This is a genomic window from Marivirga sp. (assembly GCF_051117495.1).
In the GTDB taxonomy this organism is placed as follows: Bacteria; Bacteroidota; Bacteroidia; order Cytophagales; family Cyclobacteriaceae; genus Marivirga.
Map to the genome: position 1 here is coordinate 115343 of NZ_JBNPEF010000013.1, position 57671 is coordinate 173013.

Here is a 57671-nt window from a genome sequence, read left to right on the forward strand (position 1 = left end):
CTCTTTTCAGTGATGGTTCCAGTTACCCTGACTTTTTGGCTTTGAAAAGCTACAACAAATGAAATATTACATAAAAAAGTAAAAAATAATATAAAAAAGCTTCGCATGTTGATGTTTTCACAAATCAAGTAATAGCTAATTAAATATGCTAATTGATTTTAATTATTTTGATAGTCGGTAATTCCTTATTTTGAATTTAACATGTAATTGAGCTATTAAATAGAGCATCATACTTTTAAAGAACTCAAAATGGCGTTTTCTTCCCAAGAATTCGAAATTAATTTTTGGGTATAACCGATCCCATTATTCGTGAAAGAAAATTCTAATAAAATCATCATATTATGGTTAAAATTTAATTTTTAAGCATAAAAAAACCGTAGTAAATTTCTTTACCACGGTCTAATTTATCTACTTAAAAATTATTCTATCTCAACATCTTCCACATTTCTAAAAACAACTTCGCCATTTTCCATCTCTATCAAAACAGTGCTATCATTACTTATTTCACCACTTAATATCTGTTTTGAAAGCTCATTTAAAATGGTTCTTTGCATCACTCTCTTGAGTGGCCTTGCTCCAAACTGCGGATCATATCCTATTTCCCCTAGATAATCGAGCACATCTTGCGTGGCATCTATTTGAATTCCATTTTCTTTAAGCCTTTTCTGAACTTCTTTCCATTGGATATTGACAATCTGCCTCAAAATCTGCTCATTCAATGGTTCAAACATGATGGTTTCATCTATCCTGTTTAAGAACTCAGGTTTAACAGATTTTTTCAATAATTCAAAAACCTCATTTTTAGTTTCAGTCAAAACCTGTTCTTTCTTCCATTCATCCCCACTATAATTGTCAGGACTCAATCTTTCTTGGATCAAGCTTGAACCAATATTAGTTGTCATGATTATGATAGTATTTTTAAAATTGGCTAACCTACCTTTATTATCAGTCAACCTTCCGTCATCCAAAACTTGTAACAAAATATTGAAGGTATCTGGATGAGCCTTTTCAATCTCATCTAATAAAATTACTGAATAAGGTTTTCTCCTCACGGCCTCGGTAAGTTGTCCACCTTCATCATAGCCTACATAACCCGGAGGCGCTCCAACTAATCTGCTGACAGCATGTCTTTCCTGATATTCGGACATATCAATTCTCACCATAGCATTATCATCATTGAATAGGTATTCAGCCAATGCTTTGGCTAATTCTGTTTTACCAACCCCTGTGGACCCCATAAAAATGAACGACCCGATTGGTTTTCGAGGGTCTTGTAAACCAGCTCTGCTACGTCTTACCGCATCAGACAAAGCAGTAATCGCTTCCCTTTGTCCTGCTACTCTCTTGCCCAATTCTTCTTCTAAATGCAATAACTTTTTCCTATCACTTTGCAACATTTTGGTGACTGGAATTCCTGTCCATCTGGCTACAACTTCCGCTATTTCTTCTGAGCCAACTTCCTCTTTCAACAGCGTGTGGCTGGAATTTTGCATTTCCAGCATTTTAGACTGGAATTCGTTCAATTTTGCTTCCGCTTCGGTCAATTTTCCATATCTTATTTCAGCCACTTTACCAAAATCTCCTGAACGTTCCGCCTGTTCAGCTTCCAATTTAAGCTTATCGATGTGTTCCTTTTGCTTTTGAATACCTTGAATTACTTCTTTTTCACTTTCCCATTTAGCGCGCAGATCTTTTCTTTTTTCTTCAAGATCAGCTAAATCTTTATTGACCATAGCTTCTTTATCCTTGTTTTTCTCTCTACGCATGGCCTCTCGTTCTATCTCTAATTGCATGATCTTTCTATTGAGCTCATCCAATTCCTCAGGTAAGGAATCAATTTCTATCCTCATCTTAGAAGCCGCCTCATCCATTAAATCAATGGCTTTATCTGGCAAAAATCTATCAGAAATATATCTACTGGACAGTTCCACCGCTGCAATCACGGCATCATCTTTTATCCTTACCCCGTGGTGAACTTCGTATTTATCTTTAATACCACGTAAGATAGAAATAGCATCTTCTTGAGAAGGTTCGTCAACATTCACTGCCTGAAATCTTCTTTCCAAAGCTTTATCTTTCTCAACATATTTTTGATATTCTTTTAGGGTAGTGGCACCAATCGCATGTAATTCACCTCGAGCTAATGCAGGTTTTAATAAATTGGCCGCATCCATTGCGCCTTCACCACCACCTGCTCCAATAAGTGTATGAATCTCATCAATAAATAAGATAATCTGTCCATCGGACTCCGTTACCTCTTTTATAACCGCTTTTAGTCTTTCCTCAAATTCTCCTTTATATTTTGCCCCTGCTACCAAAAGCCCCATATCCAAGGATATCAAGATTTTTTCCTTTAGGTTTTCAGGGACATCCCCGTCCACAATCCTTTGGGCCATTCCTTCTACGATGGCAGTTTTACCAACACCTGGCTCCCCCAATAAAATAGGATTGTTTTTAGTTCTTCTTGAAAGGATCTGTAATACTCTACGGATTTCTTCGTCCCGACCAATAACAGGGTCTATTTTCCCTGCCTTTGCCTGTTCATTCAAATTAATAGAATAACGCTCTAAAGAACGGTATTTTGATTCCGCATTTTGATCTTTCACGGAATCTCCTCCTCTTAACTCTTTGATGGCTTTTATTAAATCCTTTTCGGCATAACCTGCGTCTTTTAATAAGGCGGATGTCTTATCCCCTGTTTTTAGAATCCCTAATATTAAATGCTCAATTGCCACATAATCATCCTTAAAATCCTTTAAGAATTTTTTGGCCTCTGTCAATGCTTTATGGGCATCATTAGATAAGTATGGTTGTGCACCACTAACTTTTGGATACCCATTCACTAAATCATCCAATTTAGCATCAAGTTGAGCCTTATTGATATTGAGTTTTTTATTTACAAAAGAAAGTACATTTTCATCTGTCTGCTGAATAGCTTTCAACAAATGACCTGTTTCAATAGCTTGTTGACCGTTTCCCAATGCAATTTCGGCCGCCTTTTGAATAGCCTCTTGGGATTTTATGGTATATTCGTTTAAGTTCATTTTTGTAAGTTTTGATTTTAATTACAATCATACTGAAGCAATTTATTTACCATATTCTAAATTATGACTTTATGACTTATTTTAAGTTATAATTTAATCATTCTAAGACATATTGGCACAAATATCAATCATACCCTTCAAAACAAAAGTGAGAATGTCCTGATATAAATCATGAAAAGTAATTCTGATAAAAATCAATAACTTTACATTTGATATTGAAAACCAAAACGATTAATGAAAAAACTAAATCTCCTGATATTATTTTTTTTAAATAGCCTATTATTGATGGCTCAAAATGGGGATATTCCACTTAATCATTTTGACATCCCAATACCTCCTCAAGACTTTCAATTCAATGATCTTAAAATAGATGAACATGGTAGATTATTAGTAGCCTACAAAAAAGGAATTTTGCAGTATGATGGTAATTCTTGGTTGAAAATCGAAATCAACAGTAGTCCATTGAAATTTTTAGAGATTCAAGATAATACATTTTTATTGGCTAAAGATGGGATATATGTAATGCAAGAAGATTACTTCCATCAATCAAAATTCAATCAACTCTATTCAATTTCCATAATATCCGCTGTAAATGATTTAATATCTCATAATGGGAAATATTATTTACTTGTAAATGAAGAAATCATATCATTTGATAAAGACTTCAATAAAATAAATGTTAATAAATCTCAATTGGGTTATAAAGACATATTCGTATTTGAAAATAAGCTATATGCCTTTGAAGATAATTATCTCCTTGAAAATATAGATGATACCTGGGTTGACTTAAACTTATACGCACCGGAAAACACAGATTTTTTGTTCTCTGTTAAAGGAAATAAAAATTTATATTTCGCATATGATAATGGTGACTTTTATTCTTTTGATGGAAAGGATTTTGATCCTTACTCGCCACAATTGAATGAATATCTTAAGGAAAACTATCCACTTGCCGGGAAAATGTTTAAGGATAAACTTATTATTTCTACATTGAGCGGAGGGGTGGTTTTGGTAAATGAAAATTCCGGAGAAATCATTTCTACTATTCAAAATTATAATGGATTACCTACTAATGAGGTAAACGCCATTACCATGGATTTGCAAAACGGTTTATGGTTAGCCCACCCCTATGGTTTGACTAGAGCCTCATTGGACATCCCCTATTCAGACTTTCAATTCTATCCAGGATTAGGAGGATTACCTGAAATCACCTTATTAAGGAAAGATACTCTATGGGTGGGTACAACAGAAGGTCTATTTTATTTAAAGGAAGTGAAAAATTTTGAAACCCTTCAAAAAAAACTTATTAAGAAAGTAAGGATATCAACACCAAACGAACCCACTGTTGAAGAAGATGAATCAAATGGATTTCTGGAAGAAATCTTCAGTTTTGGTAATAATTCAAAGGAAGAAGAATTTATAAATGAAGAACTGAAAAGATACAGATCAATATATCGAGATAAAGGCATCAGATTTAAAGCATTAAGAGAAAAGCTGGATGAAAAAGAACAACAGTTGAAAGACTCCATTCAAAATGCCAATAGAAGCAAACAAAAGTCGGGAAATAAAAAGCAAACCTCTGTTAAACCTAAATATCGATCAATAGTCAAAACAATAGATGTTAGTAGATTAAAATCAATAAAATTTGAATATCAAAAAATAAAGAAAGTCGAGGAGCATGTTGAGTCCTTGTTGAATACGGATTATGGATTGATCGCCAGAAGTAATACTGGAATATTTTTGATCAAGTCCGAAATATCCGAAAAAATTTCAAACCTTAAAATGGTCAAGAAACTCTTTTATGAAAAAGGTGAAAGTAGATTATGGATGTCGAATGGACTAGGTTTATTTAGTATTGATTTATCATCAAATGATTTCAAACTCACCAAACATTCTGAGAACAGCTTCCATGATATCATTATAAAAAAGAACCAATTATTTGCAGTAGGAAATAACATTTTAGAGATTTTTAAAATAGAATACGATAAATTAACTGATGCAAAACAAGTACAAATCACGAATAACTTCTCCGAAGAAATGCTAATTTATCAGCAAGAGGATAAAATTAAATTATTAAGATCAGATGGTATTTTAGAACTCAATTCAAATGAATTAAAAATTGATTCTTTATTTACAAGACCGCTGAAATATTTCTTAAAAGATCAAGAAAATAATATATGGGTTTTAAGCGATCAAGATGATTGGGACATATTAAATAAAAAATTACCTGATCAGTTGAAAAAATGGATGCATATTATTCCACCGCTTAAAAACATTAATAAAATAAGTGAATCCACTATTTTTTTCACCAGTAACAAAAGGATTATCCGTTGGAAATCAAGTTCAATTAAAGAATATCCGTTTCCAAAGACTTTTATAGACGGGGTTATGATTGAAAATAAATGGGCAGACTCAGATGATTTTGTTGAATTAAATCATAATGAAAACAATTTAAAAGTTATTCTAAGTACCCCGGAATACTTATTTAATGAAGATGTGGAATACCAATATTTTGTTAAGGGCTTGATGGACGAATGGTCTTCTTGGTCAAAAAACAGGAAAATTGAATTTCCATATATCCCTACTGGAGATTATAAGCTAGAAATTAAAGCCAGAACAATACTTAATAATGAAATAAGCGATTTTGATTTTGATTTTGAAGTATTGCCCCCTTATTGGCAAACATGGTGGTTTTACGTCTTGGAAATTGTATTTTTTAGTATATTAATTTTAATATCCATTAGATTAAATACCACCAATCAAAGTTCATATCTTACCAAGACTTTTACATTTCTTACTTTAATTCTTTTCTTAGAATTTTTAGCTACAATACTTGAAAATAATTTAGAAGGATATGTAGAAGAATCACCTGTTTATACTTTTGTGATTAATGTAGTATTGGCTTTGTCCATCACGCCAATTGAAAGGGGAATTTCTAAATTATTGGTTATTTTTAATTCCTCACGTAGTAAACAATTAATAAGCGAAATGAGAAAGAACAAAAAGAAAAATGAGCAGAGTTAAAATTGAGGAACCACACAAATATTTATTCACAGCAAAAATAACCACTAGAATAACTGATTTAAATTACGGAGGCCATGTTGGGAATGACAGGATTTTTGCTTTCATGCATGATGCCAGAGTACAATTTCTAAAATCTTTGGGATATGAGAGTGAATTAGATATTGATGGTTTGGGTAATATTCAAACTGATGCAGCCATAAGCTATAAAGCAGAAATTTTTGCCCATGAGGATATATCAATTGAAGTAGGGCTTATGGATTTTAATAAATATGGCTGTGATTTTATTTATAGATTCACAAAAGCTGATGGCAAATTAGCAGCCATAGGTAAAACAGGCATTATATTTTTTGATTATGAAAAAAGGAAAATAGCGAATATGCCAGCATCCTTTATCGAAAAAATCGAGTAGTCAGGCTTTAATTACCTGACTACATTTACTCCACCCCTTTGTTCATAAGTTCTACCATCTCCTTCAATACTTCTGAAATTGATAATATATGCGTATAATCCTTGTGGGACTTCCGCACCATTTAAATCTGTTGCATCCCACTCAAAATTCTTATCATTTGATTCAAATACTATTGTTCCCCATCTATTGAAAATAATTATTTGAAACTCCCCTACATAATCGTTAGCAAAGACTCGGAAAGCCCTATTTTGCGCAACAGAACTTGAAGGCCTAATAGCATTTGGTGCAAAAACTTTCGGCTGACAATCCTCCAAAACTGTAGTGGTGACATCATACTCGCAACCTGCGGCCGTGAGCAGCACTCTATATTCTCCTGGTTCATTTGCTATTATAGTTCTACTATTAGATGTACTACCATCGGGTAGGGTCCAACTATAGGTTCCAAATGATCCAGGATCTAAGTTTACGCTTCTTTCTGTTTCCAAGCCTGTAGGACAAATAAAATATGTGCTTTGAATTTCCGGTTGAAAGACCTCTTGAACTGTCAATTCTCGAGTGATAATCACAGGGTCACATCCCCCAGGCCCATTATCGTTTGCCGTGAAGGTATAGGTATCTGATTCCGTTATATTCCATTCCAATGTGTTTTGGGAATTGTCTATTGTTGGAATGTTGACCCCTTGTGAATTTGTTAAACTCACATTATAGCTTCCACTCGCACCGCTTACGTTTCCTATCAAAAGAATTGTACCATCATCACAATTCTGTTCTGATACTAAATCAGCTTCCAAGGGCTCATAATTTTCATTAACATCAATGGACATTTCTTCAGCACATGATATATTTCCACTTGGGTTTACAGTTACCGTGTAAGTTCCCGTTTGATTTACCACTATACTTTGTCCTTGTGCTCCATTACTCCAGTTAAATGTAAAATCATTAGGGTCCTGTCCATCTAAAATTACCGTGAGTTCCCTTCCACCTTCGCAATTTATAATGTTTTCTATATCCAAAATATTGGCTTGAGGGCTCAATTCAACATTAATTGTGGCAGTAGAAGGACATAATGAACCTTCGCTCGCAGTTACTTCATAGGTGCCTGCAGAAACATTTGTCGAATCCGCTGGATTTGGAGATATGCTAAAGGTGGCATTAGCATTCAATCCTTCCAAATATCCATATAAATCATATCCTGAACCACATCCAAATAAATTATCATCAGGATTAAAGCTAACAGAATCTGGTAATTGAAGATCAAAAGACGCAACACCTAAACAACCATTACCATCCTGATCGGTTACTTCTATACTATATGTCCCTCCGCTTAGACCATTAGCTGTAAAAACTGAATCAGCTGATGTCCCATTCTGCTCTACATTTCCTTCTTGATTAAGAATCTCCCATTCATAATCGGGGTTAAGCGTACCTGAACTTGCTGAAAGCGTTACCTCAATAGATTGATTATTTGGTTCACAATCAGTTATTGGAGTAACATCCACAATAAAATCATTATTGGTCAAAACCACAGTTTCCGTTGTACTACAATTTGTTAAATTATCAGTAACTGTAATGTTATAAGTTCCAGCCTCTAGATTAGTTGGATTTGTTTCATTATCCGAGACTGCTGTTGGCCCAGTCCATGTTATATTTAAATCATTTGAACCTCCACTTACACTTATTTCAATTTCTCCATCACTATTGCCACAGCTAGGATCTTCAGTATTATCAATTGAAACCACAGGATTTTCATTGACCACTACCTCAATTTCATCAACAGCAAAGCAATTCGGATCTAAAGGATCAGGAATTTCAACTCTTATTAAATAGGTGCCGGGAGCACTAGTATCAACATTGAAGTTTTGGCCGGAAGCAGACTGCTGAATATCATCTACAAACCAACGGTAAGAATTTGCATTACCCCCAGCATCTAACCGAAGAGTTTCATCCTGACAAATTGTTCTGTCACCACCTAAATCAACATCATAAGGTGGACCAACAAAAATTTCAGCAGTAGAAATACAGCCATTTGCGCTAGTGATGGTAACTGTATAATTTCCAGTTTCTGTTACCTCTATTGTTTGAGTGGTCTCCCCTGTACTCCATAAGTAGGTATGCTCGGGCTCATCCACTATATCCTCACCTAAAGTCAGGGTGTTGCCACAAAATGTTCTGGGTGAAATTACATTGCTTACATCAGGACTGGCAAATAATTCAAAATTCTCAACCAAAAGTTCATCATAGCCACATTCATTAGTTATTCTCAAGGAAGCCTCATATACGCCTGGATCCAAATCTATATCCAAGGTGTCATTTTGATTATTTGATGTATAAACACTGCTTGTACTTCCTTCAGGGGTAATTGTCCAGCTAAATTGATCAAAACTGGTTTTCCCTACGCCCTGTAAAATTATAGGATCAGATGTACAACCAGCTATTACGTTAATTGAAGGTTCTTGGTCTGGCGTTGATAAGTTTTGCACAAAATTAGGGAGTCCTAATCTGCTGTTTCTTCCTGCCAAATTAAAAGGCTGTAAAGCAGAGGCCAAATTATCACCATTTTCAGGATCAAATCTCTGATCAGGAGATCCTAATGTATAAACATCAGGACTATTATTGGCTGCTATGTAGAGTTGTCCATTTGGCCCGGTTTGTATTGCCCCAGCTTCAAAATTTAGGTCTGCCACAGTTACACTATCAGGATTTTCAATTTCTTCTATTGTATAATCATCATTTACCGGGATTTGCAACAATAAAGAGTTTTGTCCATTATTGATAGTAGCATAGAGCAAATTACTGCTGGGAGAAAATTCAATACCGTAAACAGTGCCTCCAAAATTCACGTCAATCAAAGCCTCTTCCCAATTATCCAAACTGTCCCTTCTCAAATAATCAATAAAAGCCCCTCCTGAGTTGTAGGCTTGTGCAACTTTATCTCCCCCTGCAGCATATTTCAAATAACCATTTGCTGAGGAAGAGGAGAAATAATTACTTCCTTGAGAAATAAATTCTGCCGCATTAATTCCTTGGTCATTCACTGGGTAGAGCCTGTAGCTATTACTTCCTATTTCATGTGTTAACACATTAGTATTTTCAACACCTTGAGCCGCTACTTTTTCAGTACTTCTACTATAAATTTTTCTTCCCTTTAAAACAACATCCCCAAATCCTTCATTTAATTTCAAATCCACCAATGCATAAGAAAATACATTAGTCCCTGAACTCACGTCTTCATTAAGAAATAGATAAAATAAGGAAGGGTCTGCTCCATGGGCTACCGCTATAACACCTTGTGAAGCATTTGGGTCACCCCCTAAACCAGTTCCGTTGGCCATAACCTGATGGTTAGCATCCCAAATCACATCACCATTGGTATAAAACAATAAGTCCCCATTATCATCCGAGACGGTAGTACAACCTTCGGCCGCTTCAATTTCTCCATCCGTGACCGCCAGTGGCCCAGCTTCATTATTAAAATCTATGCCTGCTCCATCACCAAAATACCAAAAATTGGCAAGCTGTTTTTGTTCTTCAAAAAGCGTAAGTTCAAAACTGGCTGTAACGGTACAGTTCCCAACTGTAACGGCAGCAGAATAAACGCCAGATTGTTGGAAAGTGGCTGTTCCGTCTCCATTGTCGGTAAATTTCTCTGGATCAGGGTTTAACCAAACCACCTCATCGGGATCTGAGCCATCTGTAAGAGTAGGACCATAATTTTCCAAAGGTAGTTCACAAACAGTGGTATCCTGTAATTGAACCTCAGAATCAAATTGATTGACGGTTACCGCTGCGGAATCTATAAAGAAATTTCCACCGGCATTTATGGTCAATACTACATTATACTGTCCTGGATCCTCATAAATTACATTTGGGCTTATAGCATCTGAAGTTTGTCCATTTCCAAAATCCCATGAAAGAGAGGTAATGTCATCCAAATCACCATAATCTGCGAAGAATGAAACCGGATTATTTTGACATACAGTCTGATTGAGCGCTGATGCATACCAATCAAAGGAAACATTACCATCCAATAAAGCTGGAGGCGCGATATTGGGTAAATTCCTGGCTTGACCAAAGGTATTATCATTAAATAAATTCCATTCAATTGATAAGGAATCGGGTATTGAATCAGCATCTATGATCCTACTCAAAAATTCCTCGGCACCATTATTATATAAAAAATATAAATTTCCGTCTGGCCCATTTTTTAATGCATCTACTGATGTAACCGTTCTATTCAAAACATTCTCAGTACTTGCACTATCCAGATTCAATTGAATTAAGCGACCTTCACCCGAATTAAGATTATTACGACTGAAATATAAATTCCTTCCGCCAAGGGACCATTCTAAGTCGGTAATTATATTATTAACAGCGCCCGTATTGGGTAATATATTTTCATTTTGAAATGTAGGATTTGCAATATCGGACAAGTCTAAATCCAACAGCACAATATTTTTAGGGCTTCCATTTACATTACTCGATGATAAAGCCAATTGTAAAGTATCATTGCCTTGGGTTCTAAATGAAACATTTGTTAAGTTAAATTCAATTGAAAATTCATGATCGGCAATGCTCAATAGACTTCCGTCATTTTGAACTTGTGCCATTTCCAATCTATTATCGGATTGAAACAAAAGAAAATAATTATCTCCAATTCTATAAGCATTCACAAACTCACCTAAATTTGAGAAACCAGTTCCTTGAGCGGAAGAAGTGGCTTCACCAAATTCTCCTAAAGCCATATCAACGCTTAAAATTTGTAAATCACCTGAAGCATTAATGATATATATATGGAAAATATCATCATTTGGATTATTTGAGGGCACAATGGCCACGGGATGTCTCAATGAATTATCGCCACCTATAGAATTCCCCCCTGGTAAAGGCAAATGATTTTTTCCATAAATAACTGCTCCATCAGTATAGAACAGCAATTGTCCGTCCACAGCATTTGCTGCGACTGCAGCGCCATTATTTCCAAATGGAGTAGCTTGGTTTTCAATTAATAAAGCTTGTCTATTATTGTTTTTATCAAATTGAATGGCATCGTTCGTATTGCAAAAAAACCAAAATGATTCGGAAAAATTCTGAGCTACCATGGTTTGAGCACCAAACAGAAAGAAAACAAACACAAACTTAAGCACACTACTTTTCATACAATCGGGAGTTGATAACTTTAAACTGCTTAACGTAAAACAATCAAGATAAATTTTCTTTTTATATAAAATATATGATTTATCAAAAAAGTACGTTTCAGATATTAAATCGAAATTTAAAAATAAATAGATAAAGAAGGGAACAATTTACTATTTTTCAATTTTATAACAGAATTTTATAAAATTTTTATTTTGAACATCTCTCTTTCTATCTAATTTCCTATCTTTCGATAAATTTTGAATTTAAATTTGTGTTGTGCAAAATAGTTTAAAAAGGAAAAACTTATTTATAATACTAGTATTGGGTTTTTATTTCATTGGTTCAAATGAAATAAAGGCACAAGATCCGCAATTTTCCCAATTCTATGCGGCTCCTTTATATTTAAATCCTGCCTTTGCCGGAAATACTCAAATGAGTCGTGCCGGAATCAACTACAGAAACCAATGGCCAAGTATTAATGCGAATTTTGTAACCTATTCAGCCTATTTCGATCATTACTTTGATAGATTAAGAAGCGGTGTGGGCTTAATCATATCAAGAGATGAGGAAGGAATTGTTGGACTTAGATCTACATCTGTGGGCGCTCAATATGCCTATCAACTTAGACTAACCGAGAACCTGACTTTTAGACCAGGAGTTCAAGTGGGTGTTTACAACAGGAACCTGAATTTTGGTCGATTAACCTTTGGCGATCAGTGGGACCCTGATACTCAAAGTTTTCAAAACCCGACCGGAGAAACTGCTGCAGGACCAAGCAAAACATTTTTGGATTTATCCTTTGGAGGTGTTCTTTATTCAGAAAATTTTTGGTTAGGTTATTCGGTATTTCATTTAAACCAACCTAATCAATCAATATTAGGCGAGGAAAGCCGACTTCCCATGAAGCATTCATTTCATCTTGGCTATAGAATCCCTTTAAAAACAGGATACAGAAAAGGATTTACCAAAAGCGGGGACGAAAGAAGTATAAGCCCTACAGCTCAGTTTAAAATGCAAGGCGGATTCCAGCAATTGGATTTAGGTCTTTACAGTACGTTGGAGCCAATGGTAGTAGGGCTGTGGTATAGAGGTATCCCTTTTAATACTCCAAATGGGTTTTCAGCATCTGAATCTTTAGTGGCTCTAGTGGGTTACTCTTATGAAAAATTAGCTGTAGGCTATAGTTTCGATTACACATTATCCGATTTGGGAATTAGAAGTGGTGGTGCTCATGAAATTTCCATCACTTATGTGCTATCACTTACTGACCCAAGAAGACCACCTGCTGATAAATTGGTAATTCCTTGTCCGAAATTTTAATTTAACTCATGATTTTTAATTCAGATCAATTTTTTACGATCATAATTTTGGTGGTAGTTTTAGACTATGCATTAAATACTATAGTTGACTTATTAAACTACAAAAAAGCCAATTCAAAATTACCATCTGATTTAAAGGATATTTTTGATGAAGAGAAATATCAAAAAGCAATTCAATATCAGCGGGTCAATACAAAATTTGGATTATGGAGTGGCTTCTCCAGTTTAGTGATCATGCTCTTGGTATTGGTTTTTGGTATATTCGGAGATTTGGATTTATATGTAAGGCAATACTTTGATTCAGTCATTACCCAGACTTTAGCATTTTTTGGAATCATCTATATTCTAAATGATATATGGAATATTCCATGGCAATGGTATTCCACATTCAAGATAGAAGAGAAGTTCGGATTTAATAAAATGACCCCTGCTCTATTCTGGAAAGATAAGTTAAAGAGTTATCTATTGACAGTTATCATAGGAGGCATTCTATTGAGCGTATTGGTTTTTCTCATCACATGGATTGGCCAATCATTTTGGTGGATATTTTGGATAGTCATTACCCTATTCATGATAGGCGCAAATTTTTTCTATACAAGCTGGATCCTGCCACTATTTAATAAATTGATTCCCCTTGAAGAGGGCTCATTAAGAGAAAAAATTATGGCTTATGGAAAATCCGTTGAATTCCCCATAGAGAATATCTACGTAATGGACGGTTCCAAAAGGTCTTCCAAAGCCAATGCCTTTTTTTCCGGCTTTGGTAAAAGAAAGAAAATCGTATTATTCGACACCCTGCTAGATAAGCATACTGAGGAAGAATTAGTAGCCATTTTAGCTCATGAAGTTGGGCATAATAAAAAGAAACATACTGTTTCAGGAATGATTAGCGGAGTATTACAAAGCGGGGCGATGCTATTGATTATGTCGTTTATGATTTTTAATCCGGAATTAAGTCGTGCTTTAGGTGCAGAACAGTTAAGCTTTCCCGTAAACTTTATAGCCTTTGGGATTATCTATACCCCTGTAAGCTTGATTTTATCACTATTTTCCAATTTCATTAGTCGAAAACATGAATATCAGGCAGATGAATTTGCCACAATTACTTACAGTGGAGACGCCTTGCAAAATGCGCTTAAAAAGCTTTCTGTTGATAGTTTAAGCAATTTAAAACCCCATAAATTGTACGTATTCTTTCATTACTCACATCCTCCACTGTTGCAAAGATTAAAAGCCATCGATAAGCACAAATAAAGATTGTATTATTTTTAAAGAAAAAATTTATCTTTATGGCATAATAGTACTAAAACCACTTTAAATGGTTATATTTCTTAAAATAAAAGTAAATATTTAAATTACGTTGAATTAATGTATTATTGAAGCTAAAACAAGCTTAAAATAATTTTAAAGCATATTATTATGAAAAAATCACTTATTGTATTATTCTGCCTAAGCATTTCTACCTTGGTTTTTGCCCAACAGAATAAAATAGATGACCTAATCTATAGAGGTGAAAATCTTTTTAAAATCCAAAATTATGAAGGCACCATTGAATCTTTATCCGAAGCAGTGGAATTAGGAGCAAATGAACCTTATGTCAATTATATGTTGGGGGTATCCTATTTAAAAATGCCCAATGCATCCGATCAGTTAAAAGCTTCCGCAATATTCAATAATTTGGAAAAGCAAGGGAATTTTTCTGATTTGCCAAAAGATGCACCATATTATATGGCACAAGCTTTTCATAAAAATTTGATGCTTGAAAAAGCAAGTAAATATTATAATCAGTATTTGAAAAGCTTAGGTAATAATGATGGAAAAATCCGCTCAGAGGTTGAATTGGAAATCACAAAAGTTGAAAATGCTAAAAGATTAATGGGACAAAAAAAGGATATTAATATCCAAAGAATGGCCCCTCCTATCAATTCTGAATTCACGGAATATAACCCCGTTGTTTCTGCAGACCAATCTGTGATGGCTTTTACCTCATTACGACCTAACAAAAGAACTGGCAGGTCAGCTGAAGAAGTTTATATCACTTATAAATCATCTGGGGATTGGGGCGAGCCTAACAAAATAGAAATTCGTACTGATGAAAATGTTGGAACTGCAGGTATCTCTCCCGATGGTCAACAGATGTTGGTTTTCATAGGTTCTGGAAATAAAGGAAATCTATACATCATGCGAAAAGAAGGTGACGGTTGGAGCCAACCATCAGCAATTGACGGATTGAATTCAAGAGATTTAGAAAGTACTGGTTCCATTACACCTGATGGTAAGAAAATTTATTTTGCCAGCAATCGCCCGGGCGGATATGGTGGAATGGATATCTGGGTAGCTGAAAATATTGGAAATGGAAAATGGGGAAATATTAAAAACCTTGGCCCGGATGTCAATACTAAGTATGACGAAGATGCTCCATTTATTCACCCTGACATGAAAACTTTATATTTCACTTCCAATGGTGCAAATTCCATGGGTGGAAGAGATATTTTCAAAACAAATACGCTAGGAGGAAAATGGACAAGTCCTGAAAATATGGGATACCCTATCAACACTCCTCTTAACGACAATTATTTTACCTTGTCAGCTGATGGAAGCAAAGGGTATTTCTCATCTGATAGAGAAGGTGGTTATGGGGGACAGGATATTTATATTTTTGATATGCCTGAAAAATATGCCAACATCCCGCTTACCATGTTAAAGGGTAAAATTACAGCTGGAGAAGATGAACAACCCGTTCCTACTAAAATCAAATTAGTAGATAATGAAAATAACACTAAAGTAGATTATGTGTATGACCCAGATCCGGAAACGGGTAATTATTTGATTATTCTACCTCCAGGTAAAAATTACGATTTAATTATTGAATCAGAAGGATATTTACCTTACACATTGAATATCAATGTCCCTAATCAAACTTATTTTTATGAGCTTTATCAAAAAATCAATTTGAAATTAATCAAGCAATTTGATGTGGTGGTAGGTCAAGAAGTATCGGTGAACAATGCATTTTATGATACCAAACAAGAAGGTACTTATTCACCTAGGCAAGCCAATGAAGCCATGTTGGTACAAAGCGATAGTCTGGATGTATATGATATGATGGATGCAATCATTGCGGCAGAAGATACTGCGGCCTTTAATTACATGATGGATTTGATGTATTCAGTTAACCCAATCGAAAATGTGGATTTTGATGCCAATGAGGATGAAATGGAAATTGCTAGCAGAACTTATTACTATGACGAAAGTGATACTACTACATTAAAAAGTAGAGTGGTTGAAGGCGAAACTATTTATTCCCTGCCCACAATGTATGTAACAGAAGAAGCAGAAAAACAGAAAAAAGAAAAAGCCCAAAAGCCTGAAGCAAAATATGACAAATCATTGTTAGAGCCAGTTTATAAAATTTATTTTGATGTAGGAGAAGCAAATTTTGATGATAAATACAAAGCAGAGCTACAAGAAATTTACGAGCATCTACAAGAAAATGAGGCACTGGGCATTCAAATATCAGGTTATGCCTCTGCTGAAGGGGATCCAGAATTTAACCGCAAGTTATCGAATAAAAGAGCTATTGAGGTTGTGAATTTCTTCAACTATAAAGGTGTGGTAAGAAGAAGAATCATTGCCAAAGGTTATGGTTCTACTAAAGCAGATACCAAAAACCCGGCTGAAAACAGAAGAGTGGAAGTTCAAATAGTAGATTTAAATAAGGTAGATAGATAATAATTTACTTTGTGAAATCAATTGGACAGCTTTAAGCTGTCAGGTTTCAAGAATTTAATGTAAAAAAAGTGATTGTATTTTTAACTTTAGAACCAATTGCAAAACTGACATGTTTTAATAAAGATTCAATTCTAATAAAAAAGGCTTTCCACAAAAGGACGGCCTTTTTTTATACTGTAAATTTACAGTTTGGGCTCCTGTTTTCCTCGGTAAATTTTCAAAAGTAGCTTTAAACTTTTTGAAAGTAGTATTTCTGTATTTTTGGGTGTCCCTGTGTACTGATTTTAGCACAAAAGAGTAAATTTCTTAGCTTAAATGCTTCCTTTTTCTTTCATACTTTTTCCATTGATGAAAAAGTATGCAATGCCATAGGCATCACTGTGTGGAAAATCTAGGTAAAATGATGCTAATTCCCACAATGGCCATCGCCTGCCTGTCTGCCACAGGCAGGCCCGCCATTTTACCCTCCAACCCGCTTTTTCGCTTTATGCGAAAGTGGGGGTGTTAGCCTCTAAAATTAACAATTAATTCAGACATATTTTTCCCTGTTTTAGGCTCGTATAATAAATTTTTAATCTTTTTTTATTTATTCAATACTTGCATTAACTAAGGTGTCCCAGTGAGGAAGACAGGAAAAAGGCTTTCCACAAAAGGATGGCCTTTTTTTATACCGTAAATTTACAGTTTGGGCTCAAAAAATTCGTTTTTCACCTTCCCTATCCTATCTTTGAATGATTATAATTCGAGGATACTACTATGGGAAAAAACGATATGGAAAAACCTATTTACACTAAACCGACAAATAAGGGAAAAAACGAACTATTAGCAGAAAAAAATAAAGCCGCCTTAAAGGGTGGCGGTGAAGCAAGAATTGAAGCCCAACACGAAAAAGGAAAATTAACTGCAAGGGAAAGAATCGATCTTTTAATGGATGAAGGTTCTTTTGAAGAAATTGGAAAATTCGTAATGCATAGATGTAAAGACTTCGGTCTGGAAAACCAGCATTACCCTGGAGACGGTGTAGTAACAGGTTACGGAACTATTTCAGGTAGATTAACATACGTTTTCAGTCAAGATTTCACGGTATTCGGAGGTTCCCTTTCCGAAACCCATGCCGAAAAAATCGTCAAGATAATGGATATGGCCATGAAAAATGGGGCTCCAGTAATTGGATTGAATGATTCCGGTGGTGCTAGAATTCAGGAAGGTGTGGTGTCATTAGGTGGATATGCCGATATCTTTTATAGAAATGTTAGGGCTTCAGGCGTTGTCCCTCAAATATCCGCTATTATGGGACCATGTGCAGGCGGTGCAGTTTATTCCCCTGCGATGACAGATTTCATCATGATGGTGGAAAATACAAGCTATATGTTTGTAACAGGTCCAAATGTTGTCAAAACAGTTACCCAAGAAAATGTGACCTCAGAAGAATTGGGAGGAGCTAGTACCCATAGTACCAAAAGCGGTGTAACTCATTTTTCTTGCGCCAACGAACTAGAATGTATCAATAATATTAAGAGGTTATTGAGTTATGTTCCGCAAAATTGTGAAGACCCCGCCCCTTCAATTCCTTATGATCTAAAGGAGGATGAAGCTAGGGAACCATTAAATGATATTATTCCTGACAATCCGAATCAACCTTATGACATGCGAGAGGTGATTGAAGGAACAGTGGATAATAATAGCTTTTTTGAAGTGCATAAAAATTATGCAGAAAATATAGTAGTAGGTTTTGCTCACTTGGCAGGAAGAAGCATAGGAATCGTTGGGAATCAACCTGCATCATTAGCTGGTGTGTTAGACAATGACGCCAGTAAAAAAGCAGCTCGTTTCGTTCGCTTCTGTGATAGTTTCAATATACCACTACTGGTATTTGAAGATGTGCCAGGTTTCCTTCCGGGCACAGACCAAGAATGGAACGGCATCATTTCCAATGGGGCTAAATTGCTTTATGCATTTAGTGAAGCTACCGTTCCAAGAGTAACGGTAATTACCAGAAAAGCTTATGGCGGAGCTTATGACGTGATGAACTCCAAACATATAGGAGCTGATATGAATTACGCTTGGCCAACTGCTGAAATTGCGGTGATGGGCGCTAAAGGTGCAGCCGAAATTATATTCCGTAAAGAGATTGCCGCTGCAGACGATAAAGAAGCAAAGCTAGCTGAAAAGGTGGAAGAGTATACTGAAAAGTTTGCCAATCCATATAGAGCAGCTCATAGAGGATATATTGATGAAGTGATTCTACCTTCTAACACAAGAAAGAAATTAATTAAAGCATTTTCAATGTTAGAAAACAAGGTGGATAAATTGCCGAAGAAAAAACACGGAAATATTCCATTATAATATTTAGAGCCTCCTTTTGGAGGCTTTTTAATTTCCGATTTAGGATGTAGAAGCTCACGCCAGTAATTGCAGCCTTTGATTCATTGAGATAATGGTTCAAATAACCTAAATATTGAATTCCAAGCGTCCTCCCTTTGAAGAAAGGAATCTTGCCTTATTGAAACTCTGTTTCAATAGTCTATTGTGGTGAATAGACCCTGCACTTCGCCCAGATTTGAGCTTTGCACACTAAGATATTTTAGCCAAAGGCTAAAATCAATAGATCCCCGCCTTCGCGAGGATGACGCACGGAAAAAATAAAGTGCAAAACATTAAAATTGAACCTGAAGAAAGCCTTTATTCGAAACCTTTTTAGGTAAATATTCAATATCCAACTGATTTCTCTTAATAATTTTTTGAATGTAACATCAGTTACAGTATTCTGAACAGCTTTTGTCTTATCTTCGTTATAGAAGCCAAATAAGAAAAATGGAATACATCGATATATTTATCACCTCCTTTAAGGACTACGCCCGATATGTGGGGAATGAAGTTTTCAACCCACATTGGGGTAATTATTTGTATTGGTTAATCGGCATTTCAATTTTCTTCTATGCATTGGAATTAACAATGCCTTGGAGAAAAGATCAACCCAAAATCAGAAAAGACTTTTGGTTGGATGCTTTTTATATGTTTTTCAATTTTTTCCTCTTCTCATTGGTAGGCTACTATGCAATCTCCAATGTATTTGTAGAGCTTTTCAATGACTTTTTAGGCTTATTTGGGATAGAAAACCTAGTCGCTATTGAAATCAATACTTGGCCAGTTTGGACCCAGCTATTGACATTATTTATCCTTCGGGATTTCATCCACTGGAATGTGCATAGATTGCTTCATACTGTTCCTGCCTTATGGGAATTTCATAAAGTGCACCATTCCGTGGAACAAATGGGCTTTGCCGCACATTTACGCTTCCACTGGATGGAAACCATTGTTTACAGGACAATAGAATATATTCCTTTAGCCATGATAGGTTTTGGAATACAGGAATTCTTATTGGTGCATTTATTTGCATTGGCAATTGGTCATTTTAACCATTCAAACATCCTTGTTCCTTTGGGGCCCTTCAAGTATATTTTCAATAATCCACAAATGCATATTTGGCATCATGCCAAACACATACCATCCAAAACAGGAGTAAATTTTGGGATTTCTTTAAGCATCTGGGACTATATTTTTGGGACGAATTATATTCCTAAAGATGGCCGAGATGAGCCATTAGGTTTTGATGATATGGACAAATTCCCATCAGAATTGAAGGATCAGTTGATTTATGGCTTTAAGCGTAGAAAGGAAAAGTAAAAATAATTTATTAATTCCTTGATTTTATATTGCGCAATTAAGTGCAATTCCGTAACATTGCAATCCGAAAAACAGACAGCCAGTCGGCTGTATATTTTCAGGGCCTATAGCTCAGCTGGTTAGAGCACTTGACTCATAATCAAGTGGTCCCTGGTTCGAGTCCAGGTGGGCCCACTTAAATACCTAAAAATCAGTGACTTAACATAAATGTTGGTCAAACTGTTGGGTAATTGAAGAGCTACGGATTAGATTCTGTAGCTCTTTTTGTTTTACCTAAGCAAAAGATGTCCAGCTTTAATTTATGAGTCCTCATTTTATTTTTCTTATTTAGGACTTGATTTGCTTTACAATCTTTAAGTATATGCCTGGAATTCTTATTTATTTAATACCAATCCTGTTTATTACTCTTCTTTTTGCGATACCTAATACCAGAAATTTTGCAGATCAATTTATTTCCGAAATATTGGCATTGTTCGGAGGTATTGGGTTAACCGTTACTGAACTCAATTCAAATGACATATCTGCTTTTGGCTTTGGTTACACTTGGAGTGATGCGGTGACCTTTAATTTAATAATTTGCTTCGGTATTTTACTGGTTTCCATACTAATCAGCGCTAAACGCAATAAACATGATTTGAGCATAAATGGCCTTGAAGATAAAATTGCTGATTTGGAAAAGGATCTTTCGAATTACCAGGAGGAGTACTTTACTCTTTGCTCTCACAGTATTTTAAATACTTTCAGGGAATTTTATACTTCTGGGAATGACAGGATTAGTATTTATAAACATCAGGGTGATCATTTTACCTTACTAGGTAGGTATGCAACTAATCCTAATCACAATAAGCCTAAAAACTATGTCTACCGTGAAAATGAAGGTCTAATTGGATTAGGTTGGGCTAATGGTTTCGCATTCGTTAATGGTGCTCCAAATTATGCAGGAAACGGCAAATCATATATAGAATTCATGCAGGAACGCTGTACGCAAGGAGGTTGTACAATTACAAAACAGCGTCTCAAAAAGATAACTATGCATAGTAGATCTTTATACGTTACAAGAATTAATGATTCAGGTAATCCAAACAATCCGGATGGCTTGATAGTATTTGAATCATTAGACCCAAATAAAGTCATTATCAGTGATTGCAAGACTATGTTGGAGAACAATGAGCAAGCTTTACTCTTACTTCTAAAAAACATGAAAAGTCTCACAAGAAAAATCTCTTAATCGATTGAAAATTTACCCACTTTTAAAAGAGATTTCTTGCTATATTACTAAGCGCTTTAAATACTTATGCAATTTTCTAAGTTTTGTAAAAGGAAGCTTCTGGTATTTTCTTTTAAACAGAAAAATCAAACTTATATACTCCATCCCCAAGTAATGATACTTCTATATCGGTTCTTCCATAACTTTCTAAATGATGTCTACGCACTGGTTGACCCAAAGGTACTCCAATTCGATTCCTCACATAAGTACCAAGTTCTGCTTTAGATGGAAAGGAGCTAATTTGCTTAGGATAATTCATACCGTTAACTGGCTGTGAACCTTCTAAAAGACCTTCCATTGTAACACCATCATCCCATATTATTTCGATAGAGTCATTATGCCTTTGCATTCGCCCACGTTTATCCAGACTCTGTGGATTTATTTGTTTTGGTTGAAATAAATGAGGGTAATCTTTTATATGCTGAGTTCTTAATGCAATATATGCATCATTAAGAGTAGTATGATTATTTGGGTTCTGCCCCCAATTTAATCCAGCGGCATTCTGAACCTCTCCGTCTCGTCCAAGCAAGTTCATACTGCAAAATTCAGAATTTACGATGTTATCTATTATTCTTTCTGTACCAATCTCCAAACATGATACAGCACTATTAAGTACTTGCTGTATATATGCATTCAAAGGTCTAAATGTGTCTGTTGTGGTTTCTGCTAATACCTCTCTAAATGGTGTAGTTAAGCCATTAACAGAAAAATTTGCGGAGCCAACTAATGCATGTATTATTTGCCCCTGTCTTCTCCATGCGTAGCACTTGGAATGAACTGGAAGTTGAGAATAAAATATATTAAGATTTTCAACACTTTCTTGAATTGAAATAAGAGAATTATGTAGAGTAGGTTTGATTCCTTCGGAACCATACATACCATAAATCACTTTGGAATTAAATGGTAGTTCTTGGAGCCTTTCAACAGGTCGTGGCCCTAGGTATCCGGATAGGACTATTAGCTCATCACTATCATGCATTTGATGTCTATTGAATATCAATTCCTCTAAGTCTTCAGTGTATAGCATAGTCCTAAATAGAGTTTGTCACTTCACTTTTATATAATCCAACTTCTAATGTTAAATCTTCTGTTCTATTTTCCAAAATCTCAATGATTGTTTCTGCAATTATTTTTGCAAACCGTGGGGGTACAGCATTTCCAATCATCTTATATTGGTCTCCTTTTGAACCTAAAAATTCAAAATCATCATCGAATGACTGTAGTCTGGCAGCTTCTCTTACAGTAATCGACCGTGCTTGTTCCGGGTCAGGATGTATATGTCTCAGACCATCTTTATATAAGTGCGCAGGTATTGTATTACTTGGTTTATCTTCACGGATGACATGATATTTATGAAATCTGGAATCTTTACCTGTTTTCTCTTTATACAATTGTATTAAAGCTTTGCTTGATTTATATTTTTGGATTCCGCTTTTAATATCTTTTGCTAAAAGTTCGAAGATTTCAATGTCTCTCCTGCTGTGAGTTCTTGGTTCATGATTTTTTGGTATTGGTACTCCATTCATCTTTACTGAATGCGAATGTTTTGAACTGTTTAGGCAGGGATATATTTTGGGTAAATTTTCAAATGCTTTTTTTGAAGCTAGTGGTTTATCAGTAGCCTTGGATTTGAGCACTGAATAAAAATTTCTAATTAATTGGGTGCTATTCTTAGATTTCTTGACACCAAAAATTATCACTCGTTTTCGTTTTTGAGGGACATTATAGTAGGAAGTGTCAAATAGTGCATTAGCTCTCAAATTACTAGTAATTTCATAACCGATTTTTTCAAATGCATTAGTTATCCTATCTACAATTTGTATCTCCCCTGGCTTAGCTGATAGAATCCCTTCAACGTTTTCAAACACAAAAGCATTGGGTTGATAATGATTGACCATTTTAACATAGCTTTCAAATAAATAATTTCTATAATCATATTGCATACCATTCTCATCTCGTACTCGACCTGCAATCGAATATGCTTGACAAGGTGGCCCACCAAGAATTAGATCAACTGGATTGTTTCCCACAAATGAATCTAAACCTGTACTAGAGCCGAATTCAGGGTCTTCATAACCATCGATTAATTCGTTTGTTCTTTGTATATCAAAATGCAAAACATTCTCTCTACCCGCATCATATCCCCATTTAGATGATAATCTTTTTTTCAAGGTCTGGACTGTTGGATATTCCCAATCAACAGCTGCTAAGGTATTGAAATGATTAGTTTGAAGGAATCCCTCTGTCAAACCACCACAACCTGCAAATAAATCTATGACATTAAATTTCATGGTTCAAATATTTAATTAGTTTCTCACCTAGTACTTTACCCAATAGCGGTGGAACTGCATTCCCAACCTGCCTATATTGTTCAGTCTTATTTCCTAAAAATTCAAAATCATCAGGAAACGATTGGAGTCTAGCATTCTCTCGCACACTCGGAACCCTATTCCATTTGTAATGAAAATGATTTCTGTGACCAGTGTCAATTGTCTTCGAAGGTTTTTTACTATGGTAACGTGTCCAAGCTTCATTAAACTTCCTTGAATCGCCAACACCAGGAGGCAAATCTTTATGATTACCTCCTTCCGGAACTTGGGCAATTACGTTTATAACATGTTCAGTATGTTTAGTGCCAAGATGATTTTTAAGAACTTTATTTCCATTACGCATTATTTTCTGATAATTGCTAAATGTATTTTTGTCGTATTCCAACTCCTCATTTCCTAAATTCAAAACTAAATCGGGTAAGTCGCCAATAGCATCCTCACAACCAACATATTCATTCTCTAGTAATATTGGTTCTGGAAATTCAAATTTCCCCAAATTGTTCTTCATTGCAACAAAAAATACTCGTTTACGGATTTGCGGAACACCATAATCAGGAGCAAAAAGCAGTTTAGGGTTACATGTATACTCCATCTCATTACAAAGCCTAATGATTTCATTTTTTGCTTTACCGCCATATAGATTTAGTAAGCCTGGCACATTTTCAATAATTATTGCTTTTGGATTTAGTTTCTCCGCTAGTCTAAATACTGAATAGAAAAGTGAATTTCTTTCATCGTTTTCATTTCGTGTTCCCGTCAGTGAAAACCCTTGGCATGGTGGGCCTGCAATGATGACATCAATATCCTTATTTTCTGTTTCATTGACAATTTTATCAATTGAACTTTCTTCATGTAAATCAAGTAGAAGTGCCTTTGAATTGTCATGATTTTTTTCAAAAGTCTTGAGAGCTATTTCGGAGTTGTCTACACCCAAAATAACTTTAAATCCTGCTTGTTGGAATCCGTATGAAAAGCCACCACATCCTGAGAATAAATCTATAGCTGTAAACTGTTTAATCATTTTCAAAATTAATTTTTCCTTGTCTTGTATTAATACTTTTAAGATAACTAGCTGCGCCCTCTGCAACCGAGAACACATTGTCCGAACATTTGAATTTATATGCCTCACGAGCAAATTTGTCAGCAAAAAATAAATCGTTGATTTTTTGTGCATCCATTTCTAATATTTCTGAGAGTAATTTTAATTTTGATACACTAAACTTTTTTGTTCCATTTTCTATTCTACTAATAGCACTTGAATTAATGCCTATCTTAGCTCCAAATTCAGTTTGAGTCCAATCTCTTTTTTCTCTCTCCATTTTAATGAAGTTACCAAAGCTTTTCATATTTAGGGCTTTACTCATTATGATTTGACCTATTTTTAACAAATGTAAAAAAAATTGTCGATTTATGGTCAAGTTATTATTTGATTTTAACTGCATTGTTTTTATTGTTCACTCTTGGTATTAATTTTTTTCATGCTTTAAACATTTATCTGAAATCATATATAAGTCGGTATTCTCTTGTGTCTTGTGATTTGACTTTACGATTGTCCATGCGAACAATAAAGACCCTGTTTTGTGACTCAAATTAATTTAAATGTAAATATTATGACACAGACAGATTATCTCAAAGATTGCAATTCCTTAGATGAAGCTAGGAAGACTTATGACCGATTAGCAATGAAATTCCATCCTTAAAAAGCAGGGAAAGAGAGGAGCTGTCTAAGGGGCTCGCTAATCAATTCCATTCCTTTAACCCTAGTGAGTTCAAATATGAGAATGAAATCAATGAATGGAGCTCTCAGACCTATTCAGGAATCATCATTGCTTTGATGAAGATACCTGATATCACTATTGAGATATGCGGGTCTTGGATCTGGATTTCAGGTGATACACCAAATTAGTTTTATTAATTCAATCGATCATAAACATCTTGATTATAAAAGGTCATACTTAATATTTCAGGCTCAGAAATAACCACCGAAACCAAATCAACATCCTTATTTTCATCACTATAAACATTTAGATTATAATCTTTCTCCAAATTCACATCCATTTTTTCATTTCTATAGCCACTATAAAATAGAATTAACCGAACAAAGGATGAATCAGGATGTGGCTCATGTAATTCTGAAACAAGCCCAACATATACTTTCCCATTTTTTAAGGTCATCATCACAATATCTTCCAAAAAATAACTTCTAAGAAAATCAATTTGTAGGGAATTACCAGTTTTACGAATAACTTCAGCTAAATACCAATTTTCATTATTTCTTTTAACCCAATTAAATAGTATTGTTGACGAGAAAGCAATTAAAAAAGATAGAAGCGCTGGAAAGAAAAATTCGATGTCAATGCGGCTGAATAAGATAAAGCGCTCAACTTCACAAGAAAAAAAGCTTCCCAATAAAAACCATATAAAATAACTGACTAGAAAAAATAAAAATCCTACTAGAAGGGAGTCGAAAATAAGTCGTTGGCGTTCTATTCGCCTGTAAAAATACTTCCATTTAATACACCTGGAGAGAAAATAATATCCACCTAACAGGGGTAAAAGAAGTAAACTCCAACTCATCTGTTTTTAAGCTTACTAACAGGTTTAAGTGTGTTAACTATTTGCTTAAATCTATCTGATTTGATAATATCCTTTTGATCAATTGTAAACGTTCCAGATTTAGTAATCTTGTATTTCTTTTGATTCACTATATTTTTTTCAATCTGTATAGCCATTTGTAAAAATTAAAAAGCCTTTAAATTATTTAACATTAAAATAGAGAAAAAGATTTTAAATTGCCAAGAATTATCAACTTATTCATATCCTAAAACTATATCATATTGTTGCATTTTTAGCAATTTAATTTCTATATCTTAAAAATAAATTTGTACAGGAAATCATTTAACCACTAGATTAATTTTACTAAAAATGACCATAAAATACTACATTCTCATTCTTATATTTCTCCTCCTGTTTGCAAAAGCACATGCCCAGTTAAATTATTCTTTTAAAGCAGAAACGGGCTACTCAAAATATATGTTTGGAACTATTCAAGTTGACCCAGGACCTAATTGGAGAGATTATAATTTAAACAATGAAAATGGGGTCGAATTAAATATCATTAACTCATTCGCTTACAAAAATAAAATATTTGCTAGCTTGGGTATTGGCTATCTGAATTTTGAAGTTACCAATGGAATTTCACTAGATTATGACTTTGAATATTTACCACCAAAATTAGGTTATCCCCTTTAATAAACCTAAAAATCGGATACAGTCATATATGGAATCAATATGAAAATGGAACAGGAACAGGCTTAACAGAATTCGGACTGGGACTTAATTTTAGAATGACTAAAAAATTAGATCTTTACACAAAGTCAGGGATTTTACTAACCCAACAATCGTTTCTTATTCCTTTTAAAATTGGTATGAGGTTTCAAAAAAGGTAATTTTTGAATTTTTATATTTTTATAATCTTTAAATTTGAAATTCATCAAAACAAACCACTAAAAGGTAAGTTTTCAATTAACTACAATAATAGGCATAGTATTTGATTAATGTTAAAACATAATCATCAATCTTAATTAAAAACTACAACTTATGAAAAAAGCAAACTACCTTTTCATTTTAGCTGTAATTATGATAAGCACTAGTTGTGCAACATTATTTACCGGAACCAGACAAAACGTATCCATCGATTCTAATCCACAAGGTGCAGATATCATAATTGATGGACAGAACTTAGGGGTGACTCCGGCAAAAATTAAAGTAGATAGAGAGTTGGATGCCTTACTCTATGGCGGAAAGGAAATACAATTTGAATTGGAAGGATACAAAAAACTGGGTTATGAATTGGATACTAGATTAAATTCGGTAGCTATTATTAACTTCTTTAATCCCCTTTTCTGGGGAATAGACATCGCAACAGGAGCTGTCACTAAATATGATAACTACTATAATTTCCAGTTGAGGCCATTAGAATTTAATAATACTCAATCCATTACCGAAAGTAATATGGAGAAATATGAAAAACTGGTCCAATTGAAGAAATTATTGGAAGATGGGGTGATCACACAAGAAGAATTTGATAAGGAAAAAGCAAAAATACTCGAGGAAGAATAAAAGCAAGGCTAATACTATCTTAGCAAGGTGATGCTGCCGGACTTTGCTATTCCACTGCCCTCACATCTGATTACAAAATAATAGACTCCATCTGGGACGGGGCTACCATTGGCAGTGCCTTCCCAGTCATTATTGTAGGGCTTAGCTTCAAAAATTTTATTTCCTTTTTGATCATATATTTCAACTCCGCATTGTGTAAAACTCTCAATATTTTTTACCTCCCAAAATTGAGCAATGTCATCGTTATTGGGTGAAAAGAACTTCATGGGTTCTAGTCTATCCCCTATATTAGTTTCTTCAACTGTTATCAGAATTTCCGCACTTCCAAAACAACCGTTTGCATCAAACCCCTCAACTCTTAATACGGTGGTTATGTCTGGAGCATATTCTATTTCGTCATCTGTAATATTTAAGGAAACAGAATCGGCAAACCATTCAAAATCAACAAGTCCTGAAGCAGATACAGAGATTGTCTCTCCCGCACTAACTGAAGTGTCTGATGCTATTAATTCCACATCGGGAATTGGGAATGTTTGAATTGAAATCTCAGCAGAGCCTTCACAACCATTTTCATCTACCACATTTACAGAATAAGTACCGCCTGCATCTACAAAAATAGAAGCTGTTGTTTCTCCCGTATCCCATTGATAGGAATCAAAATCACCATCTACTGTTAGTACTGCCTCATCTCCTTCACAAATAGCATTAGCCGAAGAGCTGATGACCACATTGAGTGCGCCATTTACGGTAATTTGCTTTGTTAATTCTGCAGAACATGATGTAAATCCATCGTAAGAGACTTTCAAGCTTACTTCATAAGTACCTGCTTCATTATAAGCATGTGTGGGATTTTGACTGTTTGAATTATTACCATCTCCAAAATCCCAGGCATATTGGGCAATCGATTGGTCTGCAACATCTGATCCGTCTGTAAAAGAAACAGGAACATCAATACAAACATTGGAATCAAAATTAAAATCTACCTGTGGTGGTGTTAAAAAATCAACTTCCAATGTGTCGGAATAAATTTTAGGACAAAATGTATTAATTTGATCGGTAATCTCCACATAATAATTGCCCGTTGTTGTAGGGTTAAAGTTTGCAGAGGTTTCACCAGAAATTAGATTGGAACCCTCATACCACTGATAAGAAAAATTATTGTCGAATGGAGAGATGCTGAGCGAAACCGTCTCCCCTTGACAATAGGTTCCTCCTCCTGAGCGCTCTATGGAAAATTTAGGAGCGGCAATAACATCAACCACAACGCTCTTAGTTTCTATTATACAAGAACCTGCATAAACATCAAGAAAATACCGGCCTGCTTTGTTGGCATTAAAATTATCAACCTCTACGCTTAAACCGGTTGCGGAAAAATCTTGTGGGCCACGCCATTCATATTGAGTGGCTCCAACATCTGTTGAATTCAATGTAAGCGTGCCCCCGTTACACACCGGATCATTTGAACTAATTTCAGCACTAGGTAATGAACCAGAGGAAATTATGGTCACCTCTATTTCTTCGGACATCTCCGAGCAATTTCCCCCATCCGATATAATAGAAACCGTATAGCTACCAGATTCTGAAATATCATTGAGTTCTATAAAATTTTCAGTACCAGACTTCACAATACTTCCATCTTGGCGCCATTCAAAAGTTAAACCTTCTATATTTTGCGTTTCCAGGAGAACTGAATTTCCCTGACAAGAATTGATGGGGCCTTCGGGCGTAATGACAGGCGTGATACATCTATTATTTCTTACTATCGAAATATTTGAAGAAGGTATATTGTTGTTTTCATCATCCACACTAGAAAAAACAATATCCGGTTTACTGTCCCCGTCTATATCGCCTACTTTGATATTTCTATTAATAAAAGTTACCGGAATGGATACTTTTGGAAAATTAATCCCAGTTGAACCGTTATTATTCAAGACATTAACACTTTTATTGGTACCAATGGTGGATACTACTATGTCAATGTTTCCATCACCGTCCATATCCCCATAATCCAAGCCCCATGGCCTAAGATCAGTGGTTAAATTCTGTGCGCTACCAAATTGTGGTGGATTTCCCGTACCATTGGTTTGATTGATGAATACAGCCACTGAAGAGCTTAAAAATAAGGTCGCTACGATATCTGGCTTATTATCTAGATTAACATCAGCAACTTTAAGGTTTACCAATGTTCCTGATGTATTGAATTGTACAAAGCTCTCAAAATTAAAATTACCAGGAGTGCTATTATTGGTGGCAACATAAAATCCGCCTCCATCCGTAAGGAATTGATTGGTGATGATTTCAGGCTTTCCATCACCGTTTAAATCCTCTACGTCTAAACCGGCAGTAGTACCTGCATTAGGCACATTAAGCTCAATAATACTATTATCAAAGGAAAGATTACCCCCACTAGAAGTATTCTTAACGATAAAAATTTTATTCCCAGTTTGATTGGAAACGACCAGATCAGGTTTACCATCGAGGTCCACATCTCTAATCACTACTCGCTTTGTTGAAGCCCCGCTAACCGTAATCGTCTGAAGGGTAAAAGAAAAATTGCCTGGCGTACTGAAATTCACTAAAATAAGTAATCTATTTCCATCATTACCCTCTGAAAAAACTACTTCGGGTTTACCATCACCATTAAGGTCACCCGCTGTGGTATTTAACCCACGTGTCCCGATATTAAGATTAGTCTTAGCCATACTGATATTCCCAGGGGTGCTCAGATTTCTTAGAATGGTAGCAGAATTTGCATTGGAGTTTGCACCTATAATATCATTTTTTCCGTCCCCATCCAGGTCACTGATTGTCACATCATATAAACCGCTCTCGGCAAAAACATCAATTTGCGGATCAAAATCGGTGCTTTCCAAGCCTTGTTCTCCTCCATAGCTTTGAAAAAAACGTTCCCCACTATAATACAAACGTGTGCTGGAGTTTAAAACCGTAATATTATCAAAAGTAGCTCCAGTGGGGACTTTTGCTTCAATAAGTTGGTCTGTAACACTTAATATTTGTCCTTCCACACTTCCAAAAAAAACTTTGTCCGCTCCGTCCAAACCAACTCCTGCAATATTCACAATTTCACCAGCATACCCATTTTTAGGATTCACAGATTCTATAAAAGCACTTTGTCCTAAGGCTTCATTAGCAACAATTATAAAACAAATGAAAAGATAATATTTAGGTGAGAGTTTCATCATATAGGTTCATATATGGAATTAAGTATTCTTAATTAACATCCACAATAATAACTTTAATGTTTTTAAACTTGGTTACTTCTTCTGCTGTCTTCTTTTCTTTATTGGCCTCTCTTCTGGAGAAGGTTTCATAAATATATACATAATAAATTTCGTTTTGCTTATTGTAAAAAATATCTGCTGTTATGTCTTCATCCCTTTTCAACTTTTTCACCAATTGATCTGCTGAGTTGAAATCCTTAAATTCCCTCACCACCACATAGTATTTCTTATCTTGGATTTCACCTTCTTCTCCACCTAACTGTACATCCTGACTGGAGAATCTAGGAGCCCGCTCTTCAGTCCTTTCGAGGCTTTTCAGCTTGGGTCTTTCAACCAATCTTTTGATTTTATCTCCTATTTTAATATTAAGCTGAATTTCGTGCGAACCATTAGCAATACCTTCTACTAATTTACTTGAAGGTTCATAAGCATAGCTCAGTGATAATTTTTGCATATTAAAGCCTACCATCCCCGACATTCCATAATTAAGCCTGTAAGAAGCCCCAATCCAAAAAATCTCATTAAAGTTCATAGTACTAAGCACCTCTATTCTTTGGCCATCAAATTGTGAATATTGATAAAGCGCATAAAATTGTAAGGGTGCATAAACGTCCTCCAATTTAACAGTTCTCTTAAACCGCCCCGTTCTTCTCGTTACAAGCTTGTAATCTACTGGCTTTTTGTAATAAGCCATAATAGTGAATTCATTGAAAGGCGACAATTCCAAAGCTTCGAAATTTTGAGTATTGGCATACTGAATTTTAAATAGTCTTGGTAAGGATACGCCCAGATTAATTCCACTGGTGGTTTCCAATTTTAAGCCGACATTAGAAATGGGTTGGACATTATTATCAAGGAAATTATTGATGGCAGGATCGCTTAAATCTTGAATCTGAGAAAAATCAATGCTGTTAGATGTAACACCTCCGGAAATTCCAAACCGGACTTTAGCACTTTTGGTTAAATTGATTGCATAGGAATAAGTTGCCAGAAAATCGGTAGTGGTTAATAGTCCCCGACTGAAATTCCTTAAAGTTGCACTTAAACCATATTTCTTATAATCAAAAGGTGATTCAAATGTTAGGGTAGAAACCATTGGCGCACCCTCCACTCCTCTCCACTGAAAGCGTTGATTCAAGGACACATTTCTAAAAGGACTGGCGGCCGCTTCAGCTGGATTATATAAATAAGGGGTTATGTAAAAATGATTGTAAACAGGTAGCTCTTGTGCTTTGGAGGAAAGCCCACTAAAAAACAGAAAAAATAAAAATGCAAAGATAAACTTGAACATAAAAAAAGGGTAACTTATATAGTTTCCTTCTATAAATTGCTATAGACCTACAACTTGTAAATTAAAAAGCCAATATATTAAATACATATCCAATAAACATTACATAAATGACAAATATAAAAATATTTTTGAGCATTTTTTAGAGGATAGTCTGTACATTTACTTAGTTTTAAGGTTGGAATAGTTCCGGTGTATGAATAAAGTCAGTATAATTAAAAAGAAATATTTATCAACCACTAAAGGTATAAACATATCTGTTTTAATAGCAGTTTTGTATTTATTTAATATCTCGGATATAAAGGCTCAAGTTTTTATTGGAGCAAAAGCCGGTGCTCGAACCTCTTGGTTAGAATATGATGATTTTGCTGCCGAAGATTATGATAAATCTCTTTTTTTCGGATTTAGTGCAGGGCTAACTGGAGCTATCAAAGTACAAAAGAGATTTATGTTACAGCTTGATATAATGTATGCCCAAAATGGAAAAAAAGTAAATGGAATCACTGACCCATCCCTCCAAAATGATGCTAAATATCATTATTTAAACACCCCTATAGTTTATAAATTAGATTTTAATGGATCCATTGCAGACAGACCGTTTCAATGGCATGTAGGGGCTGGCCCCAATGTAAATTTTTGGTTGGGTGGCAAAGGCCTATTGAAATCAGTAGAGCTGGAAGAGGAAAGCATTGACGAACTCGAATACAAAATAATTTTTGATGCTGTGCCGGCTAATCCTGAGTTTGGTGGGCTTTATTATAATGAATTCAATAGGGTACAAGTGGGATTAATAGTGGCTACTGGTTTGGTTTTGGAGCCATTACCCGGTCAATTACTGATGATTGATTTTAGGTATGAATGGGGACATAGTTATATGGCAAGGGAAAAAGGTCGGTTCACCAATGTTTCAGCCTACAGAGATGATTTAACAGCAAGAAACCAAGCCATACAGATTTCAGTCGCTTATGTGTTTGATATAATTAATAAGGGTAAAAAAGAGAAAAAAATATATTATAAAAATTAAGTGTTTTCTTAATTGAGCAACTCTATTTTTCTTTTAAATAGGTTTATTTCAAAAAGGTATTTATTTTGAATGAAAATGAGTTCATTTGAATAATTAAGCCATCGAAAGAATATTTTTTATATTTTATCGAAAATAAATACAATTGTTTTATTTGCTCAAAAAATGACATTTTGTTACATATTACATTTTTTAAGAAAATTAAATATTCTTAACACTTACTTTTTATTAATATGCATTTCAATTAAAACCAAAAAAGTGTATTGATTCGTAAATTCCGACTGATATGAAAAAATTACTACTACTAATCGTTTTTGCTTGTTTTTCCATGGTTTATGCTAAAGCACAGGAAATATGTGATGATGGCGTTGATAATGATGGTGATGGATTCATTGACTGTTTCGATGGCGATTGTACAGACAATAGCGCCTGTGATGGTTTTTACCTTGGAAATGATGCATCCTGTGAAGCGGAGCCTAATGCATTCCCTCAATTTTCACTTACCCTAGGCTATCAATCCAACAATGATGCTTCTCTTAATTTGAGCAGAATCGCCATAGGAGATTTAGATAGAGACGGAATTCCTGAAATATTATCCACCAACAGATATGATGACAGAATTTTTCTTCTCAATGGTGATGACGCCACCATAAAACACCAAGCCAATACCAACAATCCATCTTTTAGATCTGCGGCCATGATTAATATTGAGGATGACAATTGCGGGGAAGTGTTTATAATTAATGAAAATAGGAGCGATAATTTTACAATAAGTGCCTTTGATTGTGAATTAAATCTCTTATGGACATCTGAAAGGTTATATAATGACCCTGTTTTTCTAAGTTTTGCAGATTTTGACCGCGATGGCCAACCTGAAATGTATTATAAAGATGAAATCAGAGACCCGCTCACTGGTGTCCGATTGGTTGAAAACTCGGGAACAAACTGGAATAATTTACCAAGCGGTGGTGTAGCGGTAGATATCACAGGAGATGAAGATTTAGAGTACGTCTTGGGAAATAAAATTTATGCAGTAGAGCTAAATGCAAGAACAGCAGATGCCGGTACTTTGACCTTGTTAGAGACCATGCCCACTAGCTATCAAACAAAAAATGGAGGTTATCAATCAGCACAAAGCGCCACTACTTCTGTAGCGGATTATAACCTTGATGGCAATTTAGATGTAATTGTCACAGGTGCTACTGGCGGAAACGTAACCAGTGTATTCCTTTGGGATGTAGCCAATGATGATGTGAAAATTTTCAACGACCCCATTGGTACCGGTGATTATCAATTTGGGTGGAAGCGCGGAATGGGAAGAGTTAACATTGCAGACTTGGATGGTGATGGTCAATTGAATGCCGCTTTTGTCTCGGGAAGATTTCTTTATGCCTTAGATGAAAACTGGGATCCGTTGTGGGTAGATGAATTTGGTGATCCCGCACCATCAGAAGTGAATGAAGAAACTTCCGGGATCACGGGCTGTACTTTATTTGATTTTAACGGTGACGAAAAATCAGAAGTAGTTTATAGGGATGAAGATTATTTATACATCATCAACGGAAATGACGGTAGTGTAAATACTCAAATTCACTGCCGTTCAAGAACTTCAGTGGAATATCCCATAGTAGCCGATGTGGATGCGGATGGATCTACCGAGATTTGTGTTACATGTGCTAGTGAAGGTTACAGTTCAGCAACACCTGGAAGAAATTTATCTTTATCAACTCCTGCAGAAGTAAGAATTTATAAATCTGCTGGAGAGCCTTGGGTACCAGCAAGAAGATTGTGGAATCAGCATGGCTATTTCAATGTGAATATTAATGATGATTTGACTGTACCACAAAATCAACAAAAGCACCAAGCTGTCTTTTCAACAGGCGTTTGTACAACTGGCCCAAGTCGCCCCCTGAACAGTTTCCTTAACCAATCACCATTTTTAAGTTCTGATGGTTGCCCCACTTATGCATCACCTGATTTAACCATTATTGAATCTTCCTTTTCTGTAACCCCTCCTAATTGTCCGGAAGAGGATTTCACAATAAGTTTTGATTTTGAAAATATTGGGGATGTCCCTTTATCTGGTGATGTTCCGGTCACTTTTTACGATGGAGACCCAATGGTGGCTGGAACCAATAAATTGAATACAGTATTGATTCCCTTAAGTAATTTTGGTGTCGGGCAAACCGGCTCTGCCGTTGATTTAGTCGTAAATGGAACTGGTGGTCAATTTACACTTTATGCAGCATTGAATGACAATGGATCTACTACACCAACCCCTATAAGTTTCCCAAATTCGAATTTCTTGGAATGTGATTATGATAATAATATTGTCTCGGCTGAAGTAAATCCTATTCCTTTTGCTCTTTCAACGGAAACCACCAACAACATCACTTGTGCGGCTGGAAGTGTCCCTCCTAACGGGTCTGCCAGAGTATTTAGATTGGTTGGAGGTACAGAAGTGACCTCTGATTACGATTTCTTTTGGTTTGACGGCACTACTGTTGATAGTACACCAGATTATACCGGCTCTGTTTATACAGGACTAAGTGCAGGTACTTACACTGTTTTTGCCAGTGATAAATTAGCGGGCTGTAGTTCTGATACCGTACAAGTAGTGATAACTGATAGCACCAGGACAATAGATGCCGAAATTACAGTAGATAGAGGCAATGATAATTGTAAAAACCCTAATGGAAAGTTAACAGTATCGGTAAACGGTGGTGATCCTGTTGGGAATTTCGAATATGAATGGTACGAAGGAAACACAGTGGGTGGTGGTTTGCAAATAAGCAATAGCCATGTCGCCAATAGCCTAGAATCAGCGGCCTATACCGTATTAGTTACGGATAAAGCAACTGGATGCCAAACCATTGCTTCAATGGAAGTACCTGATGAAACTGTTACTCCTGCAGTAACTACCTCTGCAACGGATATTGTCTGTTCCGACACCAATTCAGGAAGTGTAAGTGCTAATATAAATGGTTCTACTTCGGGATATACTTTTGAATGGTACATTGGCACCAGTGAAAAACCAACGCCTGATTATACAGGAAGCACTGTCAATAATTTACCTCAAGGAAGTTATACAGTTAAAGTGACTGATAACAGTACAAAATGTGAGTCTGAATTGACTACAGTTGAGGTGGACCAAACCGTAAACCCTGAAATAGATGATATAACCAGTACCGAAAACAATTCATGTGATAGTAGCCTTCCCAATGGAACTGTTACAGTTTCAATAGTAGGGAATACTGCTGATCACACTATAGAATGGTATGCAGGAGCCAATACTTCATCAGCAGTGATAGGCACAGGCCTTTCATTGAGTGATTTAGCTGCAGGGGATTACACTGCAAAAGTGATCAATAATAACACTGGCTGTTTTGTTACTGACCGTGTAACGGTTATAAACAATATAATACAGCCCGTATTAAGTGCCACTGCAGATCCCGTGACAACCTGTTCGCCATTTGATGGCCGAGTGGAAGCCAGTGTTGATTTAGATGATGTAAGCGACTATACTTTTTCATGGTACGAAGGCACGCAGGTTAAGACCAGCACTGATTTCAGTGAATCAGGAAATGTATTAGAAAATCTTGAACCTGGATTTTATACCGTTCAAGCTTTTCATAATACCCGTAATTGTTTAGCAGATGCCGTAACTGTTGAGGTAATTGATCAGGCAACTGTGACCATCGAACAGGAAGAAAGTATTTTAAGTTTACCTACTGCATGTAATGAAGATGATGGTGTCTTAGAAGTTGAAGTAAATTCACCCAACAATGTATCCGGTTTCCTAATTGAATGGTATGCAGGCTCTTCTACTAGCAACTCCCCTTTCCAAACTGATGATGGCGTTACAACTTCGACTGCTAACAATTTATTTACCGGACTTTATACAGTTGTAGCAACAGATTTAGATAATGGTTGTTCTAATCAAAAAGTATTCAACTTACCTTTTGTGGATGCACATCAATTAGATTCCATAAGTTATCAAAATGCAACAACTTGTATCCCAAACGATGGAAGCATAGAAGTAGAATTGACTCCTTCTGGTTCGACAAATTTATCGCAATATCAATTATTTTTGTTCAGAGAAAATAATGGAGAATATATAGCCATTGATACTTTAGCTGGAACAGACCCCCCAGTATTTAGTGGACTAAGTGAAGGTACATATATTATTGAAGCATTATCTAATTTTTCTGGTTGTTCAGTATATCTGTTAGATGCAATTATAGATTTGGAGGCAACAGATCCTGTTATTACAGGTAATTCCTTTGAGCCAAATACAAATTGTGATGTATCAGTCGCTAATGGTTCTATTGAAATCAGTCTTGATAACGAAACATCTCCATTATCTTATACAATTAATTGGTATGAAGGAACAAATACCAATGTTCCTTTAGGCACAAATATAGGGAGTACAGGAGGAGTTAATGGAGAACAAGCCGTTGGCCTAATTGGTGGTAGCTATACAGTTGAAGTATTCAACAACTCAACACAATGTTCTTCTACCAAAACTTTCAGTATTAATGATAACCCAGTAGTTGTATCTATTCCTTCTAGTGAATTGGAAACCTCTCCTATCACAAGATGCGATATCAATGATAGTGAAGCAACTATCAACAATGTTTATGAAAATGGGGTTGTAGCCGATATTAATGACTATACTTTTGAATGGTATGATGCTGATATGAACATTTTACCTAATGCATCAACACCAAACAACAGCAACACTATAAGTGCACTTCCAGAAGGCTCCTATTTTGTAAAAGCTATCAATAATAATTCAGATTGTGAAACTTCTACAATTGAGTTCTCAATTGAAAATGAGATAGTGGAACCTAACATTTCATTGGATTTTAGAAATCCGGAAAGATGTGTTTTACAAAACCCGAGTGATGCATTTGGATTTTTAAGGGTAACTGCAACCGCTCCAAATTCTAGCTTCTCTTATGATTGGTATAATGAAGCAGATACCACAGGTGCCGTAGCGCATTCTGGATCTGAATATTTAAATCTTGTAGAAGGTTTTTATACAGTAAAGATTACAGATAGTATCTCAAATTGTGTTTATGTTGAAACTTATGAATTGGTCACAGAAGAGAATGATGTGAATATATCAGCTTCTGCATCGCCTGTCACCAATTGTGATGCACCAAATGGATCAGTTTTCGCCACAGTAAGTACACCTGGTGATTATGCTTATACTTGGACAGACGCTAATGGCAATACAGTAGGTACCACAAAAGAAGTAAATTCACTTCCTGAGGGAGAATATACTGTTACGGCTACTGATAATACAGACACATTCTGTACAAGTTCCGCTACAGTCATCATCACCAATGACCAAATAACGCCACCACTAACTGTTGAGCAAGTAGCCCCTATTACAGTTTGTGATTTAACTTTGGCAAATGGTGCGGCAAGAGCAAGCGTTGATGGCGGATTTGTCGGGTACACTTTTGAATGGTTTGAAGGAAATTCATCAAATGGCAGTTTGGTTCATACCGGGCCAGAATTCTCACAAATGAGAGATATCACCTATACTGTACGTGTTACAAATAATCTGACACAATGTACAAATGAGGAAAGCATCACTATAAGTTCGGAAATTCCTACAGTTGGTCAACCTAGCATAGAGGTTGTCAGTAATGATACGCATTGCGTGGTTGACAATGGAGAATTAAGTGTGAATGTAGGTGGAAATACTGGTAATTATCGTTTCAGCTGGTTTAGAGGAAATAATGCCAATGGGACTGCCTTCACAACTGCGGATAGAATTACTGAATTGTCAGCTGGCCAATATACGGTAGTGGCAACTGATATAAGAAATGGTTGTACTTCAGAGCCCGTAACAGCTGAAATAGTTGAGGATTTGGTTTTCCCTGAAATAAAAACCGAATCTGAAGACGCTACCTGCAGTGATGATAACGGTTCCGCCTCTGTCTTTATAACAAATGCAGTGGATATTAGCAAAATTGAATGGTTCAATAGTTTTGGTTCCTTTATCAATACAGGGCCTAATTTAACAGGTGTTCCAGCTGGGGATTACATAGTTAGAGTACAGACAGCAAATGGATGTGCCGTGGAAGAAGAGGTAAGTATTAAGTCCGAGATTACCGCATTTAACGGTATTTCAAGAAATGGGGATGGAGCCAATAGTTTTTTCAAAATTGATTGTATATCTCAGTACCCTAACAACAATGTAAAAATTTACAACAGAGCAGGGACTTTAGTATATGAAGCAAGAGGCTATGATAATAATAATACCAGATTCGATGGTGTTTCTAATAGAGGTATTAATATATTAGGGGATAATTTACCAGATGGCACCTATTTTTATGTGATTGAAAAGAATGATGGTTCTAAGCCTCAAAATGGTTATTTAGAAATAGTAAATTAAAATTAATGTTCAACAGATATCTTAAATATAAGTCCTTATTGATAATAATTACCTTATTATTATTAACCGGGACTTTGAAGGCGCAACAATATCCTATTTACTCCCAATATATATTTAACGGACTAGTGCTTAACCCGGCTTATGCTGGTAGCCATGTTCAATTAAGTGCATCCGCTATGTACAGGAATCAGTGGGTGAACTTTGAGGGTGCTCCTAAAACATTGTTTTTTAGTGCCCATACATCCCTGATGAATGAAAAAATGGGGCTGGGACTCCTAATCAATGATGATAGAATAGGAAGTTACTCTAACCAGAATATTTATGGTAGTTATGCATTCATCATAAAAACACCTAAGGGTAAACTAGCTATGGGGGTTTCAGCCGGCCTTAATATTCTTTCAGCAGATTTCGGGAATCTAAACTTAGATGATATTGGGGATAACTCCTTTGCAAGTGTGACGGGTAATCTCAGACCAAATTTTGGGACGGGTGTTTACTTCTACAATAAAACATTATTTGCAGGATTTTCAGTACCCTTTTTATTGAATAATGGGTTTGGAGACGTAAACCTTGAAAATACTTTAAACGAAATCAGGTCTGCAAGGTATTATTACTTGAACGGAGGTTTAATGCTCCCGCTAAATCTTGAAAAAACAGTCCATATACAGCCCTCCGTATTGATCAGAGGTCAAGAAGGGGCACCACTGAATTTTGATATCAACACCAGTTTCATTTTTTATGATTTACTCAATGTGGGAGTGTCATACAGAAATATTGATGCAGTGGTTTCTTATATTGATTTCAAGTTGAGCGAATCCTTTCATTTTAGCTATTCTTATGATTGGACCACTTCGGCTATAAGAACCGCCTCTCATGGAACACATGAATTTATGCTTAATTATAGAGTTCGTTTGCGGGATATTCATGATGATGTAAAATGTCCTAAGTTTAATTACTTTATGTAATCAACGATAGGGTTTTTACAATCTGTAGAATTATAAATAATGGCAAAATTAATAGTAATTTAAGTGTTTGTTAATAAAAACATTTACTACTAAGTGCTTGCTTATAACGAACTATAATAAAAATAATCTTACAGTAATCTGAATTCGATTAATCGAACCGATTTCCTAAATGATTTTCCAACCCAAAGTAGCTTACATGAGTCTGTTATACAGATGTTGATTTTAAAGAGTTGACAATATCCATATAATTAAAATCTTTAATAAAACGACCAAAATGAAAATAAACTTAGCTGCACTCTTCCTTTTATTGATATTATGCTCTTGTGATAAGAATTCAACTTATAAATATAAAGATGCTATTATTAGCACTACTCCAATAAATTTTGAAGAAGTCAATTCTGAATATGATGATTACAATTCTACAGCTCCTGGATTCGGTGAATCCTTCCCATTATGTTTTTCTAGCAATAGAAGATCTGGAGGTGGCGAATTTGACTTCTTATACATACCCATCCAAATTTATTTCTCTAAGTCAACTGGTGAAATAACTGTAGGAGAAATAAAAAATTCAAATTCAGATTTCTTAATACAATCCACCGAAATTAAAAATGCTTTAAGAAAAATAAACTCCTCGTATAACGAATTGGGGCCCTACATGACCCAAATCTTTTCCAATAGCAAAAAAAACATGATAATATTTGCCAATGATGAATCAGGTAATTTTGATATCAAATTCACACACAATTCAGATAGCATGAACTATGATTCAATCAGTCCCATCTCCTTTTTAAATTCTGAATTTGATGATTATTATCCTACTTTCAATAAAGACAGCAGTCAAATTTATTGGTGCAGTAATAGAAATGGGCAATTTGATATCTTCAATGTTGAGCTTGATAATTTCTTGGATCTGATAAATAAGCTCCATGACCAAACAGACAAAAGAGTCCGCTCTATAAACTTGCTTAATTCTTCCGCTAATGATAAATGTCCGTTTATCATGAAAGATTTCATGGTATTTTCTTCCGACAGAGCTGGAGGTTTTGGGGGTTTTGACCTTTATTATTCTGAAAAAATTAATGGAGAATGGAGCGAACCAAAAAATCTAGGACCAGAAATTAATTCAAAACATGATGAGTATCGTCCTATCGTTCATCCAATGGGATATGAATTTATGAATGATCTAATGATATTTTCTTCCAATAGGCCAAATGGTTTAGGTGGCTTTGATCTATATTATGTGGGCATTGATAAAATCAATCTTTAAGATAAATTCTGATAAATACTTTCCAAAATTCTTTTGAATTCCTGAAAATCATCAGGAGAAAGGTTTTCCCAAGCTTTCATTCTGATATCTTGCACTTCAGGCAAGCACTCTTCAACCATTATTTTTCCGCTGTCAGTCAAGGCTATCTTAAAGCTCCTTCTATCTCCGGGATGTGGTTTTCGCTCTATCAATTCCTTGGCTTTCAATAAATCAATAATACGGGTCATGGTAGGATGATCCTTAAAAGTATTACTAGCCAATTCCCTTTGGTTCAATTCGCCCTTATCATAAAGTTGCTTTAAAACAGCCCATTGGTCAATAGTAATGGTCCAGCCCAGTTCTCTAAATCTTTGCTTAGCATATTGCTTGACCCTCCGTGCTGTTTTATCCAATAAAAAGGAATATCGGCTATATTTTTCGGCTTCTTGCATTATTAATTATTAGTATAGCAACAAAATTAAGGTAAAAATTAACAGGAAAGGGTCATTTTAGAAATTTTCTCTGGACATTTCTTGAAAGAAAGTTTTTTAAATCCCTTTTAGCTTATCTCTACACTTTTGTCGGCATAGCTTAAGAGCTATTACCAGGGTCTAAAGCCATAAATCCTATTCCCATGCTTTTAATAAAAGTAGCTTATCAACTACCATGCGGAGCATGGCAGGAGTTCTGGGAGATTAGGAATTGCCTTGATCTTATAAAAAGCTTGTTAAAGAACCAGCTTTAAGTAATCTCCATTTCTATAGGCTATTAATTCAACTCCATTTTTGACAGAATAAACTATTAGCTTCATTTCAGATGCTTCATTCGAAGTTTCGAATACAATAACATCCTTAAAATCAAAACCTAAATAGGAGAAATCAGAAGTAGTTTCAATACCGTCCGAACCAGAACCCATTCCGATAGACTCTTGATGATCAGGAAAATAATGTGTTAATATAAAATTGGCCTTCTCATATTTCTCAACTTTCATTTGAACTGCAATATCAACTGATCGAAAAGATAAAAAACTACTAACTTTCTGATATTCAACAGATGTACAGCTTTCTTCAGTATTACTTAAATCTTCTATGATTTTGGGTTGCGTGCTCCCCACTACAATATTACCCTCCTCATTTTCATACCTCAAATCATTATAATCTGTATAGGGGATTAAGGAAATTTCATCTTCAGTTAGTTGATATGATCCTAAAGACTGAGGATCTCGACATACATCACAAGCGCTTAATAACGCTACTAATAAAAATATAAGGAATGAATTTGGGTTCATATCTGAATTAATTATACTACTTAAATTATTCTGCGTAAGTTAAGGTTTTTCTTTTGACTTGACATTTCTTTGAAATGCGGATAGAAAACTTATAAAATACCAGCCTTTCGGATTATGAAATTTACGGCTTAGCTATGCCAATTGCATAATTTCTACTCATAAGAATTAAAATTATAAAATATTCTAGCTTTTGCTACCACCATGCGGAGCATGGCGGGAACGGAGGCACTTAACATAATCACCAATGAAATTACTGTGCCCCAAACCATAGTAGCTAAAGCAGCGGTTTGATAAATTTTTCTAAAAAGTTTATAAAACCATATTGCTGTAAGTGCTTGTGAAATTATGATAGAAAGTTCTAGTAATAAGCGAATCCTCGCTGTTGATTCACTTTCCGTCAGATTCTTTAAGGTCTGCTGTGGGTCTCATATATAGACTTCTGAATGGAAAATAAGAAATCCAAAAATGCCAGAAATGAGCATTAGCAAATACCGACTACTCTTTGTATTTTTCAATTCAATATGGATAATAGTCATGTCAGTTTAGTTAAGGATGGCAATTGAAATTGAATAATGTTAAGATTTGCTAAAAGACAATAAGTTGCATCAATAAAGGAATTATAGCGCTTTATTACTCTTCTAATTTTGTAAACGATGTCTCTTTGCCGTACCTTGCTAGCAGGTAACGAACAGTAAAAAAAATAGCGACCTGAAAATACCCACTTTCAAGCCGCTACTTAACTCCCAAATCACAAACACATTTAAATCGGTTAATCAGCTACTTACTGACTTTATTCGATCTTATCCAAGCTTACGGTTTTAGTACCGGTACATCACTCACAATTCTCCAGTGATGATCTTCCCCCTTTATCAGAGTCAGTATAGATACAAAGGTCATTTTTGTTCCAATAAATGAAACCTTGGCACTTGCCGTGTTGCCATTTAGCATGATAGCTTCGATACTCACCTTTCTATTATCACCGCCATACTCTTTGCTTTTGATTTTTTCGAGGTAAACGTCCTTTGGCATAATCGATACTTCCGAACTTCCAAACATACGGTTCATTACGATACGGTAATTGTCATCTAAGTAATCGGCTAGTTCATCGCTGTCATTTCGATCTCCTGCTTTGGAGAATCCTATAATCGTTTGTTCTATTGAATTCTCTTCAGAAGATTGAGCGTTACAGCCTATTGCTGTGAAAAGAGCAAAAATGCTCATTATGATTATTTCTTTCATCTTGTTATCTATTTTATGATTTAATTAATTTTTGTCAATTTGTGCTGATAAATACAGCTTTTAGGGAGGCCGGATATGTTGAGTAGAGCACATGACTTTAGAGTTTAATGGTAAGGGAAGTCCGCATAATAGAATGATGCTGAAAATCATCATCTAAACTGTAAGCCATCAGCAACGGCCATTCTGAATCAGGCAAAAGCTCCTTATGATAGGTACTTGCTGCTGCCAGCGGTATTGCAAATTTCAATCGGGTTATGCCATCTGATTCTGTTCCAGATATGAGATGCGTTTGACTAGTTATTCCATATTGAGTAATGGGTTTATAACTGCCAGCATTAGCTGTATAATGTTCGACAACTTCGGCTTTTCCTTTGACAACACGGCCCATCAATAAGTAGGTTCCTGCCAGTGAAGTACTTTCGTTAAAACCGATAGCGACCCAACCCTCAGTAGTTGCTTCCATCTCGAAGAAGATGGTTTCTTCTTCTATCCTCCACTTGACAGTCATCTTGTTTTTGGTGACTTCTTTCCTATCGGACTTTTGGTGTAATGGACTGATTAACAAGAGGGCGATGTAAATAAATACTACTTTCATTTCTTTTTGATTTTAGCGGTGAATTCGATTTCTATTAGAAGATTTTCTCTGGCTAAAGCTGATACGCCAAGCAAAGTGGTAGCAGGTGCGTAGTGCTTGGGATAAGTTGCTTTTAGAAAATTACCTATATCCCTAGTTTTACTGATATCAATATTCACCACATAAAACCTCAGGTGTAATACGTCCTGCCAATCGCAGCCCTGGTCTTGCAATATGAGCGCTATGTTTTGGAGTGTTTTGTCAAATTGATTGGCAAAGCTCTGCTCTTCTGGCAGCTGGTACTCTTTGTCCCACCCCACCTGCCCTGAGCCATAGACGACCTCATTAAAAATTACTGCTTGTGAAAATCCTAGTTCCCGGGTCTTATAAACCTCTAGACTATCAATAGTAGATAATTCTCTACCACAAGAACTCAAGGATAGGATGAAGAAGATCATTAGTAGCCTTATTGTTTTAATGTCAATCATTGATATATCAATTTATAATGTAAATTTTTTTATTGCATATTTTCTTGAATTTTTCTTAACAGGCAGTTTAGCGTGTTTAAATCCTCCTGAGAGATACCTTCAATACTTTTTGCTCGATGACTACTGATTACGGGCATGTATTTATGAATATATTCTTCTCCATTTTTAGTAAGGCATATACTATATTGTCGCCTGTTATCTTGAACTGGCTGCCGTTCTACAAAGCCTTTTTTATTTAGCAGATCTAATGTTCTTGTGATCGAAGCTGGATCTCTGAGAGATTTGTAAGCTAGCTCTTTTTGAGTCAGACCGTCATTCTCTTCAATGATCTTTAATAAAATCCATTGTTCAACGGTAATACTCATTCCTAATCTGTCAAACTCCCTTTGTGAGTATAACTTGGAGACTTTGCTTGTTTTGTCAATTTGGAAAAGTACTACGTTTTCAATTTTCATTTGATATAACAATTATTGATACTGCAATTATAAGAATAATATAACTGAAAACAAAATTATTTAGATCTATCTGCAACCGGAAGGCCTACCAGGCTTTGGTCAATAGTAAAGTAAAAGAGTAGCGGAAGTATAGTTGGGGAACAATACCTGATAGTAAGCACTTGGTTTTCTATGCGACTTCAAAAAGTCAGCGGATTGGTTTTTCTATCACTCTAAAATATTCTTTATTAAAGATTGCGAAATAAGTCTTTGCCTCAAATTCTTCATAATAGGGCAGAAACTTTCTTAGGTTTTTCCGGACATCTTCCTCGTAGGCCCGTAAATATTTCATTTTCGTTTCTGCGACATCAGAAATATCAATTTGAGTTGTGGGTTCCGGCATCCCACTAATACCGTACATCTCATTGGCAATTTTACTAGCATTTGGAAAACCCCACTTTTTCATTCTGGCTCCCAACCATTTGTCCACAATCTCTTTCTCCATATGATCGGTATAGACGGACTGATATATTTTATTAATCTCTAATCTCCCTTCACTAAATAAATCCTTGACTAATTTACTTATGAAGATATGCTCAGGATGGCCGTAGCCTCCTTTTTCGCTATCAAGCGTAAATATTACAGAAGGCTTAAAATCATTCACTTTTTCGATGACAGCATGAGCTGTTTTTTCAGTTAAAAACTGCTCCTTTATCTTTTCATATGGAATAGGAAGATATGGAGTGCTCATCGTATCAAGCCCAATTCGGTAATAACCATCCGCTAATATAAGTTCATTCCCTTCACAAATAATCTCAGCAGGATTTTTACCCGTTTCAGACAGTACGTGTCTTTTTAAACTCATTTGACGAACTTTCCATCCATTTGCCGACAGCTTTGCTATAGTTCCTGACATTGCACAGTCATCATCATCATGTGCTACAATTATAAGTGCTCTTTTATTGCTTAATGTATCGAGGAAAACATCGTTTGGATAAGTTTCCACTGCTACGAACGTTTTCAGTTGCTCGGTTGTAACTTTTTCCTGACATCCTAATAAACTGATCGTCAAGAAAACTATTAAAATTATTTGTTTTCGCTTCATTCTTTGATTGTCGACAGAGTTTGATGAAGTAGGCTGTCAACAAATAAATATCGATAAAAAAATTGCTAATATCCTAGAATATGAGAGATTATATGAATTCTATAATGTTTAAAGCAGTTTTAGCGTTCGTTATAACTGAAAGATGGTGCATAATTTTGTCTTTTTTACAGCTTTTTAAAGTTTAATTGAAGTGGGTCGGTTGGCTTCTCAATTGACAAATGTTAAAATGGAAACTTGGTTAGATTTCTTCCTACAATCACTACACTCACACTAAGCCTATTGTTTTTCGACTTCTACTACTATATAAAATATTTGAATAATAATTTGGATACTTCTTGGATCGCCACGTTCCCGCCATGCTCCGCATGGTGGTTCTATTTACCTCCCTATAGCATCAAATGAAGATTTAACATGCCTTTACCACTAGCATAATCAATTGCAGAAGAATAAAGATAATGATGTGGTTCTGCTACTTCACCACTAACTACTGGATTATTATGTATGTAATCTAAATTCTTTTGAATGGCATCATTACTCCATAATTCTATTGGCTTGTTATGCTGTTGCCAGAACTGTATATCATTTTTGGTCGTTTTATTTCTTTTTGCAGCCAACTGCATAAACCAAAGATATCTTTCTCGCTTGCTCTCCTGTGGATTGGTTTTAATTAACTCAATCAATTCCTTAGCAGTGGAACTTTTAAAACTTTGAAGTAACCTTTGCGGATTCTTTTCTCTTGCCCGAAATATGAGATGAACATGATTACTCATGATTATCCAAGCACCTAAAACCATCCCTTTTTCCTTATACAAAACTTTAAATGTTTGACTATACAGTCTTTGTATAACCTTCTTGTAAATACACTTAACCAGAATACGGTTGTAAAGCTTACAAAATACCAGCCTTCTGGATTATGAAATTTATAACTTCTACTCATAGAAATTAAAATTATAAAAAAATTCTAGCTTTTGCTACCAACATGCGGTGCATGGCTGGAACGGGGGAGTTCAAAATCTACCATGCTTAAAGTAATAATTCTCATTTAAATTAACACAAATTAAATTGGATGAATTCATTCCTTTTAATTGATAATGTACAATGAGATTACTTTTTTCCTTAACTGATCTAGAATTCATCTATCAGGCGAAAAATGTAAAGTCTATTAATTTTCTAAAGTTATAGGAGTTGTTCGAAAAGTAAGGAGACTTTACGGTTTGATAAGGGGTTTTGATGAGTAAGAGTAGATTCAGGCCAAATATTATTCTCCCCTGAGTATCCCTCACCCTTCCTGACCAAATATTATTGTTTCCTGAATGACTATTGACCCTTCCTGACTCATTATCGGCTGTCCTGACTCATTATTGACCCTTCCTGAGTCATTTCACCCCCTTCCTGAGTGATTTTTGGGGTTTCCTGTCGGACTTTGGCCCTTTCCTGCGAGACTATGGAGGCTTCCTATCGGAATTTTTCCACTTCCTGCGGTAAATTCTGGGCTTCCTGAATGAATTCAATTTCCAAAATGCCTATAACTTATGAACCTGCCACCATTTTAGAGGGTTTTGTTCTATATTGACTTGTCCAGTTTGACCATCCATTGCGCAATCTGTTATAATCCAAAAAATAACTCAACCTTACTGAAAGGCTATTCAACTGTGGATGACTGAATAAATAATCAAAATTCTCATTAAATGTGTGACCACTTTGTGGTAAGTAGCTGTCCAAAGCATTACGATAAAGAACGGTAACCTGACTGCCCGGTGCAAACCACCAAGAAAAATTCAGATCTAAATTCCAGGTATTGAAAGTAATGTCATAGGTATTTTCTCTATCTGGCTCTTCAGTCAATTCCCCATTTTGCTCTAAACTATAGAGTTTGGAATACATAGCCCCTGAATAATAATGTCTGAATATCAGGTTTAATGAGATCTTATTGTTAAAGATGTAATTCCCGCCCACTGAATTTTCAATGGTTATTCTATCTCGCTGACCAAAAATAATATCCTCTCCATCCATATCCACAAAGCCTTGTTCTTTATAAGATGGATTGTAAAATAAGCCATATCTTAAATTGAATTTATTGGAAAATCTATAGCGTGGATTTAAGCTTAAGAAAATATTACTTCTGCCCTCTTCAAAGTATTTGTACCAATCAATGAATCCTTCGAAAGCCAATTTCTTTCTAAAATCTGTATTCATCCAAACCCATTGATCCGTATAACCAGGAAATTGCACATGTCTTCCATTTACTCTTGGTTCATAAATATTATTTTCTCCAAAAGGCGTTAATTCCAAACCTCCCCCATAGCTAAAGAATTCCTTAGTGGTGAAACTAGAGTTAAAATTAAAGGTGAAATTGCTGAATAAATCTGGATCCAATCTTCTGAAATGGAATAAATTGAAATTCAGAAACATATTGTTTAGGTTTCCTTTGGGTTGTAAATACCTATAGCCATAATACCCAATATATCGTACATAATTAGTATTGGTAGAAAAACCTAAATCATTGATATTATAATCCAATGTCCGTAAATCTAACCTAGCTTGCACTCGATGCTCTCCACTTATTTTGCCTGCTGATGCTTGAATTTCTGTTCCAAAAACAGTCTCCTCCGCCAAAAATCTCCAACTTCCTTCAGTACTGGCACTATAATTCCATGTATTAGCTTTATTTGTATGGCTTACATATAAACCCGTTACGTTAGCATCCCTATAATTACCAGCCCTGGTCACATTAGTATTGACAAAGGAGACCGAGCTATTGTCTCCAAACCTTTGGTCTAAAACCATCACATTATAGTTGGTATAAGGTTCAAGCAATTCATTGCTAGTTTCTCCCGTTTCTGTATTTCTAATTTGAGCATAAGCTTCATTTGTCACCGCATTAAAAAAGCCAATCCCTAATCCATTTTCAGTCCTTCCTGAAACTTTGGTTGCATTGATCAATTCTACTGCATTAGGTTCAAATACTACTTCTTCTCCTTGATTAGGATTGGCGCTAGTAGAAGGCGCCCCTCCTATTCTTCTAGAATAGAATAAATCCCCTTTGGAAAATAATTCCGTTCCCTCATTGAAAAAGGCGCGCTGTTCCGCAAATTGAACTTCAAACGGAGATAGATTAAGTACATTATTATCAAATCTTGCCTGTCCAAAATCAGGTATTAAGACCATGTCAAGTGTAAAAGCATCTGAAATTCCATATTTCAAGTCTAATCCTCCATTAAAATTAAAATTGGTTTTGCCATCATAGTTATTGGCATAGGCAGAAACATAAGGCTGAAAAGATAGTCTGGTAGGGGTTTTAATATTTTTTATTCCGTGAATTTCCCCATCATATAAAGAAAATGCTCCCTTTTTATTATCTACATGATTCCAACTGTAGCGAGTCCTGGTTCTAAAAACCTCTCTTTCCATATTGAGCCCCCATTCTTGCACTTGTTTTTGAGGAAATCTTAAAATAAAATAGGGAATAAATGCTTCTACCACCCATCCATCATCATTAATCTTTACCTCACTATACCAAACGGCATCCCAAGAATTATCTTCTCGGCCGTTGGTCATTTTAGCATCATATTGTACTCCTGCAGCTGTCACAATAAACTGCATGCTTTGCTGGCGATCATTGTAGCCGTTCAATAAAATAAAAAAGAAATCGTCAGCTCCAATATCATCTCTTTCCGTAAGTTCAGTAGCAATTTTTTCAGGCTCAGGATCTTTCATATAAGCTCCAAAATAAATACCCAAATCATCATATATGATTTTTACTTCCGTTGATAGACTATCAGGAATCGGCTGTCCATTAGTCGGATTTCTTTCCACAAAGTCTTTGGCTATAGGGGCATTCTGCCAGGCGATATCATCTAGCACCCCATCAATTTTGGGAGCCTCTCTTATTCTCGGAATGGTGATTTTTTTACGGAATATACTGTCCGTTTCTTGAGCAAGACTGTAAAAGCCTAATAAAATGAAGCCAATAATTAAAAAATACTTAAACATACCAAAAAGTTTAATTTCCATATTAAAAGTGTCTGATGGTTCATAATTACCTACTTAAAACAGCCTAAATAGAAGTATTGGAAGGATATTTCTAATTATTTTGAAAAGCAGATTTATTGTATGGATGTTTCCCAACATTCAATAGTTGCATTTTTGCTAATTTTATTTTGCTGTACCAAAAATTAATCCACCTGGCTAATTAGGGTTTAAATCGCTATAGAGGCCTTTAAATAAAAAAAACATGTTCATTATTGGACAAAAATGAACGGAATTGGACAAATTAAAGATCAATATTTACCTTTTAGTTAAGTCATTATGCTAAATCAAACATGATACTGCTTGGCCTTAGGCTGAAAACTGAGTCTCAATGAAGAAAACAAAAAGACTTTTTACTAAACACTGGAATGAAAGCAAAACTAAACAGCCTATAGTTGCTTTCCCTGTCTGCAGTATGCAAGTCCGAGGTACATAAACAATTATTTCTTTTTGTATTCAAGTTTTGCTATTGAATAGAATCAATATTACCATTTAATTTTAGCGTTCAATGTTTAACATTATTCAATAAAAAGCCATAAATTGTAATACACTAAACCTACTGACTATGAACAAATTAACAATTGCCAGCTTTTTCTTGCTATGCTTTTGCCTTCTGGGATGCCAAAATGAAAATACCAAAGAAGAGCAAGAACTCACTCAATATTCTATAGAAGAATTTTATAACAACATCAATTATTCAGGTGGGTATTTCTCCCATGATGAATCCAAATTATTAGTCTCCAGTAATGTCACAGGGATTTATAATCTTTATGCTTTGCATACGGATGGCTCTGGAATGGATACTCTTTCCAATAATACCGAAGAATCATGGTTTGCCAATTCCTATTTCCCAAATGATGACCGCATTCTTTTTTCGGCAGATAAAGGCGGAAATGAAATCAGCCATATTTATGTATTAGATGAAGATGGCAATGTGACCGATCTCACTCCAGGAGAAAAAGAAAAAGCATCTTTTGCCGGTTGGAACAAAGACTTAAAAAGCTTTAAATATATTTCCAATAAAAGGGATCCGCAATTTTTCGATGTCTATCAAATGGATATTGAAAATTTTGAAAGTGAATTAATTTTTGAAAATAATACCGGAGGTAATCCATCGGGAATATCCGATGATCAAAAATATGTAGCTATCAGTAAACCTATTACGACCTCCATCAATGAATTAATCATAGTGGAAGTGGAAACGGGTAAACAGACCAAAATTTCACCTGAAAACCCAACGGCAAGTTATGGGGCGCAGGAATTCAGTTCTGACAGCAAATATCTCTATTATACTACCAATGAAGGCAGTGAATTCACCTACTTAAGCAAATACGATTTGGAAAGCGGTGAATCAGAAAAAGTATTTGAAACAGATTGGGATGTTTGGTATTCGGATTTCTCATGGGACGACACTTACCGTGTAATGGGAATCAATGAAGATGCTAAAACATCAGTAGAAATCACTAATACAAAAGAAAATAAGGAAGTTGAAATGCCCAAGATCGATGGTGGAAATATTAATGGAGTGGGGATATCGAGAAGCGAAAATAAAATGCGTTTATCTGTAGGTAGCTCCAAATCACCTACAAATATTTATGTATATGATTTTGAAAGTAAGAAACTCAATAAACTTACTGAGTCTTTAAATCCTGAGATGAACAAAGAGGATTTGGTGGAAGGAGAGGTAGTTCGTTATGCTTCATTTGATGGTATTGAGATCCCTTCCATATTATACAAACCACATCAAGCATCAGCCGACAATCAAGTTCCTGTTCTAGTTTGGGTACACGGTGGCCCTGGTGGTCAAACTCGCTTGAATTATTCCCCATTAATCCAATACTTAGTCAACCATGGTTACGCCATCATTGGTGTAAATAATAGAGGTAGCAGCGGTTATGGTAAAACTTTCAACCGATTGGATGACCAGAAACATGGAGAAGATGATTTAATGGATTGCGTATATGCAAAAGATTACCTGGCTACCTTAGATTGGGCCGATACCTCAAGAGTAGGCATTATTGGTGGTTCTTATGGTGGATATATGGTGATGGCCGCTTTGGCATTTCAGCCTGATGCTTTTGATGTAGGTGTCAATATTTTTGGTGTAACCAATTGGATCAGAACGCTAAGATCGATTCCAAGCTGGTGGGAGGCGCAAAAAACAGCTTTATACGAAGAGTTAGGGAATCCCAACACTGAAGATTCTGTAAGACTTTATGAAATATCTCCTTTATTCCATGCCGATAAAATCACTAAACCCGTGATGGTACTTCAGGGAAGTAATGACCCGAGGGTTTTACAAGTTGAGTCCGATGAAATGGTACAAAATGTCAAAGATAATGGCGTTCCAGTAGAATATGTACTCTTTGAAGATGAAGGCCATGGATTCCGTAAAAAAGAAAATGAAATTGAAGGCTACGGAAAAATCAAGGTATTTTTGGATGAGTACTTAAAGTAAACGGCCTAATCGTGAAATCTTTTTAATTTAGAAGAACTTCAATATAAGCAAAAAAACCTGTCAGGATTGCGAAAACCTGACAGGTTAATTATCAAAATGCATCTAAAGACCACTAACTATAAATCACTATGAAAAATTTAATTTATTCATTTTTAATGGCCCTTCTAGTTATGGGCTGTTCAGAAAAGCAGCCAGAAAATAAACCAGCAACTGCTGACAATACAAATAGTTACCTAGATTATTCCGAAAAGGATGACAAGCTAAGCGGTGGAGTTAAAATGATTCCTATTCAAACTCCTGCTGGAGAATTCAATGTATGGACCAAAAGAGTGGGAAATAATCCTAAAATGAAGGTATTACTGTTGCATGGAGGACCTGGTGCTACACATGAGTATTTTGAGTGTGCGGATTCCTATTTACCCAATGCTTCTATAGAATATTATTACTATGACCAACTGGAGTCATTCTATAGCGATAAGCCATCTGATAGCAGTTTGTGGAGTGTAGAACGATATGTGGATGAAGTAGAGCAAGTAAGAAAGGCGTTGGGATTAAATAAAGATAATTTTTATCTGCTAGGACATTCTTGGGGAGGTATTTTAGGGATTGAATATGCGCTCAAATATCAAAACAATTTGAAAGGATTGATTATATCCAATATGATGTCTTCCATACCAGATTACATCAAATATGCAGATGAAGTATTAGGCCCACAATTAGATCCTGATGTGTTGGCTGAAATCAAACAATTGGAAGCTGATGAAAAATATACCAGTGAAAGATATTCAGAATTAGTCTATACGCATTATTATCCTGAGCATGTTTTAAGAATGCCATTGGAAGAGTGGCCTAATCCTGTTAACAGAGCCTTTGCCAATATTAATGCCGATATGTATATCACTATGCAAGGCCCAAGTGAATTTGGAGTAGTGGGAGATGCGAAATTAAAAAACTGGGATAGAAGTGGGGATTTATCCAAAATTACGGTGCCTACGCTAACTATAGGAGGAGCTTATGATACCATGAATCCTGAGCATAAGGAATGGATGGCCAATGAAGTTCAGAACGGAAGATATCTGCACTGTCCTGAAGGATCCCACATGGCCATGTATGATGATCAGGAAACTTATTTTAAAGGCTTGATCAAATTTATTAAAGACGTAGATAAAGGGGAAATGTAATCATAATATCCCCTCCTAAGAAAATTCTTTTAGGAGGGGATATCTTTAGTTAGTAATCTCTTTCAGGCTTTTTTCAATCTGTTTTCCTGCTTCATCCAATTTTTTCCCCACTTTATTAGCTTCATTTTCGAATTCCTTAGCTTTTTCAAGAAGCTTTTCTTCCAACCTCATCACCTCATCATTCATGTCTTTATCAAGACGTTTTAGTTCAATCCTTAATTTGGCCATCCATTTTTTGAAATTCATTGATGCATTTCCAGTTCGGATGGATTCATCACCTTCCTTGTATGAAGCCATTTTACCAGATGAGATTTTTTCACTTTGATTTGAAGCTTTAAACTCAACACTACCCTCAGCCACTTGAACCTCTATTTCCTCTGAATTAGATTTCATACTGAAATCTGTACCTAATACCTCCACTTCCCCCAAATATCCTTCTACTGTAAATGACTGGTCAGAAGGTTCTACTGAAAAATAACATTCACCGGAAATAGCCACCTTGCGCTGATTAAATGCTTCGAGATATTCCAATTCTGAATATTGGCTTAGGAATACTATACTTCCATCAGGCAATTCCACCGCTTCAGAATTGTCCTCAGTTATGATTTTCTTTTTGGAACATGCTGAAAAAAGAACTGCAAATAGGAATATGTAAAATGTGAATCTAAACTTCATGCTATTATTTATTATCATTTACAAATGACAAAATTACAGCATAAGCTTCAAGTTTTTATAAATCTTTTTATTTTTCTCTTCATGAATTAACATTCACTCCTCCTTGAAGGTGTATTTACCTTCAAGTTTCTAGTTGAGTAAGGTAGTATTTTCAATCTAAAAGTTTAGGTAAACCACCCAAAGAAAAGATATAATTTGAAGGAAAAGGAACAAATTGTGATGGAAATTTTGCTTTCGATAGTATTTACTAACATAGCTAATCATTTTACCACAAAAGTGACAACAAAAAACAAAAGTTTTTTCGCTAAAGCGAAAAACGTGAATCTCTATAATTTGATAGCATTAAACAGTCTGTTGAAGGTGGTTTCTCCTTTAAGTTTCTATGAAAAATCAATAACCTTTTCAATTCAAAAGTTTAGGTAAAACACCCAAAAGGGGAATCCAAAGGTCATTACAAATGAAACAACATTTTATTTAATGGTTAGCACTATGGCCGTCCTGTTCACACAATAGATCTTGATGAAATCTCCTCCCTCTTTTTTAAAGCTTTCATGAATTGTTGATTGATCAATCCTTTCATGACCTCCGAATTTTGCATCATCACTATTTAGTAAATATTGGAACTTACCACCTTTAGGGATCCAAAATTCGTAATCTGGCACCGAATTATTAGGATGAAAATTAAAGACAAAAATCAAATTAGCTCTTTCAAAAATTAACACTTTATTGGTTTCATCCACATTGAGCAAATTAGCTGGAGCAGCTTGCAACACATTTTTCGATTTCAAAATCTTTAGCATCGCCTCTTCAAAATCATTCAGATAATGATATTTTAATTCCTTATTATCAACCAATGACCATTGTCTTCGGGCATATTTATAGCTCCAATTATTGCCTTCCCTTGGAAAATCCATCCACTCAGGATGCCCAAATTCATTGCCAATGAAATTCAAATAAGCTTCACCACCAGCAGAAGCGGTCACCAAGCGAATCATTTTATGTAAGGCAATACCTCGGTCAATAAGCAGATTATCATCTCCCTTAGCCATGTGCCAATACATTTCTTTATCCATCAACCAGAAGGCTAAGGTTTTATCGCCCACCATGGCTTGATCATGTGATTCCGCATAGGCCACAGTCTTCTCTCCATATCTTCTATTGCTTAGCACATTCCAAATTTCCTGCATGCTCCATTCTTCATCTTGCTTATGCTTTAGCCATTTAATCCAATTATCGGGAATTCCCATACCTAAACGATAGTCAAAGCCTAAGCCTCCTGCTTCTACTTTTTGGCATGTACCGGGCATTCCGCTCATATCCTCAGCTATACTAAATGCATTGGGCTTAATTTCATGGATCAAGGTATTGGCTAATTGCAAGTAGCGAACTGCATCCCAATCTACACCATCCTTGAAATATTTATCATAATGATCAAAACTCACGCCCTCTCCATGATGGTGATACAGCATGGAAGTTACGCCATCAAATCGGAATCCATCGAAATGAAATTCTTCCAACCAATATTTCAAATTTGAAAGTAAAAATCTGGATACTTCCTCATTCCCATAATTAAATAATTTGGAATCCCATCCTGTGTGATAACCTCTTCCTCCTTCATGAAAATACTGATTTCCGCTTCCATCAAAGTCATTTAGGCCTTCGGAAAAATTCTTGACCGCATGAGAATGGACCACATCCATTATGACTGCTATTCCCATTTCATGGGCTGCATTGACCAAAGATTTCAAATCATCTGGGGTTCCGAAACGAGAAGAGGGTGCATAGAAATTGGCTACATGATAACCAAATGAGCCGTAATAAGGGTGTTCTGCTACTGCCATTAATTGAATGCAATTATAACCTAAGCTCTTTATTCTCGGTAGAATATTTTCTTGAAATTCTTTGAAGGTGCCTACCCCTTCCTTTTCCTGCGCCATACCGGGATGCGCTTCATAA

General features: G+C 35.5%; 37 protein-coding genes, 1 tRNA gene and 1 pseudogene (2 of these 39 running past the window's edge). 17 read left to right on the top strand and 22 right to left on the bottom strand.

Annotated features, from left to right (window positions below; all coding sequences use genetic code 11):
- Nucleotides 1–107: the beginning of a TonB-dependent receptor gene (locus ACFE0M_RS07315; RefSeq protein WP_434545098.1), read on the bottom strand. It extends 2251 nt beyond the left edge of the window; 107 of the gene's 2358 nt are visible here — the first part of the coding sequence; its start codon is at nucleotides 105–107; the stop codon falls past the left edge of the window.
- 312 nt (nucleotides 108–419) lie between these two features.
- The gene (gene clpB / locus ACFE0M_RS07320) at nucleotides 420–3044 is read right to left on the bottom strand and encodes an ATP-dependent chaperone ClpB (protein ID WP_434545099.1); all 2625 of its coding nucleotides are present in this window, start codon (nucleotides 3042–3044) and stop codon (nucleotides 420–422) included.
- A gap of 234 nt (nucleotides 3045–3278) precedes the next feature.
- Here clpB and ACFE0M_RS07325 point away from each other — a divergent pair, with 234 nt between their 5' ends.
- Together ACFE0M_RS07325 and ACFE0M_RS07330 are read left to right on the top strand one after the other, a co-directional pair.
- Complete coding sequence (locus ACFE0M_RS07325) at nucleotides 3279–6068, top strand: triple tyrosine motif-containing protein (protein WP_434545100.1); 2790 nt, start codon at nucleotides 3279–3281, stop codon at nucleotides 6066–6068.
- Nucleotides 6055–6477, top strand: coding sequence for a thioesterase family protein (locus tag ACFE0M_RS07330; RefSeq protein WP_434545101.1), 423 nt, complete (start codon nucleotides 6055–6057; stop codon nucleotides 6475–6477). The genes ACFE0M_RS07325 and ACFE0M_RS07330 overlap by 14 nt, the downstream gene beginning before the upstream one ends.
- Nucleotides 6478–6488: 11 nt before the next feature.
- Here the strand turns inward: ACFE0M_RS07330 and ACFE0M_RS07335 are convergent, their stop codons facing one another.
- The gene (locus ACFE0M_RS07335; RefSeq protein WP_434545102.1) at nucleotides 6489–11633 is read right to left on the bottom strand and encodes a PKD domain-containing protein; all 5145 of its coding nucleotides are present in this window, start codon (nucleotides 11631–11633) and stop codon (nucleotides 6489–6491) included.
- A gap of 256 nt (nucleotides 11634–11889) precedes the next feature.
- Between ACFE0M_RS07335 and ACFE0M_RS07340 the strand changes: the two genes are divergently transcribed.
- The 7 genes from ACFE0M_RS07340 (at nucleotide 11890) to ACFE0M_RS07370 (ending at nucleotide 21579) form a co-directional block, all read left to right on the top strand.
- Nucleotides 11890–12933, top strand: a complete 1044-nt coding sequence (locus ACFE0M_RS07340) for a PorP/SprF family type IX secretion system membrane protein (protein WP_434545103.1) — start codon at nucleotides 11890–11892, stop codon at nucleotides 12931–12933.
- An 8-nt stretch (nucleotides 12934–12941) separates the two neighbouring features.
- A complete protein-coding gene (locus tag ACFE0M_RS07345) occupies nucleotides 12942–14186 on the top strand; it encodes a M48 family metallopeptidase (RefSeq protein ID WP_434545104.1) in 1245 nt (414 codons plus the stop codon).
- A 165-nt stretch (nucleotides 14187–14351) separates the two neighbouring features.
- Nucleotides 14352–16664, top strand: a complete 2313-nt coding sequence (locus tag ACFE0M_RS07350; protein ID WP_434545105.1) for an OmpA family protein — start codon at nucleotides 14352–14354, stop codon at nucleotides 16662–16664.
- Between the two features lie 756 nt (nucleotides 16665–17420).
- Nucleotides 17421–19010 (top strand): acyl-CoA carboxylase subunit beta, encoded by a 1590-nt coding sequence (locus tag ACFE0M_RS07355; RefSeq protein ID WP_434545106.1) that lies wholly within the window; start codon nucleotides 17421–17423, stop codon nucleotides 19008–19010.
- 468 nt (nucleotides 19011–19478) lie between these two features.
- Entirely contained in the window at nucleotides 19479–20351 is an 873-nt protein-coding gene (locus ACFE0M_RS07360; protein ID WP_434545107.1) for a sterol desaturase family protein, read from the top strand.
- Between the two features lie 100 nt (nucleotides 20352–20451).
- A tRNA-Ile gene (locus tag ACFE0M_RS07365) sits at nucleotides 20452–20525 on the top strand.
- Nucleotides 20526–20712: 187 nt separating this feature from the next.
- On the top strand, nucleotides 20713–21579 hold the full coding sequence (locus ACFE0M_RS07370; protein WP_434545108.1) for a hypothetical protein: 867 nt from the start codon (nucleotides 20713–20715) through the stop codon (nucleotides 21577–21579).
- Between the two features lie 112 nt (nucleotides 21580–21691).
- Here ACFE0M_RS07370 and ACFE0M_RS07375 read toward each other — a convergent pair whose 3' ends face one another.
- From ACFE0M_RS07375 to ACFE0M_RS07395, 5 genes are all read right to left on the bottom strand, one after another.
- Nucleotides 21692–22645, bottom strand: coding sequence for a restriction endonuclease PLD domain-containing protein (locus ACFE0M_RS07375; protein WP_434545109.1), 954 nt, complete (start codon nucleotides 22643–22645; stop codon nucleotides 21692–21694).
- Nucleotides 22646–22649: 4 nt separating this feature from the next.
- Entirely contained in the window at nucleotides 22650–23909 is a 1260-nt protein-coding gene (locus ACFE0M_RS07380) for a DNA cytosine methyltransferase (RefSeq protein WP_434545110.1), read from the bottom strand.
- Nucleotides 23899–24969: a DNA cytosine methyltransferase gene (locus ACFE0M_RS07385; RefSeq protein WP_434545111.1), complete on the bottom strand. Its 1071-nt coding sequence runs from the start codon at nucleotides 24967–24969 to the stop codon at nucleotides 23899–23901. The genes ACFE0M_RS07380 and ACFE0M_RS07385 overlap by 11 nt, the downstream gene beginning before the upstream one ends.
- Nucleotides 24962–25312 (bottom strand): helix-turn-helix domain-containing protein, encoded by a 351-nt coding sequence (locus ACFE0M_RS07390; RefSeq protein ID WP_434545163.1) that lies wholly within the window; start codon nucleotides 25310–25312, stop codon nucleotides 24962–24964. Before ACFE0M_RS07390 ends, ACFE0M_RS07385 begins: the two co-directional genes overlap by 8 nt.
- 547 nt (nucleotides 25313–25859) lie before the next feature.
- Nucleotides 25860–26141 (bottom strand): hypothetical protein, encoded by a 282-nt coding sequence (locus ACFE0M_RS07395; protein ID WP_434545112.1) that lies wholly within the window; start codon nucleotides 26139–26141, stop codon nucleotides 25860–25862.
- Between the two features lie 732 nt (nucleotides 26142–26873).
- On the opposite strand from ACFE0M_RS07395, the gene ACFE0M_RS07400 reads away from it, so the two are divergent.
- Complete coding sequence (locus tag ACFE0M_RS07400; protein WP_434545113.1) at nucleotides 26874–27200, top strand: hypothetical protein; 327 nt, start codon at nucleotides 26874–26876, stop codon at nucleotides 27198–27200.
- Nucleotides 27201–27548: 348 nt separating this feature from the next.
- A complete protein-coding gene (locus ACFE0M_RS07405; RefSeq protein ID WP_434545114.1) occupies nucleotides 27549–28070 on the top strand; it encodes a PEGA domain-containing protein in 522 nt (173 codons plus the stop codon).
- A 14-nt stretch (nucleotides 28071–28084) separates the two neighbouring features.
- Here the strand turns inward: ACFE0M_RS07405 and ACFE0M_RS07410 are convergent, their stop codons facing one another.
- Together ACFE0M_RS07410 and ACFE0M_RS07415 are read right to left on the bottom strand one after the other, a co-directional pair.
- The gene (locus ACFE0M_RS07410; protein WP_434545116.1) at nucleotides 28085–31273 is read right to left on the bottom strand and encodes an FG-GAP-like repeat-containing protein; all 3189 of its coding nucleotides are present in this window, start codon (nucleotides 31271–31273) and stop codon (nucleotides 28085–28087) included.
- Nucleotides 31274–31301: 28 nt separating this feature from the next.
- Nucleotides 31302–32603: a PorP/SprF family type IX secretion system membrane protein gene (locus tag ACFE0M_RS07415; RefSeq protein WP_434545117.1), complete on the bottom strand. Its 1302-nt coding sequence runs from the start codon at nucleotides 32601–32603 to the stop codon at nucleotides 31302–31304.
- Nucleotides 32604–32796: 193 nt separating this feature from the next.
- On the opposite strand from ACFE0M_RS07415, the gene ACFE0M_RS07420 reads away from it, so the two are divergent.
- From ACFE0M_RS07420 to ACFE0M_RS07435, 4 genes are all read left to right on the top strand, one after another.
- Nucleotides 32797–33624, top strand: coding sequence for an outer membrane beta-barrel protein (locus ACFE0M_RS07420; RefSeq protein WP_434545118.1), 828 nt, complete (start codon nucleotides 32797–32799; stop codon nucleotides 33622–33624).
- 283 nt (nucleotides 33625–33907) lie between these two features.
- Nucleotides 33908–40033: a gliding motility-associated C-terminal domain-containing protein gene (locus ACFE0M_RS07425; RefSeq protein ID WP_434545119.1), complete on the top strand. Its 6126-nt coding sequence runs from the start codon at nucleotides 33908–33910 to the stop codon at nucleotides 40031–40033.
- A 5-nt stretch (nucleotides 40034–40038) separates the two neighbouring features.
- Complete coding sequence (locus ACFE0M_RS07430) at nucleotides 40039–40998, top strand: PorP/SprF family type IX secretion system membrane protein (RefSeq protein ID WP_434545120.1); 960 nt, start codon at nucleotides 40039–40041, stop codon at nucleotides 40996–40998.
- 274 nt (nucleotides 40999–41272) lie between these two features.
- Complete coding sequence (locus tag ACFE0M_RS07435) at nucleotides 41273–42265, top strand: TolB family protein (RefSeq protein WP_434545121.1); 993 nt, start codon at nucleotides 41273–41275, stop codon at nucleotides 42263–42265.
- On the opposite strand, the gene ACFE0M_RS07440 is transcribed toward ACFE0M_RS07435, so the two are convergent.
- The 10 genes and pseudogenes from ACFE0M_RS07440 to ACFE0M_RS07485 form a co-directional block, all read right to left on the bottom strand.
- Nucleotides 42262–42696, bottom strand: coding sequence for a MarR family winged helix-turn-helix transcriptional regulator (locus ACFE0M_RS07440; RefSeq protein ID WP_434545122.1), 435 nt, complete (start codon nucleotides 42694–42696; stop codon nucleotides 42262–42264). The two genes, ACFE0M_RS07435 and ACFE0M_RS07440, sit on opposite strands and share 4 nt — an antisense overlap.
- 275 nt (nucleotides 42697–42971) lie before the next feature.
- Complete coding sequence (locus tag ACFE0M_RS07445; protein WP_434545123.1) at nucleotides 42972–43532, bottom strand: hypothetical protein; 561 nt, start codon at nucleotides 43530–43532, stop codon at nucleotides 42972–42974.
- A 152-nt stretch (nucleotides 43533–43684) separates the two neighbouring features.
- Nucleotides 43685–43945: pseudogene (locus ACFE0M_RS07450) on the bottom strand (DUF4386 family protein); the annotation flags it as partial.
- Between the two features lie 397 nt (nucleotides 43946–44342).
- Entirely contained in the window at nucleotides 44343–44771 is a 429-nt protein-coding gene (locus tag ACFE0M_RS07455; RefSeq protein ID WP_434545124.1) for a nuclear transport factor 2 family protein, read from the bottom strand.
- Between the two features lie 97 nt (nucleotides 44772–44868).
- On the bottom strand, nucleotides 44869–45279 hold the full coding sequence (locus tag ACFE0M_RS07460) for a DOMON domain-containing protein (protein ID WP_434545125.1): 411 nt from the start codon (nucleotides 45277–45279) through the stop codon (nucleotides 44869–44871).
- A gap of 83 nt (nucleotides 45280–45362) precedes the next feature.
- Nucleotides 45363–45803 carry a RidA family protein gene (locus tag ACFE0M_RS07465; protein ID WP_434545126.1) on the bottom strand — a complete coding sequence of 147 codons (441 nt, stop codon included), beginning with the start codon at nucleotides 45801–45803 and terminating at the stop codon, nucleotides 45363–45365.
- Nucleotides 45804–45862: 59 nt separating this feature from the next.
- Entirely contained in the window at nucleotides 45863–46288 is a 426-nt protein-coding gene (locus tag ACFE0M_RS07470; RefSeq protein WP_434545127.1) for a MarR family winged helix-turn-helix transcriptional regulator, read from the bottom strand.
- Nucleotides 46289–46475: 187 nt separating this feature from the next.
- The gene (locus ACFE0M_RS07475; RefSeq protein ID WP_434545128.1) at nucleotides 46476–47372 is read right to left on the bottom strand and encodes a PIG-L deacetylase family protein; all 897 of its coding nucleotides are present in this window, start codon (nucleotides 47370–47372) and stop codon (nucleotides 46476–46478) included.
- A gap of 386 nt (nucleotides 47373–47758) precedes the next feature.
- The gene (locus tag ACFE0M_RS07480; RefSeq protein WP_434545129.1) at nucleotides 47759–48184 is read right to left on the bottom strand and encodes a transposase; all 426 of its coding nucleotides are present in this window, start codon (nucleotides 48182–48184) and stop codon (nucleotides 47759–47761) included.
- Between the two features lie 718 nt (nucleotides 48185–48902).
- Nucleotides 48903–51365, bottom strand: a complete 2463-nt coding sequence (locus ACFE0M_RS07485) for a DUF5916 domain-containing protein (protein ID WP_434545130.1) — start codon at nucleotides 51363–51365, stop codon at nucleotides 48903–48905.
- Nucleotides 51366–51966: 601 nt separating this feature from the next.
- Here ACFE0M_RS07485 and ACFE0M_RS07490 point away from each other — a divergent pair.
- Nucleotides 51967–53859: an alpha/beta fold hydrolase gene (locus ACFE0M_RS07490; protein ID WP_434545131.1), complete on the top strand. Its 1893-nt coding sequence runs from the start codon at nucleotides 51967–51969 to the stop codon at nucleotides 53857–53859.
- 128 nt (nucleotides 53860–53987) lie between these two features.
- Nucleotides 53988–55040, top strand: a complete 1053-nt coding sequence (locus tag ACFE0M_RS07495; RefSeq protein ID WP_434545132.1) for a proline iminopeptidase-family hydrolase — start codon at nucleotides 53988–53990, stop codon at nucleotides 55038–55040.
- 45 nt (nucleotides 55041–55085) lie between these two features.
- On the opposite strand, the gene ACFE0M_RS07500 is transcribed toward ACFE0M_RS07495, so the two are convergent.
- Together ACFE0M_RS07500 and ACFE0M_RS07505 are read right to left on the bottom strand one after the other, a co-directional pair.
- Nucleotides 55086–55715: a FecR domain-containing protein gene (locus ACFE0M_RS07500; RefSeq protein ID WP_434545133.1), complete on the bottom strand. Its 630-nt coding sequence runs from the start codon at nucleotides 55713–55715 to the stop codon at nucleotides 55086–55088.
- A 470-nt stretch (nucleotides 55716–56185) separates the two neighbouring features.
- Nucleotides 56186–57671 carry the 3' portion of an alpha-amylase family glycosyl hydrolase gene (locus ACFE0M_RS07505; RefSeq protein ID WP_434545134.1) on the bottom strand. 503 nt of this gene lie beyond the right edge of the window, so 1486 of the gene's 1989 nt are visible here — the last part of the coding sequence; the start codon falls outside the window, past its right edge; its stop codon occupies nucleotides 56186–56188.

What these genes read in the sequence shown, in the direction of transcription:
- clpB (WP_434545099.1), bottom strand. Translation starts at nt 3,044, where the DNA reads ATGAACTTAAACGAATATACCATAAAATCCCAAGAGGCTATTCAAAAG.
- ACFE0M_RS07325 (WP_434545100.1), top strand. Translation starts at nt 3,279, where the DNA reads ATGAAAAAACTAAATCTCCTGATATTATTTTTTTTAAATAGCCTATTA.
- ACFE0M_RS07330 (WP_434545101.1), top strand. Translation starts at nt 6,055, where the DNA reads ATGAGCAGAGTTAAAATTGAGGAACCACACAAATATTTATTCACAGCA.
- ACFE0M_RS07335 (WP_434545102.1), bottom strand. Translation starts at nt 11,633, where the DNA reads ATGAAAAGTAGTGTGCTTAAGTTTGTGTTTGTTTTCTTTCTGTTTGGT.
- ACFE0M_RS07345 (WP_434545104.1), top strand. Translation starts at nt 12,942, where the DNA reads ATGATTTTTAATTCAGATCAATTTTTTACGATCATAATTTTGGTGGTA.
- ACFE0M_RS07350 (WP_434545105.1), top strand. Translation starts at nt 14,352, where the DNA reads ATGAAAAAATCACTTATTGTATTATTCTGCCTAAGCATTTCTACCTTG.
- ACFE0M_RS07355 (WP_434545106.1), top strand. Translation starts at nt 17,421, where the DNA reads ATGGGAAAAAACGATATGGAAAAACCTATTTACACTAAACCGACAAAT.
- ACFE0M_RS07360 (WP_434545107.1), top strand. Translation starts at nt 19,479, where the DNA reads ATGGAATACATCGATATATTTATCACCTCCTTTAAGGACTACGCCCGA.
- ACFE0M_RS07370 (WP_434545108.1), top strand. Translation starts at nt 20,713, where the DNA reads ATGCCTGGAATTCTTATTTATTTAATACCAATCCTGTTTATTACTCTT.
- ACFE0M_RS07375 (WP_434545109.1), bottom strand. Translation starts at nt 22,645, where the DNA reads ATGCTATACACTGAAGACTTAGAGGAATTGATATTCAATAGACATCAA.
- ACFE0M_RS07380 (WP_434545110.1), bottom strand. Translation starts at nt 23,909, where the DNA reads ATGAAATTTAATGTCATAGATTTATTTGCAGGTTGTGGTGGTTTGACA.
- ACFE0M_RS07385 (WP_434545111.1), bottom strand. Translation starts at nt 24,969, where the DNA reads ATGATTAAACAGTTTACAGCTATAGATTTATTCTCAGGATGTGGTGGC.
- ACFE0M_RS07390 (WP_434545163.1), bottom strand. Translation starts at nt 25,312, where the DNA reads ATGAGTAAAGCCCTAAATATGAAAAGCTTTGGTAACTTCATTAAAATG.
- ACFE0M_RS07400 (WP_434545113.1), top strand. Translation starts at nt 26,874, where the DNA reads ATGACCATAAAATACTACATTCTCATTCTTATATTTCTCCTCCTGTTT.
- ACFE0M_RS07405 (WP_434545114.1), top strand. Translation starts at nt 27,549, where the DNA reads ATGAAAAAAGCAAACTACCTTTTCATTTTAGCTGTAATTATGATAAGC.
- ACFE0M_RS07410 (WP_434545116.1), bottom strand. Translation starts at nt 31,273, where the DNA reads ATGATGAAACTCTCACCTAAATATTATCTTTTCATTTGTTTTATAATT.
- ACFE0M_RS07415 (WP_434545117.1), bottom strand. Translation starts at nt 32,603, where the DNA reads ATGTTCAAGTTTATCTTTGCATTTTTATTTTTTCTGTTTTTTAGTGGG.
- ACFE0M_RS07420 (WP_434545118.1), top strand. Translation starts at nt 32,797, where the DNA reads ATGAATAAAGTCAGTATAATTAAAAAGAAATATTTATCAACCACTAAA.
- ACFE0M_RS07425 (WP_434545119.1), top strand. Translation starts at nt 33,908, where the DNA reads ATGAAAAAATTACTACTACTAATCGTTTTTGCTTGTTTTTCCATGGTT.
- ACFE0M_RS07430 (WP_434545120.1), top strand. Translation starts at nt 40,039, where the DNA reads ATGTTCAACAGATATCTTAAATATAAGTCCTTATTGATAATAATTACC.
- ACFE0M_RS07435 (WP_434545121.1), top strand. Translation starts at nt 41,273, where the DNA reads ATGAAAATAAACTTAGCTGCACTCTTCCTTTTATTGATATTATGCTCT.
- ACFE0M_RS07440 (WP_434545122.1), bottom strand. Translation starts at nt 42,696, where the DNA reads ATGCAAGAAGCCGAAAAATATAGCCGATATTCCTTTTTATTGGATAAA.
- ACFE0M_RS07445 (WP_434545123.1), bottom strand. Translation starts at nt 43,532, where the DNA reads ATGAACCCAAATTCATTCCTTATATTTTTATTAGTAGCGTTATTAAGC.
- ACFE0M_RS07455 (WP_434545124.1), bottom strand. Translation starts at nt 44,771, where the DNA reads ATGAAAGAAATAATCATAATGAGCATTTTTGCTCTTTTCACAGCAATA.
- ACFE0M_RS07460 (WP_434545125.1), bottom strand. Translation starts at nt 45,279, where the DNA reads ATGACTGTCAAGTGGAGGATAGAAGAAGAAACCATCTTCTTCGAGATG.
- ACFE0M_RS07465 (WP_434545126.1), bottom strand. Translation starts at nt 45,803, where the DNA reads ATGATCTTCTTCATCCTATCCTTGAGTTCTTGTGGTAGAGAATTATCT.
- ACFE0M_RS07470 (WP_434545127.1), bottom strand. Translation starts at nt 46,288, where the DNA reads ATGAAAATTGAAAACGTAGTACTTTTCCAAATTGACAAAACAAGCAAA.
- ACFE0M_RS07475 (WP_434545128.1), bottom strand. Translation starts at nt 47,372, where the DNA reads ATGAAGCGAAAACAAATAATTTTAATAGTTTTCTTGACGATCAGTTTA.
- ACFE0M_RS07485 (WP_434545130.1), bottom strand. Translation starts at nt 51,365, where the DNA reads ATGTTTAAGTATTTTTTAATTATTGGCTTCATTTTATTAGGCTTTTAC.
- ACFE0M_RS07490 (WP_434545131.1), top strand. Translation starts at nt 51,967, where the DNA reads ATGAACAAATTAACAATTGCCAGCTTTTTCTTGCTATGCTTTTGCCTT.
- ACFE0M_RS07495 (WP_434545132.1), top strand. Translation starts at nt 53,988, where the DNA reads ATGAAAAATTTAATTTATTCATTTTTAATGGCCCTTCTAGTTATGGGC.
- ACFE0M_RS07500 (WP_434545133.1), bottom strand. Translation starts at nt 55,715, where the DNA reads ATGAAGTTTAGATTCACATTTTACATATTCCTATTTGCAGTTCTTTTT.